This window comes from Bradyrhizobium sp. SZCCHNS30572 (genome assembly GCF_032484415.1).
GTDB lineage: Bacteria > Pseudomonadota > Alphaproteobacteria > Rhizobiales > Xanthobacteraceae > Bradyrhizobium.
In genome coordinates this window covers 456,574-513,288 of record NZ_JAUESY010000006.1, presented here as the reverse complement: position 1 = coordinate 513,288, position 56,715 = coordinate 456,574, and the positions used below count along the sequence as shown (strand labels likewise).

53 protein-coding genes (2 of these 53 cut by a window edge) are annotated in these 56,715 nt (G+C 66.3%); 21 read left to right on the top strand and 32 right to left on the bottom strand.

The genetic code is table 11. The features are described from left to right. Window positions 1–56: the 5' end (the start) of a carboxymuconolactone decarboxylase family protein gene (locus tag QX048_RS19420; protein ID WP_315827985.1), read on the bottom strand. The gene continues 349 nt to the left of window position 1, outside the view; only the first 56 of its 405 coding nucleotides appear in the window; its start codon is at window positions 54–56; its stop codon lies beyond the left edge, outside the window. Continuing rightward, window positions 1–474 carry the 5' portion of a MerR family transcriptional regulator gene (locus tag QX048_RS19415; protein ID WP_315827984.1) on the bottom strand. The gene continues 6 nt to the left of window position 1, outside the view, so only the first 474 of its 480 coding nucleotides appear in the window; the start codon lies at window positions 472–474; the stop codon falls past the left edge of the window. The genes QX048_RS19420 and QX048_RS19415 overlap by 62 nt, the downstream gene beginning before the upstream one ends. Window positions 475–558: 84 nt before the next feature. After that, a complete protein-coding gene (locus tag QX048_RS19410; RefSeq protein WP_315751291.1) occupies window positions 559–1,320 on the bottom strand; it encodes an SURF1 family protein in 762 nt (253 codons plus the stop codon). A gap of 205 nt (window positions 1,321–1,525) precedes the next feature. Beyond that, window positions 1,526–1,915 carry a DUF983 domain-containing protein gene (locus tag QX048_RS19405; RefSeq protein WP_315717920.1) on the bottom strand — a complete coding sequence of 130 codons (390 nt, stop codon included), beginning with the start codon at window positions 1,913–1,915 and terminating at the stop codon, window positions 1,526–1,528. 166 nt (window positions 1,916–2,081) lie between these two features. Next, window positions 2,082–2,939 (bottom strand): cytochrome c oxidase subunit 3, encoded by an 858-nt coding sequence (locus QX048_RS19400; RefSeq protein ID WP_315751289.1) that lies wholly within the window; start codon window positions 2,937–2,939, stop codon window positions 2,082–2,084. Window positions 2,940–3,026: 87 nt separating this feature from the next. After that, window positions 3,027–3,686: a cytochrome c oxidase assembly protein gene (locus QX048_RS19395; protein ID WP_409999276.1), complete on the bottom strand. Its 660-nt coding sequence runs from the start codon at window positions 3,684–3,686 to the stop codon at window positions 3,027–3,029. Window positions 3,687–3,693: 7 nt separating this feature from the next. Further along, window positions 3,694–3,870, bottom strand: a complete 177-nt coding sequence (locus tag QX048_RS19390) for a CoxF protein (protein WP_315717922.1) — start codon at window positions 3,868–3,870, stop codon at window positions 3,694–3,696. A gap of 20 nt (window positions 3,871–3,890) precedes the next feature. After that, entirely contained in the window at window positions 3,891–4,829 is a 939-nt protein-coding gene (locus tag QX048_RS19385) for a heme o synthase (protein WP_315751287.1), read from the bottom strand. Between the two features lie 146 nt (window positions 4,830–4,975). Further along, entirely contained in the window at window positions 4,976–6,589 is a 1,614-nt protein-coding gene (gene ctaD / locus QX048_RS19380) for a cytochrome c oxidase subunit I (RefSeq protein ID WP_315717924.1), read from the bottom strand. Between the two features lie 67 nt (window positions 6,590–6,656). Further along, the gene (gene coxB / locus QX048_RS19375; RefSeq protein ID WP_315827983.1) at window positions 6,657–7,493 is read right to left on the bottom strand and encodes a cytochrome c oxidase subunit II; all 837 of its coding nucleotides are present in this window, start codon (window positions 7,491–7,493) and stop codon (window positions 6,657–6,659) included. Between the two features lie 526 nt (window positions 7,494–8,019). On the opposite strand from coxB, the gene QX048_RS19370 reads away from it, so the two are divergent. After that, entirely contained in the window at window positions 8,020–8,601 is a 582-nt protein-coding gene (locus tag QX048_RS19370; protein ID WP_409999275.1) for an invasion associated locus B family protein, read from the top strand. 84 nt (window positions 8,602–8,685) lie between these two features. On the opposite strand, the gene QX048_RS19365 is transcribed toward QX048_RS19370, so the two are convergent. Continuing rightward, complete coding sequence (locus QX048_RS19365) at window positions 8,686–9,186, bottom strand: GNAT family N-acetyltransferase (RefSeq protein ID WP_315717960.1); 501 nt, start codon at window positions 9,184–9,186, stop codon at window positions 8,686–8,688. 84 nt (window positions 9,187–9,270) lie between these two features. Here QX048_RS19365 and tldD point away from each other — a divergent pair, with 84 nt between their 5' ends. The 4 genes from tldD to QX048_RS19345 all read left to right on the top strand — a co-directional run bounded on the left by tldD (window position 9,271) and on the right by QX048_RS19345 (window position 12,490). Further along, window positions 9,271–10,695, top strand: coding sequence for a metalloprotease TldD (gene tldD / locus QX048_RS19360; protein WP_315717927.1), 1,425 nt, complete (start codon window positions 9,271–9,273; stop codon window positions 10,693–10,695). A gap of 11 nt (window positions 10,696–10,706) precedes the next feature. Beyond that, on the top strand, window positions 10,707–11,495 hold the full coding sequence (gene lepB, locus QX048_RS19355; RefSeq protein ID WP_316204550.1) for a signal peptidase I: 789 nt from the start codon (window positions 10,707–10,709) through the stop codon (window positions 11,493–11,495). Window positions 11,496–11,505: 10 nt separating this feature from the next. Beyond that, window positions 11,506–11,844: an MmcQ/YjbR family DNA-binding protein gene (locus QX048_RS19350; protein WP_315717929.1), complete on the top strand. Its 339-nt coding sequence runs from the start codon at window positions 11,506–11,508 to the stop codon at window positions 11,842–11,844. A 76-nt stretch (window positions 11,845–11,920) separates the two neighbouring features. Then, window positions 11,921–12,490: a nucleotidyltransferase family protein gene (locus QX048_RS19345; RefSeq protein WP_315828024.1), complete on the top strand. Its 570-nt coding sequence runs from the start codon at window positions 11,921–11,923 to the stop codon at window positions 12,488–12,490. Window positions 12,491–12,759: 269 nt separating this feature from the next. Here QX048_RS19345 and QX048_RS19340 read toward each other — a convergent pair whose 3' ends face one another. From QX048_RS19340 to QX048_RS19330, 3 genes are all read right to left on the bottom strand, one after another. Then, window positions 12,760–13,410, bottom strand: a complete 651-nt coding sequence (locus QX048_RS19340; protein WP_315828023.1) for a PAN domain-containing protein — start codon at window positions 13,408–13,410, stop codon at window positions 12,760–12,762. 250 nt (window positions 13,411–13,660) lie between these two features. Further along, window positions 13,661–15,031 carry a glutamate--cysteine ligase gene (locus tag QX048_RS19335; protein ID WP_315827981.1) on the bottom strand — a complete coding sequence of 457 codons (1,371 nt, stop codon included), beginning with the start codon at window positions 15,029–15,031 and terminating at the stop codon, window positions 13,661–13,663. Window positions 15,032–15,127: 96 nt separating this feature from the next. Further along, on the bottom strand, window positions 15,128–15,616 hold the full coding sequence (locus QX048_RS19330; RefSeq protein WP_315717931.1) for a helix-turn-helix domain-containing protein: 489 nt from the start codon (window positions 15,614–15,616) through the stop codon (window positions 15,128–15,130). 146 nt (window positions 15,617–15,762) lie between these two features. Here QX048_RS19330 and gstA point away from each other — a divergent pair, with 146 nt between their 5' ends. Beyond that, complete coding sequence (gstA, locus tag QX048_RS19325) at window positions 15,763–16,377, top strand: glutathione transferase GstA (RefSeq protein WP_315717932.1); 615 nt, start codon at window positions 15,763–15,765, stop codon at window positions 16,375–16,377. 188 nt (window positions 16,378–16,565) lie between these two features. On the opposite strand, the gene QX048_RS19320 is transcribed toward gstA, so the two are convergent. The 4 genes from QX048_RS19320 to QX048_RS19305 all read right to left on the bottom strand — a co-directional run bounded on the left by QX048_RS19320 (window position 16,566) and on the right by QX048_RS19305 (window position 22,551). Continuing rightward, window positions 16,566–18,779, bottom strand: coding sequence for a 3-hydroxyacyl-CoA dehydrogenase NAD-binding domain-containing protein (locus QX048_RS19320; protein ID WP_315827980.1), 2,214 nt, complete (start codon window positions 18,777–18,779; stop codon window positions 16,566–16,568). A gap of 168 nt (window positions 18,780–18,947) precedes the next feature. Then, complete coding sequence (locus tag QX048_RS19315; RefSeq protein WP_315717934.1) at window positions 18,948–20,156, bottom strand: acetyl-CoA C-acetyltransferase; 1,209 nt, start codon at window positions 20,154–20,156, stop codon at window positions 18,948–18,950. A 76-nt stretch (window positions 20,157–20,232) separates the two neighbouring features. Then, the gene (locus tag QX048_RS19310; RefSeq protein WP_315827979.1) at window positions 20,233–22,023 is read right to left on the bottom strand and encodes an acyl-CoA dehydrogenase C-terminal domain-containing protein; all 1,791 of its coding nucleotides are present in this window, start codon (window positions 22,021–22,023) and stop codon (window positions 20,233–20,235) included. A 129-nt stretch (window positions 22,024–22,152) separates the two neighbouring features. Next, window positions 22,153–22,551, bottom strand: coding sequence for a nuclear transport factor 2 family protein (locus QX048_RS19305; protein ID WP_315717936.1), 399 nt, complete (start codon window positions 22,549–22,551; stop codon window positions 22,153–22,155). A gap of 137 nt (window positions 22,552–22,688) precedes the next feature. Here QX048_RS19305 and QX048_RS19300 point away from each other — a divergent pair, with 137 nt between their 5' ends. The 5 genes from QX048_RS19300 to QX048_RS19280 all read left to right on the top strand — a co-directional run bounded on the left by QX048_RS19300 (window position 22,689) and on the right by QX048_RS19280 (window position 29,838). Next, window positions 22,689–23,276 carry a PadR family transcriptional regulator gene (locus tag QX048_RS19300; protein WP_315717938.1) on the top strand — a complete coding sequence of 196 codons (588 nt, stop codon included), beginning with the start codon at window positions 22,689–22,691 and terminating at the stop codon, window positions 23,274–23,276. 188 nt (window positions 23,277–23,464) lie between these two features. After that, window positions 23,465–26,986 (top strand): hypothetical protein, encoded by a 3,522-nt coding sequence (locus tag QX048_RS19295; RefSeq protein ID WP_315827978.1) that lies wholly within the window; start codon window positions 23,465–23,467, stop codon window positions 26,984–26,986. Window positions 26,987–27,142: 156 nt separating this feature from the next. Then, window positions 27,143–27,976 carry a hypothetical protein gene (locus QX048_RS19290; protein ID WP_315827977.1) on the top strand — a complete coding sequence of 278 codons (834 nt, stop codon included), beginning with the start codon at window positions 27,143–27,145 and terminating at the stop codon, window positions 27,974–27,976. A 159-nt stretch (window positions 27,977–28,135) separates the two neighbouring features. Next, window positions 28,136–29,062, top strand: a complete 927-nt coding sequence (locus QX048_RS19285) for a sulfite exporter TauE/SafE family protein (RefSeq protein WP_315827976.1) — start codon at window positions 28,136–28,138, stop codon at window positions 29,060–29,062. Further along, a complete protein-coding gene (locus QX048_RS19280; protein ID WP_315717942.1) occupies window positions 29,059–29,838 on the top strand; it encodes a TIGR02186 family protein in 780 nt (259 codons plus the stop codon). The genes QX048_RS19285 and QX048_RS19280 overlap by 4 nt, the downstream gene beginning before the upstream one ends. An 11-nt stretch (window positions 29,839–29,849) precedes the next feature. On the opposite strand, the gene QX048_RS19275 is transcribed toward QX048_RS19280, so the two are convergent. Both QX048_RS19275 and QX048_RS19270 read right to left on the bottom strand, forming a co-directional pair. Then, window positions 29,850–30,629 (bottom strand): MBL fold metallo-hydrolase, encoded by a 780-nt coding sequence (locus QX048_RS19275; RefSeq protein WP_315827975.1) that lies wholly within the window; start codon window positions 30,627–30,629, stop codon window positions 29,850–29,852. Beyond that, window positions 30,626–31,546 carry a DMT family transporter gene (locus QX048_RS19270; protein WP_315827974.1) on the bottom strand — a complete coding sequence of 307 codons (921 nt, stop codon included), beginning with the start codon at window positions 31,544–31,546 and terminating at the stop codon, window positions 30,626–30,628. Before QX048_RS19270 ends, QX048_RS19275 begins: the two co-directional genes overlap by 4 nt. 97 nt (window positions 31,547–31,643) lie before the next feature. Between QX048_RS19270 and QX048_RS19265 the strand changes: the two genes are divergently transcribed. Further along, window positions 31,644–32,510, top strand: a complete 867-nt coding sequence (locus QX048_RS19265; RefSeq protein WP_315717945.1) for a LysR family transcriptional regulator — start codon at window positions 31,644–31,646, stop codon at window positions 32,508–32,510. Window positions 32,511–32,756: 246 nt separating this feature from the next. Here QX048_RS19265 and pdeM read toward each other — a convergent pair whose 3' ends face one another. The 4 genes from pdeM to QX048_RS19245 form a co-directional block, all read right to left on the bottom strand. Then, entirely contained in the window at window positions 32,757–33,410 is a 654-nt protein-coding gene (gene pdeM / locus QX048_RS19260) for a ligase-associated DNA damage response endonuclease PdeM (protein ID WP_315828022.1), read from the bottom strand. A 49-nt stretch (window positions 33,411–33,459) separates the two neighbouring features. Continuing rightward, complete coding sequence (locus QX048_RS19255) at window positions 33,460–36,165, bottom strand: ligase-associated DNA damage response DEXH box helicase (RefSeq protein ID WP_315828021.1); 2,706 nt, start codon at window positions 36,163–36,165, stop codon at window positions 33,460–33,462. Between the two features lie 292 nt (window positions 36,166–36,457). Beyond that, window positions 36,458–37,687: an ABC transporter substrate-binding protein gene (locus QX048_RS19250; protein ID WP_315717947.1), complete on the bottom strand. Its 1,230-nt coding sequence runs from the start codon at window positions 37,685–37,687 to the stop codon at window positions 36,458–36,460. Window positions 37,688–37,795: 108 nt separating this feature from the next. After that, a complete protein-coding gene (locus QX048_RS19245) occupies window positions 37,796–38,722 on the bottom strand; it encodes a class I SAM-dependent DNA methyltransferase (protein WP_315827973.1) in 927 nt (308 codons plus the stop codon). 115 nt (window positions 38,723–38,837) lie between these two features. On the opposite strand from QX048_RS19245, the gene QX048_RS19240 reads away from it, so the two are divergent. From QX048_RS19240 to QX048_RS19220, 5 genes are all read left to right on the top strand, one after another. Further along, entirely contained in the window at window positions 38,838–39,884 is a 1,047-nt protein-coding gene (locus tag QX048_RS19240; protein WP_315828020.1) for a ligase-associated DNA damage response exonuclease, read from the top strand. After that, window positions 39,881–41,755, top strand: coding sequence for an ATP-dependent DNA ligase (locus QX048_RS19235; protein WP_315827972.1), 1,875 nt, complete (start codon window positions 39,881–39,883; stop codon window positions 41,753–41,755). Before QX048_RS19240 ends, QX048_RS19235 begins: the two co-directional genes overlap by 4 nt. Before the next feature lie 121 nt (window positions 41,756–41,876). Beyond that, window positions 41,877–42,185: a DUF6460 domain-containing protein gene (locus QX048_RS19230; RefSeq protein WP_315717950.1), complete on the top strand. Its 309-nt coding sequence runs from the start codon at window positions 41,877–41,879 to the stop codon at window positions 42,183–42,185. Window positions 42,186–42,198: 13 nt separating this feature from the next. Next, entirely contained in the window at window positions 42,199–42,933 is a 735-nt protein-coding gene (locus QX048_RS19225) for an MBL fold metallo-hydrolase (RefSeq protein WP_315751264.1), read from the top strand. A gap of 107 nt (window positions 42,934–43,040) precedes the next feature. After that, window positions 43,041–44,336, top strand: coding sequence for an MATE family efflux transporter (locus tag QX048_RS19220; RefSeq protein ID WP_315828019.1), 1,296 nt, complete (start codon window positions 43,041–43,043; stop codon window positions 44,334–44,336). A 71-nt stretch (window positions 44,337–44,407) separates the two neighbouring features. On the opposite strand, the gene QX048_RS19215 is transcribed toward QX048_RS19220, so the two are convergent. Continuing rightward, the gene (locus QX048_RS19215; RefSeq protein ID WP_315717952.1) at window positions 44,408–45,502 is read right to left on the bottom strand and encodes a quinone-dependent dihydroorotate dehydrogenase; all 1,095 of its coding nucleotides are present in this window, start codon (window positions 45,500–45,502) and stop codon (window positions 44,408–44,410) included. Then, on the bottom strand, window positions 45,499–45,843 hold the full coding sequence (locus tag QX048_RS19210) for a DUF952 domain-containing protein (protein WP_315751262.1): 345 nt from the start codon (window positions 45,841–45,843) through the stop codon (window positions 45,499–45,501). The genes QX048_RS19215 and QX048_RS19210 overlap by 4 nt, the downstream gene beginning before the upstream one ends. A gap of 253 nt (window positions 45,844–46,096) precedes the next feature. On the opposite strand from QX048_RS19210, the gene QX048_RS19205 reads away from it, so the two are divergent. Beyond that, complete coding sequence (locus QX048_RS19205) at window positions 46,097–46,858, top strand: carbonic anhydrase family protein (protein ID WP_315827971.1); 762 nt, start codon at window positions 46,097–46,099, stop codon at window positions 46,856–46,858. A gap of 430 nt (window positions 46,859–47,288) precedes the next feature. After that, window positions 47,289–48,110 carry a transposase gene (locus tag QX048_RS19200; protein ID WP_315827970.1) on the top strand — a complete coding sequence of 274 codons (822 nt, stop codon included), beginning with the start codon at window positions 47,289–47,291 and terminating at the stop codon, window positions 48,108–48,110. A 54-nt stretch (window positions 48,111–48,164) separates the two neighbouring features. On the opposite strand, the gene QX048_RS19195 is transcribed toward QX048_RS19200, so the two are convergent. The 6 genes from QX048_RS19195 to QX048_RS19170 form a co-directional block, all read right to left on the bottom strand. Continuing rightward, a complete protein-coding gene (locus QX048_RS19195; protein ID WP_315827969.1) occupies window positions 48,165–49,811 on the bottom strand; it encodes a lysine--tRNA ligase in 1,647 nt (548 codons plus the stop codon). A 141-nt stretch (window positions 49,812–49,952) separates the two neighbouring features. Then, complete coding sequence (locus QX048_RS19190) at window positions 49,953–50,861, bottom strand: transporter substrate-binding domain-containing protein (RefSeq protein WP_315827968.1); 909 nt, start codon at window positions 50,859–50,861, stop codon at window positions 49,953–49,955. Between the two features lie 98 nt (window positions 50,862–50,959). Further along, the gene (locus QX048_RS19185) at window positions 50,960–51,553 is read right to left on the bottom strand and encodes an SCO family protein (RefSeq protein WP_315717162.1); all 594 of its coding nucleotides are present in this window, start codon (window positions 51,551–51,553) and stop codon (window positions 50,960–50,962) included. Window positions 51,554–51,574: 21 nt separating this feature from the next. Further along, a complete protein-coding gene (locus tag QX048_RS19180) occupies window positions 51,575–51,763 on the bottom strand; it encodes a hypothetical protein (RefSeq protein WP_315751257.1) in 189 nt (62 codons plus the stop codon). Between the two features lie 130 nt (window positions 51,764–51,893). Beyond that, entirely contained in the window at window positions 51,894–52,418 is a 525-nt protein-coding gene (locus tag QX048_RS19175) for a hypothetical protein (protein WP_315751255.1), read from the bottom strand. Between the two features lie 712 nt (window positions 52,419–53,130). After that, complete coding sequence (locus tag QX048_RS19170; RefSeq protein ID WP_315717159.1) at window positions 53,131–53,490, bottom strand: hypothetical protein; 360 nt, start codon at window positions 53,488–53,490, stop codon at window positions 53,131–53,133. A gap of 165 nt (window positions 53,491–53,655) precedes the next feature. Here QX048_RS19170 and QX048_RS19165 point away from each other — a divergent pair, with 165 nt between their 5' ends. Together QX048_RS19165 and QX048_RS19160 are read left to right on the top strand one after the other, a co-directional pair. Then, window positions 53,656–54,021, top strand: a complete 366-nt coding sequence (locus QX048_RS19165; protein WP_315717158.1) for a nuclear transport factor 2 family protein — start codon at window positions 53,656–53,658, stop codon at window positions 54,019–54,021. A gap of 209 nt (window positions 54,022–54,230) precedes the next feature. Continuing rightward, window positions 54,231–56,063 (top strand): AMP-dependent synthetase/ligase, encoded by a 1,833-nt coding sequence (locus QX048_RS19160; protein ID WP_315827967.1) that lies wholly within the window; start codon window positions 54,231–54,233, stop codon window positions 56,061–56,063. Window positions 56,064–56,715 lie beyond the last annotated feature (652 nt).

Genomic DNA, 56,715 nt, shown 5'->3' with positions numbered 1-56,715 from the left:
AGCGCGCGCCGGCCGCGCGCCAGCCGATCCTGATCGTTGTTGGCGCCGGATGGCATGCCGCCCGGCATCGGGCTCGTCGTCGTGGCCTGGTTGGGCGTGGATCGCGTCATCATCGTTCATCCTCTCGCTGCTGCCGGCATAGCCGGCGATCTTGCCGTCGAGAACGAGAAGGCAGTCCTGCAGGCTGGCGACGCGCGTCCGAACCGCGTCGCGATGCCGCTCCAGGAGCCGGCGTCGTTCCGGCTCCGTGGCAGCGCCGCCCGCACGCAGCTCGGCGTAGCGCAGCATGTCCCGGATCGGCATTCCCGTGGCCTTCATCCGGCCGAGGAATTCGATCCAGGTCAGGATCGATGCGTCGTAGTCCCGCTGGCGGGCATGATCGCGATCGGCCCTGGGCAGCAGCCCGATCCGCTCGTAGTAGCGGATCGTATGGGGCGTCAGCCCCGACTGCCTGGCCAGTTCGCCGATCTTCATGCGCCCCTATCTCCATTCACGACGCCGCGCAGGCTACGGGTTCGAGTGCGCTCTAAGTCAAGCGACGTTTCGCGGGCTACGGGCTCATCGGTTCGCTGCGCGCCGGCCCCGCGCCCACACCGCGAACGCGACGATCAACGCGGCGGCCAGAGAGAACCACGTGATCGCGTATTGCATGTGCTCGTCGCGCAGATGCGGCGACAGCGGGCCGGGCTTGGGAATGCCATTGTCGGGCACCGGCGATTCCAGATCGATGTAGAACGGCGCGACCTCGCCCCAGCCGAGCGTCTTGGCCATCGCGCGATGGTCGCGCGTGAACCACAGCCGCTTTTCGCGGCTCTCGGCCGCGGTGAGCAAACCGGCAGCCTCGGGAAAGCGCAGATAGCCGGTCAGGGTCACGGGCTCGCCGGTGACGAGCTTGGCGGTGGCGCGGTCCTGCACCGCGCGTTCCTGCATCGTGTTGGCGACGAAGCCGGCGTCGATCACGACGGTCTCGCCGGACGGCAGGCGCGCCGGCAGGAATGCCCAGGTGCCGGGGCCCGAGACGTCCTCGCGCACGGCAGAGCCGGCGCTGTAGACCATCGCATCGGGGAGCTTGGCGTAAGTGGCGGTGAAGCTGACGCGACGGAATTCGTCGTGCTCGGGCGTCAAGCTGCGCCATTCGTCTTGTGGCGGCAGCGGTGCGGGCGACGTGGCGACGCGCTCGGTCAGCGCCGCGATCAGCGCGTGCTTTTCCGCACGGCGCTGCAATTGCCAGATGCCGAGGCCTGCGAACAGCGCGACCATGACGACGGTGAAGGCGGCGAAGGCGCGGGAGGACGTTTTGCGGCTGGGCGCACTCGTCATTGCGGAGATGTCCGCGGCGAGGTGAACGCTTTGCCGGAGCGAACGGTGCGCTCCCCTCCCCCTTGCGGGGAGGGGGTGGGGGTGGGGGTGGCCCAACAAAGACTGCCGCTGGGGCTACCCCCCTCCCCGGCCCTCCCCCACAAGGGGGGAGGGAGCACACCTTCGGCGCCGCTCAGATGTGCGACTCGCACGCGCAGGCGCCAGCTCATCGCGGCGTCTTGTCCACCAGGCGGCCGGGGGCGGCCTTGTGGTGGAATTGCAGGGCGATGAGCAGCGACTTCATCGCGCGCAACGGCAGCAGCGTCGTCACCAGGATCAGCGGTCCCCAGAGCGCGGCATGGACCCAGAACGGCGGCTGATACTTCACCTCGACGATCAGCGCGGCGCCGACCACGATGGCGCCGGCGAGCATCATGATGAAGATCGCCGGACCGTCGCCGGTGTCGATGAAGGCGTAGTCGAGATCGCAGGCTTCGCAGCGCTTGCGCAGGTTGAGGAAGCCGTCGAACAGCTTGCCCTGGCCACAGCGCGGGCAGCGGCAGGCGAGCCCGCGCAGGACGGTCTGGGCCAAAGTGACGGGCGGATGGGTGGTCATGGTGTCTTGCCCCCTAGGCGGCCGCGCGACGCCTCATGGTGATACAGCCGGAGGCGACGAGAGCGGATCACATTTCGATCAACCGCCGGGCGCCGCTGCAACGAGAAAGGGCGGCCCGACGGCCGCCCCTTCTTAGCACGTTCGACGGAACCGGTGCGCGCCGGCTTCAGTGCGCGCCGTGGGCCATCGCCTCGGCGCCGTGGCCCCAGACGTAGATGCAGATGAACAGGAACAGCCAGACCACGTCGACGAAGTGCCAGTACCAGGCGGCGAACTCGAAGCCGAGATGCTGCTTGGGCGTGAAGTGGCCGGCATAGGCGCGCGCCAGGCAGACGGTCAGGAAGATCGTGCCGACCAGGACGTGGAAGCCGTGGAAGCCGGTCGCCATGAAGAAGGTCGAGCCGTAGACGTGGCCGGCGAACGAGAACGTTGCGTGGCTGTACTCATAGGCCTGCACGCAGGTGAAGGTGGCACCCAGGAGGATGGTGAGGATCAGGCCATATTTCAGGCCCTTGCGGTCGCCCTCGAGCAGCGCGTGGTGCGCCCAGGTCACCGTGGTGCCCGAGGTCAGCAGGATCAGCGTGTTGAGCAGCGGCAGGTGCCAGGGATCGAAGGTCTCGATGCCCTTGGGCGGCCAGACGCCGCCGAACAGGGCCTCGCGGGTGGCCTGCACCTCGAAGTTCGGATACAGCGCGGCATTGAAATAGGCCCAGAACCAGGCGACGAAGAACATCACCTCGGAGGCGATGAACAGGATCATGCCGTAGCGGTGATGGAGCTGCACCACGCGGGTGTGGTCGCCCTTGTATTGCGCTTCCTTGATGACGTCGCCCCACCAGCTCGCCATGGTGTAGAGCACGCCGATGGTGCCGATGCCGAACACGATCGGCGCGGCGCCGAACATCTTGTGCATCCAGCCGATCGCACCGAACGCCATGATGAAGGCCGAAACCGAGCCGACGAACGGCCAAGGGCTCGGATCGACGAGATGGTAGTCGTGATGCTTGGCGTGCGCCTCAGCCATGGCAAGTCTCTCCCCAGATCGATGCCGGTCGCGCCGGCACGGTGTCGTTCAACAGCGATGGTCCCCGAATATCGGACGTCCGCGCGGTCATAGGCTGCCCCGCGGTTTGTCCGGCTCGCCCGCCGCGACCGGCTTCGGTGCGTCGCGGACGGGATAGAAGGTGTAAGACAGCGTGATCGTCTTCAAACTGTCGTTCTCGTGATCGGCTGCTATCGCCGGATCGACGTAGAACACCACCGGCATCTCGCGGGTCTCGCCCGGCGCCATGGTCTGCTCGGTAAAGCAGAAGCAGTTGATCTTCTGGAAGTAGGCGCCCGATGTCAGCGGCGACACATTGTAGGCCGCCTGCGCCATGGTGGTGCGCGCCGACTGGTTGGTGACCGTGTAGTAGACCGTGACCACCTCGCCGATCGCGACCTCGATCTCGGTCTTCTCCGGCTCGAACTTCCAGGGCAAACCGCCGGCGACATTGGAATCGAAGCGCACGGAGATCCGGCGCGCCAGCGGCGCCGAGGATGGCGCTGATGTCGCCACCTGCGTGGTGCCGTTGAAGCCGGTGGCGCGGCAGAACCAGTTGTAGAACGGCACGGCGGCATAGGACGCGCCGACCATCAGCACCACGACGGCGCCGCAGATGCCGCCGACCAGCGCATCGCGGCTGAGGCCGCGGCGCGGCGCGGCCGGCGCGGTCGCCGGAACGATCTGGTCGGTTGTCTCCATCGCGGTCTGCTTCGTCCCGTCCTGCATCACGTCTCTACATCGGCCGATTCAGCACCGCGGGACCCTTCACCATGGTCACCGCGAAGAACAGCACCACCAGCACGCCGAGCGCGAGCGCAATCGCGATCGAGCGGCGACGGCGGCTGCGCAGCTGCGCCTCGGTGAGGACGATGCCCTCTTGCTCGTTCGGATCTGCCATCGTGGTCGCCATGTTTTCCAGTCTCGCGCCTCTTACCAGATCAGCGGCGCGATCATGCGCGCGACCGCTTCGAGTCCGAGCGTAGCGAACAGCACGAACAGATAAAGGATCGAGAAGGCGAACAGCTTGCGGTTGGCGCGTAGCGAGGCGCTGCGCTCGCGCTTGCGGAACACCTCGACCGCGAGCCACAGCATGCCCGTGCCGAGCGCCAGCGAGACGACACCGTAGACGGCATCGAAATAGCCGAGCGGCCACGGCGCGGCGGCGATCGCCACCAGGACGATGGTGTAGAGCAGGATCTGCAGCCGGGTCGCATCGGGGCCGGCGACCACCGGCAGCATCGGCACGCCGGCGCGGGCGTAATCATCGCTGCGGAACAGCGCCAGCGCCCAGAAATGCGGCGGGGTCCAGAAGAAGATGATCAGGAACAGCCAGAGCGGCTCCGGCGCGATCGAGCCGGTGGCGGACACCCAGGCGACCACCGGCGGCAAGGCGCCGGCGGCGCCGCCGATGACGATGTTCTGCGCAGTCCAGCGCTTCAGCCACAGCGTGTAGATGACGACGTAGAAGAAGATGGTGAAGGCGAGCAGCGCACCGGCGAACCAGTTGACGAGGATGCCGAGCGTTAGCACCGAGAAGAACGACAGCGTGATGCCGAAGGCGAGCGCCTCCTGGCGGGTGACGCGGCCGCGCGGAATCGGGCGGTTGGCGGTGCGCGACATCAGCGAGTCGATGTCGCCTTCCAGCGCCATATTGAGCGCGCCGGAGGCGCCGGCCCCGACCGCGATGCACAGCAGTGAGGTGATGGCGAGCACCGGGTGGAAATGGCCCGGAGCGATCAGCAGGCCGATCAGCGCCGTGAAGATCACGAGCGACATCACCCGCGGCTTCAGCAGCGCGAGATAATCGCCGACATCGGCCTCGGAAATCCGCGGGCCGACGGCAATGGCGTTCTGATCGATGACCGACACGGCGAATCCAGACTTCAATTCACAGACTTCAATTCAAAAGGTTCTGGGACAGGGAGTGCCAGAACCGCGCTTCCGGCGCGGCACCAGGCGCGCCACCGGCAGAGATCGACGCGGCGCCGGATGGCGCCGCGTCGGAGAGATCAGGTTCACTGCACCTTCGGCAGCACCTCGAACTGGTGGAACGGCGGCGGTGAGGACAGGGTCCATTCCAGCGTCGTCGCACCCGGTCCCCACGGATTGTTCGCGGCCTGCTGCTTGCGCATGAAGGCGTCGACCACCCCATAGATGAAGATCAGGACGCCGAAGGCCGAGATGTAGGAGCCGATCGACGAGACCAGGTTCCAGCCCGCATAGGCATCGGGATAGTCGATGTAGCGGCGCGGCATGCCCGACAGGCCGAGGAAGTGCTGCGGGAAGAACACCAGGTTGACGCCGACGAAGGTGACCCAGAAGTGCGCCTTCGCGATCGTCTCGTTGTACATGTAGCCGAACATCTTCGGGAACCAGTAGTACCAGCCGGCGAAGATGGCGAACACGGCGCCGAGCGACAGCACGTAGTGGAAGTGCGCGACGACGTAATAGGTGTCCTGCAGCACGCGGTCGACGCCGGCGTTCGCCAGCACGACGCCGGTGACGCCGCCGACCGTGAACAGGAAGATGAAGCCCACGGCCCACAGCATCGGCGCGCGGAACTCGATCGAGCCGCCCCACATCGTGGCGATCCAGGAGAAGATCTTCACGCCGGTCGGCACCGCGATCACCATGGTGGCGGCGACGAAATAGGCCTGCGTCGCCGAGGACATGCCGACCGTGTACATGTGGTGCGCCCACACCACGAAGCCGATGCCGCCGATCGCGACCATGGCGTAGGCCATGCCGAGATAGCCGAACACCGGCTTGCGCGAGAAGGTCGACACGATCTGGCTGATCATGCCGAAGCCGGGCAGGATCAGGATATACACTTCCGGATGGCCGAAGAACCAGAACAGGTGCTGGAACAGCACCGGGTCACCGCCGCCGGCCGGATCGAAGAAGGTGGTGCCGAAATTGCGGTCGGTCAGCATCATCGTGATGGCGCCGGCGAGCACCGGCAGCGACAGCAGCAGCAGGAACACCGTCACCAGGATCGACCACACGAACAGCGGCATCTTGTGCAGGGTCATGCCCGGCGCGCGCATGTTGAAGATGGTGGTGATGAAGTTGATCGAGCCGAGGATCGACGACGCACCGGCAAGGTGCAGCGACAGGATCGCGAAATCCACCGCCGGTCCGGGATGGCCCGAGGTCGACAGCGGCACATACATCGTCCAGCCGGCGCCGACGCCGTTGGCGCCGGGCTCGCCCTCGACGAAGGTCGAGGTCAAAAGCAGCGCGAACGAGGCGGGCAGCAGCCAGAACGAGATGTTGTTCATGCGCGGGAACGCCATGTCCGGCGCGCCGATCATCAGCGGCACCATCCAGTTGCCGAAGCCGCCGATCATCGCCGGCATGACCATGAAGAAGATCATGATCAGGCCGTGCGAGGTCACGAACACGTTGTAGGTGTGGTTCTCGTGGAACAGCTGCACACCCGGATACATCAGCTCGATGCGGATCGCGACCGACATGGCGAGGCCGATGATGCCGGCGCACACCGCGAAGATCAGATACATCGTGCCGATGTCTTTGTGGTTGGTCGAATAGATCCAGCGCCGCCATCCGGTCGGATGGTCGTGCGCGTGATCGTCATGGCCGGTCAGGGTCGTCGCGTTCGTCGCCATTGTCCAATCCTCAGTGTCCCCGTGGACCGCCAAGGCGGCCCTCAATCTCAGCGTTCATCCCGCTCGGCTACTGCGACACGCCCGCAGCCGACGCATAGGTGCTCGTGGGCGCGCTGGCGTACTTCTTCTTGGCGTCCTCGACCCAGGCGGTGAAGTCCTGGTCGCTCACGACGCGCACCGCGATCGGCATGTAGGCGTGGTCCTTGCCGCACAGCTCCGAGCACTGGCCGTAATACATGCCGACCTTGGTCGCCTTGAACCAGGTCTCGTTGAGGCGGCCGGGAATGGCGTCGATCTTGACGCCGAACGACGGGATCGCCCAGGAGTGGATCACGTCGGCGCCGGTGGTCTGGACGCGAATCACCTTGTTGACCGGCACGACCATCTCGTTGTCGACGGCGAGCAGCCGCGGCTGCTTGTCCTGCGCCAGCAGCGAGTCGAACTCGAACTTGCCGTTATCGGGATAGGCGTAGCTCCAGTACCACTGCTTGCCGGTGGCCTTGATGGTCATATCAGCCTTCGGCACATCCAGCTCGAGGAACAGCAGCCGGAACGACGGCACCGCGATCATGACCAGGATCAGCACCGGGATCAGCGTCCAAGCCACCTCGATCAGCGTGTTGTGCGTCGTCCGCGACGGCACCGGGTTGGCGCGCGCGTTGAACTTGACCACCACGGCGACCAGCAGCGCCAGCACGAACAGCGTGATGATGGTGATGATCGTCAGCAGCAGGCCGTGGAACCAGGTGATGTTCTCCATCACCGGCGTCGCAGCCTCCTGCAGCTTGACTTCCCATGGCGCCGGCTGGCCCGTTTCCGCAAACGCCGCTCCACCCGACACGAGCGTCATGCCCGTTACAGCCAACCCCAGCAAGGCGCTCAATTGGCCTCTCGACATCTTCATGCCGTCGCGCTCCCTTCAGAACTTTCCCCCTCAGCGCACCGCCCGCTTCACGCAGCGGCGCGCCGTTCGATCCGCTCTCCTGACAAATGGCCTTCGGGCGGATGCATAGAAAAGCACCTGGGCCAGTTCACTGGAATGACGAAATCTTTCTTCTCAAACCATAATTCTTGATCTATCGCAATGCAGTCTTGCGCCGGATATCGCGCGCGGCGCTGTTCGTCGCGACAAGCGTATTTTCCGGGAGATTGCCGCATGCCGTGATTTCGCGGGCAACGGGCGCTTGACAGGCGTGCGGCGCGATGTAGGCAAACGGGACACGGCCGTTTGCGAGGCTGATTCGGCGAGGCGCGGCGGCAGCTGCCCACCAGGGTGCGGCCATATTTGGTATCGTTTCGTGCCGTACGCCGGTGACGCTGTCCTCAAGACGCCATCATTGCCGTATCATGGCGTCGGACGCGCAGATCACCCACAGGAAATTGTCATGGCACCGACCCGGATCAGGGTTTCAACGGACAGGACAGCTGACATGTCGACCCCAGCTGCGAATGACTCGCGCCGTTTGTACCGATTCAGCGCGGTGCGTGCGCGACTCGCGCGTGTTGCCGCGATGACCTCCGCGGCGACCGCGGTCGCGATGATCGCTGCGACGGTGATCGGCCTGCCGCACGCCGCATTGGCGCAGGGCGCGGTGCGCTCGGTGCATGGCGACTGGCAGATCCGCTGCGACACGCCGCCCGGCGCGCAGAGCGAGCAGTGCGCGCTGATCCAGAGCGTCGTGGCCGAGGACCGTTCCAATGCCGGCCTCACCGTGATCATGCTGAAGACCGCAGACCAGAAGAGCCGGCTGATGCGCGTGGTGGCGCCGCTCGGCGTGCTGCTGCCGTCCGGCCTCGGCCTGAAGCTCGACAACCAGGACGTCGGCCGCGCCGGCTTCGTGCGTTGCCTGCCCAATGGCTGCGTCGCCGAGGTGGTGCTGGAGGACAAGCTGCTCGGCCAGCTCAAGACGGCGAAGACCGCGACCTTCATCATCTTCGAGACGCCGGAGGAAGGCATCGGCTTCCCGCTGAGCCTCAACGGCCTCGCCGAAGGCTTCGACAAGCTGCCCTGACGTCGGCCGCGATTGACAGACCCTTCGCAGCACGATGCCGTGATCGAGCCGTGAGTTCGCGCGTCTGAATGCGCGCCCGCGGCCTCAGCGCCGCCCGTCGAGCGCCAGCGCCATCACCAGCAGGGTCTTGTCGAACCCGTCATCGCCGGGCTCCCGCGGCTGCACCGCCTTGAGCAGGAATCCGGCCTTCTGGTACAGCCTGATGGCGTTGGTGTTGCTGCGGTAAACCGTGAGCTCGACACGCGAGAAGCCGGCCGCCCGCGCCGCCTCGAGCGCCGCCGCCATCAGTCGTCTGCCCAGGCCCTGGTGCCGGAACTGCGGCATTAGGCCCATGCCGAGCACCCCGATCCGGGCATCGATTGGCCCCGATTTGGGCGTCACATCGCACCAGCCGACCACCTCCCCGGCAGAGAGAGCGACGAATTGCGGATATCCCTCGTGGATGTTGTTCAGAATGAAGGCGCGCGTCGACTCCAGCGGCGGCGCCTGCACGAACGACAGATAGCGCCGTTCGCGCGCGACGTAATCGAGCGTGCGGTGGAAGCTCTCGATGTGAGCGGACGTGATGGGAACGATCTCAACCATGTCAGTTCGGTAATCATCCAGCCCCTCGCGCCCCGGCGTCAAAACAACTATCTTGGAATGAACGCTCCGACAACGGATTGACCCATGACTGCTCCCACCACTTCCCTGCTCGAACGCGCCAATCTGGACCGTGATGCGGTCCGGAGCGAGGTCGCGCGTGGCCTGGCCGGCGCCGATGACGGCGAATTGTTCTTCGAATACAGCCAGACCGAAGCGCTGACCTTCGACAATGGCCGGCTGAAGCAGGCGACCTATGACACCAGCCAGGGATTCGGCCTGCGCGCGGTGAAGGACGATGCAGTCGGCTATGCCCATTCCTCCGACGTCTCGCTGCCGGCGCTGATGCGCGCCGCCGATGCCGTCAGCGCCGTGCGCGGCGGCTATTCCGGCACGTTCGCGAGCCCGCCGCCGCACACCAACGTCCGGCTCTATGGCGACGATAATCCGCTGGACGCTCCCGGATTCGAAAGCAAGGTCAAGCTGCTCGGCGAGATCGACGCTTACTTGCGCGACAAGGATCCGCGCGTGCGCCAGGTGACCGTGAGCCTCGGCGCGACCTGGCAGGTCGTGGAGATCCTGCGGCCCGACGGCGAGAGCTATCGCGACATCCGCCCGCTGGTGCGCGTGAACGTCTCGGTGGTCGCCGGCCAGGGTGATCGCCAGGAGACCGGCAGCAAGGGTTATGGCGGCCGCGAGGCCTATGCCCGCTTCATCGAGACCAAGGCGTGGCGCGAGGCCGCCGACGGCGCACTGCGCGAGGCCCTGGTCAATCTGGAATCGGTCCCCGCTCCCGCCGGCGAGATGGACGTCGTGCTCGGCGCCGGCTGGCCCGGCGTGATGCTGCACGAGGCCGTCGGTCACGGCCTCGAGGGTGACTTCAACCGCAAGAAGACCTCGGCCTTCGCCGGGCTGATGGGCAAGCCGGTCGCCGCCAAAGGCGTCACCGTGGTCGATGACGGCACCATGGCCTCGCGCCGCGGCTCGCTATCGATCGACGACGAGGGCACGCCGACCAGCCGGACCGTGCTGATCGAGGACGGCATCCTGGTCGGCTACATGCAGGACCGCCAGAACGCGCGGCTGATGAACATGGCGCCGACCGGCAACGGCCGCCGTCAGGGTTACGCGCACGTGCCGATGCCGCGCATGACCAACACCTACATGCTGGCCGGCGAGCGCGATCCGGCCGAGATCATCGCCTCGGTCAAGAACGGCATCTATGCCGTCAATTTCGGCGGCGGCCAAGTCGACATCACCTCGGGCAAATACGTCTTCCAGTGCACCGAGGCCTACAGGATCGAGAACGGCAAGGTCGGTGCGCCGGTGAAGGGCGCGATGCTGATCGGCAACGGCCCGACGGATTTGAACCGCATCAGCATGATCGGCAACGATCTGTCGCTCGATACCGGCATCGGCACCTGCGGCAAGAACGGCCAGGGCGTGCCGGTCGGCGTCGGTCAGCCGACGCTTCGCATGGATCGCATTACGGTGGGAGGCACGGGCCGATGAGCCTTGAGAAGATGTCCACGGACAAGACCACCAAGGCGACGCGCACGGGCAGCGTCCGCAAGGAAAGCACCTGGGGCGGCCAGCTCGCGCAGCTCGTCGCGGTCGTCATGGTGGTGTTCGTCGCCAAGGGCGCCATCGCCGAGCCGTTCTACGTGCCGTCGGGCTCGATGGAGCCGACCCTGATGATCGGCGACGCCCTGCTGGCGTCGAAATTCCCCTATGGCTACGGCACCTCGTCGCTGCCGATGCAGATCACGCTGCCGGAGACGGGACGCCTGTTCGGCGAGACGCCGAAGCGCGGCGACGTCGTCGTGTTCCGCTGGCCGGGCGACAACTCGCAGGCCTGGGTCAAGCGCGTCGTCGGCCTGCCCGGCGACCGCATCCAGATGCGCCAGGGCCAGCTCTACATCAACGGCCAGGCCGCGGCGCTCAAGCCCGACGGCATCGGCGATGCCGAGGACGACACTGGCCGCAACGAGCCGGCCTATCGCTACGTCGAGACGCTGCCGAATGGCGTGTCGCACCTGATCTTCAAGATGCGCGACAACGGCCGGCTCGACAACACGCCGGAGGTGACGGTGCCGCCCGGCAAGCTGTTCGTGCTCGGCGATAACAGAGACAACTCCGCCGACAGCCGCGTGGCCTTGCGCGACGGCGGCGTCGGCCTGCTGCCGATCGACAACCTCGTCGGCCGCGCCGATGCCGTGGTCGGCTCCTGGGACCTCGGCTTCAAGAACCAGCCGGTTTGGGCCTGGCTGTCCGGCTTCCGGCTCGATCGCTTCTTCACCGCGGTGCGCTGAGCGAACGCCGATGACCTTCGACGATGTCAGGGCGCTTGCGCTGGCATGGCCGGAAGTCGAGGCCGGCACGTCCTATGGGACACCCGCGCTGAAGGTGCGCAAGAAGATGCTGGCGCGCCTGAAGGAGGACGGGGACAGTCTCGTCCTTCCGGGCGTGCCGCCGGACGAACGCGCGATGCTGGTGGAAAGCCGGCCGAAGCTGTTCTACGTCACCGATCACTACCGCGACTATCCGATCGTGCTGCTGCGCCTGTCGAAGGCGAGGCGCGCCGACGCAGAGCCGCTGTTGCGCCGGCAGTGGCGGGCATTGGCCTCGAAGAAGGCGCTCGCCGTGTTCGATCGCAGCTGAAACGGGCTGCACGCCGTCCTCCATCTCGTGTATTGAACGTGTCGACGGCACCCATGTTCTGATGCCTTCGACCATCATGACCAAGGACGATTTCATCGCAGCCGCGCTGCGCAACCCCGTCAACACCGCGATCATGCACGTGCTGCGTGAAACGGCCGTGCCCGATGCCTGGGTCGTCGCCGGCTGCCTGACTCAGAGCGTCTGGAACTTGCGGACCGGCCGTCCGGTCGATCACGGCATCAACGACTACGACATCTTCTATTTCGATCCGGATACGTCGTGGGATGCTGAGGACGCCGTCATCCGGCGCATCGCATCCTACCTCCATGACATCGAAGCCAAGGTGGAGGTGCGCAACCAGGCCCGCGTCCATCTCTGGTATCCGACCAAGCACGGCCGGCCCTACCCTGCCGTGACACGCTCCACCGACGGCATCGATCGCTTCCTCACCGTGAACACGCAGGTCGGCCTTCGCCCGACTGTTGCCGGCTACGAGCTCTATGCCCCCAAGGGCCTCGACGACATCGCGCAGATGATCGTGCGTCCGAACTATACGGCCAATTTCTCGGTGACGAACTACGCGGCCAAGGCGACGCGCTGGAAGACGCTGTGGCCGGAGATCACAGTGATAGCCGCAGCGGATTGAGCGCGACCAGACAGGATCGGGAGCCCCCTCTCTCATCCGTCATTCCGGGGCGCGCGCAGCGCGAGCCCGGAATCCATAACCACCATCGTGATTATGGATTCCGGGCCCGTGCCGCTGCGCGTCACGTCCCGGAATGACGACTGAGTTTGGCGCGCTACCGGTGCACGATGCTTCTTCGACATCGCATCTTCAGTTGGCATCATTGCGAGAGCTCGCAATAACGGTGGCTCTGACGATCGACAAGAAGGAGCGAGACTCATCGCCCCGCGCTATCGCACGACGCCCGACGTAAAGCCCGCCCGCCGGCGCGGCGGCTTGATTTCCTTCTTCAGAAAGCAATGCGCTTCCTTGCCGGCGTAGCCGGGCCGCGCAAAGGTCCAGGCGCGGCATTTGTTGTCGCCGGTGCAGGCGGCCTTGCAGATGTCCTCGGCGTCGGCGGCCTTCTCTTCCTTCTTGTCCGCGGCCTTGTCGCTGCCCTTGTCAGCGGCCTTCTCGGCCTTCTCGCCGCCCTTCAGATCGGTGGTCTTGATGTCGAAGCTGCGGTAGTCGCCGCCGGGACGGTCGATCGACGTCTCGACCGCATCATTGCGGATCTCGACGACGCCCGCGCCGCGCACGCCGGAAACGCAGCAATTGTCCGGCACGCGCGCCGGCACGCTGTTCTTCAGCCAGCACACCGCGCCCGCTTCCATCACGGTCGGATAGTTGAAGCTCCAGGCGCGGCAGCGCCGGTCGTGCTCGCACAACAGCGCGCAATCGGCCGGGTCGCCGGAGGCGATCGGCGCGCTCATGTAGTCGCCGCCGGGACGATCGGAATAGGTCTGGGCTGAAGCCGGCGTCAGGCACGCAGCCGCGAACAGGCACGCCAGTACCCTCAGCCATGCCCCGATGAAGCGCCCCACGCGCCGCCGCTGAACCATCCGACCCATTGTTAATGTTCGAGTTTTCTTACGAGTTTTTAGGCAGTCATTTGATCGCCACGAACCTGTATGGCGGATGAACGGCCCGGACCGGTGGGAGCTGCGGAAGGCAAAGCAGCGGCGCCCGGGCGCTGAATCGAACCTGGGACACAAATCGCAACAAAAAACAGCGGACCCGTGCCGCCAACCGCCTCAACGCGGAACAGGCGACGCAGCGAACCTGCGACGGCTGCAGGCTCGGCCGTTCCGATCAGAACGCATATTCGTCGTAGGCCGGCTCGACCGAGCCGCCCCACGGGCCGTCGAACTTCTCCAGCATCTCCTCGGCCGGCGAGCGGCCGCAATCGATGATCTGATCGAGCGGCTCGAGAAAGCGGCTCTCGTCGCGGCCGAGATGGTCGATGCGACTGCGCCGGCGCAGGCCGAGATGCGCCAGGGTCAGGCATTCCTTGGCGATCTCGAACACGTAGCGGTTGCGAACACGCGCCTTGAAGCCGAGGCGCGGCACGTCGTCGCGCAGGTTCTGGCGCTCGAACGCGGTCCAGGTCTTGACCAGGTCCCAGGCCGCGTCGAGGCTGACGTCGTCGTAGAGCAGGCCGACCCAGAACGCCGGCAGCGCCGGCAGCCGGCCCCATGGCACACCGTCGGCACCGCGCATTTCCAGGTAGCGCTTCAGGCGCACCTCCGGGAAGATCGTCGAGAGGTGATTGGCCCAGTCCGACAGCGTCGGACGCTCGCCCGGCATCGCCGGGTTCTTGCCTGCGAAGAAGTCGCGGAACGAGGTGCCGGAGACGTCGATATAGGTCTCCTCGCGTTTCACGAAATACATGGGAACATCGAGCGCGTAGTCCACCCAGCGCTCGAAACCCATGCCATCCTCGAACGCCCACGGGATCATGCCCGAGCGCTGATTGTCCGTGTCGCGCCAGATCTCGGAGCGGAACGACAGGAAGCCGTTCGGCTTGCCTTCGGTGAACGGCGAATTGGCGAACAGTGCGGTCGCGATCGGCTGCAGCGCCACCGAGACCCTGAGCTTCTTGACCATGTCGGCTTCGGAAGAGAAGTCGAGATTGGTCTGCACGGTGCAGGTCCGGTACATCATGTCGAGGCCGTAGCGGCCGACCTTCGGCATGTAGCTGGTCATGATCTTGTAGCGGCCCTTGGGCATCACGGGAATTTCGGCGCGCGACCAGGACGGCGTCATGCCCAGGCCGAGAAAGCCGATGCCGAGCGGAGTCGCGATCTCGCGGACCTGCGCCAGATGCGCCATCAGTTCCGCATGCGTCTGGTGCACGGTCTCGACCGGCGCGCCGGACAGCTCGAACTGGCCGCCCGGCTCCAGCGAGATGGCGCCGCCGCCGGTCACGTCATAGAGCCCAATGATGTTGCCGCGCTCCATGATCGGCTCCCAGCCGAGCAGAAGCTTCATGCCTTCGAGCAGCGCGCCGATGCCGCGCGCGCCCTCGTAGGGCACGGGGCGATGACCGTCGAGCGTGAACGGCGTCTTCTCGTGCTCGGTCCCGATGCGGAAGGCGGACGGCGGCTTCACGCCGGCCGCGAGCCACGCCACCAGTTCGTCGCGCGACTGCAGCGGGGTCATATCGATCTGGTCACGCGCCATGGGAGTCTCGGTTCAGAAGCGCTTCGAGGGTCGCGCGTGGTGACAGGAAGGGCCGCGGACCCCAGGGGGCCGCGGATGTGAATGGGAACGGATGCTTCATCGGGTCGCCGCGCCCTCTCCGGCCGCCAACGGAGCGGCCTGACCACAGGAGCAGCCAAGGCGATCCAGCAGCATGCAAAGCTTGGCAGCGTCGGTATCCGACAACTTGGAGCCGACATGCTTCTCGATCGCGGCGGAATAGGCCGACCACATCCGCTTCTGCAGTTCGCGTCCGGCCTCGGTGATCTCGACGAACTGGCCGCGCTTGTCCATCTTGCATTCGCGCCGGACGACCAGACCTTCGTCGACCAGCCGGTCGATCAGCCGGGAGGTGGAATATTGCGGGATCAGCATCTGCCGCTCCAGCTCGACCGGGCGCAGCTCGCCCGCGGGCGCCCGGGACAGCTCCAGCAGCGCATCATACCAGGCGAGCGGCGGAAAACCGGCCTTCTTCAGCTCCTGCTCGACGCAGTCCAGCACCCGGCTCTGGACCCGCATCAGGCGGATCCAGGCGGCGGTCGCCTCGGTCGATGGTTTGCGTTTCATGGGCCGGCTCGTATCCTCGGATGCACAGTCTAGCGCATTCGATGCAGCTGCATCAATCTTGACTATTCCATGCATCTGCATGTAAGGGCGGGTGCGACCGCTCGATAGGTTCCAAGGACAAAACGGTCTCACGGAGGGAATACAAGATGAAGCTTTATTATTCACCCGGCGCCTGCTCGCTCTCGCCCCATATCGCCCTGCTCGAAGCCGGCCTGCCCTACGACCTGGTCAAGGTCGATCTGCGCGCCAAGACCCTGGAAAATGGTGACGATTACCTGAAGATCAATCCGAAGGGCCAGGTGCCGGCGCTGGGGTTGCCGAGCGGGGAGATCGTGACCGAAGGCCCGGTGATCGTCCAGATGATCGCCGACCAGGCGGCGACCAAGAACCTCGCCCCGGCGCGCGACAGCGGCGAGCGCTACAAGCTGCTGGAGTGGCTGAACTTCATCACCTCCGAGCTGCACAAGAATTTCGGCCCGATGTTCTCACCGGTGCTCGCCGACGACGCCAAGGCGTTCTTCAAGGACCGCGTGATGGGCAAGTTCAAATACATCGACAGCCAGCTCGCCGGCCGCGACTACCTGATGGGCCAGCAATTCACGGTGGCCGACGGCTATTTGTTCACCATCCTGACCTGGGCGGACCGGATGAAGTTCGACCTGTCGGCGATGCCGAATCTCGTGGCCTACAAGAACCGCGTCGCCGCACGGCCGAAGGTGCAGGAGGCGCTGACCAAGGAAGGGCTGATGAAGGCGGGGTGAGCGAGATCTTGAAAGAACTCGCTGTTGCTTCTCGGGCAGTGTGTTCTCTCCCCCCTTGTGGGGGAGAGATAGAGAGGGGGGTAGCCACAAGCGCTGGTGCCTGTGGCTACCCCCCTCCCTAACCCTCCCCCACAAGGGGGGAGGGAATGGACAGCAAGCGCGGCTCGCTTCCGCCTAGCATTCCGGTCTCAAGCCGCCGCCTTCTTCGGCGGGAAGCGGCCGTAGAAGGTTTCGCCCTTGGCGGCCATCTCCTCCAAGAGCTTCGGCGGGGCGAAGCGCGAGCCGTACTTCGCCGTGAGCTTGTGGCACAGCTCGACGAACTTCTTCGTCCCCATGAAGTCGATGTAGGACAGCGTGCCGCCGGTGAACGGCGCGAAGCCGAACCCTAAGATCGAGCCGACATCGGCCTCGCGCACGTCGGTGATGACGTGGTCCTCGACGGTGCGCGCGGCTTCCACCGCCTGCACCACCAGGAAGCGCTGCTTCAGCTCCTCGACATCGAGCGTGTCGGGATCGAGATGCTTCGGCTGCAACGACGGCAGATCCGGCCACAGGCTCTTCTGGCCCTTGCCCTTCTCGGGATAGTCGTAGAAGCCCTTGGCGTTCTTGCGGCCGAAGCGGCCCTGCTTCTCGACCAGCTCGACCATCAGCTTCTTGTGGTCCTGGTTGATCGCGTTGGGGCCGAGATCATGCTCGGTCGCCTTCATGATCTTGAGGCCGAGATCGAGCGCGACTTCGTCCGACAGCGACAGCGGGCCGACCGGCATGCCGGCCATCTTGGCGGCGTTCTCGATCATCGCCGGCGGCACGCCTTCGAGGAACATCTCGTTGCCTTCCGCGATGTAGCGCATCACGCAGCGATTGGCGAAGAAGCCGCGGGAGTCGTTGACCACGATCGGCGTCTTGCCGATGGCGCGGACGTAGTCGAGCGCGGTCGCCAGCGCGACGTCGCCGGTGTTCTTGCCCATGATGATCTCGACCAGCATCATCTTCTCGACCGGCGAGAAGAAGTGGATGCCGATGAAGCGGCCCTGGTCCTTGAACTCTTCGGCCAGCGAGGTGATCGGCAGGGTCGAAGTGTTCGACGCGAAGATCGCGCCGTCCTTCAGATAGGCCTGCGCCTTGGCGTAGGTCTCGGCCTTGACCTTGCGGTCCTCGAACACGGCCTCGATGACGAGATCGCATTCCTTCAGCGCCGCGTAGTCCGCGGTCGCAGTGATGCGGCCCATGATCGCCTCGGCCTCGCCCGGCTTGGCGCGGCCCTTCTTGACCAGGCCGTCGATCACGCTCTGCGCATGCGCCTTGCCCTTGTCGGCGCTCTCCTGGTCGCGGTCGATCAGCACGACCTCGAGGCCGCCGCGGGCCGAGACGTAGCCGACGCTGGCGCCCATGAAGCCGGCGCCGATCACGGCGATCTTCTTGATCTTGGTCGCCGGCACGTCCGCCGGGCGGCGCGCACCCTTGTTGAGCTCCTGCATCGACAGGAACAGGCTGCGGATCATCGCCGCCGCTTCCTTCGAGCGCAGGATCTTGGTGAAGTAGCGCGACTCGACGCGCAGCGCGGCGTCGATCGGCAGCTGCAAGCCTTCATAGACGCAGCTCATGATGGCGCGCGCGGCCGGATAGTTGTCGTAGGTCTCGCGGCGATAGATGGCGTTGCCCGCCGGGAACATCATCATGCCGTTCTTGGAGAACACCGGGCCGCCGGGCAGCTTGAAGCCCTTTTCATCCCACGGCTGAACCGCTTTGCCGCCGCCCTTGATCCAGTCCTTGGCGGCCTTGATGAGATCCGCCGCCGGCACGATGGCATCGACCAGCTTGAGCGCCTTGGCCTTGTCGAGCGTGAGCGCCTCGCCCTTCAACAGCAGGTTCATCGCGTCCTGCGGCTGCACGATGCGCGGCACGCGCTGCGTGCCGCCGGCGCCGGGAAACAGGCCGACCTTGATCTCGGGCAGGCCAAGCCGGGTCTTCGGGTTCTCGGCCGCGACGCGGTAGTGGCACGACAGCGTGATCTCGAAGCCGCCGCCGAGCGCCAGACCGTTGATCGCGGCGACCCACGGCTTGCCGGACGTCTCCATCGACCGATTGATCTGCGAAAAGCGCCGGCTGGTGTCGAACAGCATCTGGTTGGCGGCTTCCTCGCCCTTGCTGTTCAGCACATCGGCATAAAGGCGGTTCATGCCCTCGAGCATCGACAGATCGGCGCCGGCGCAGAACGCCTCCTTGGCCGAGGTGATGACGACGCCCTTGATGGCGGCGTCCGCAGTGGTCTCCTTGACGAGGGCCTCGAGCTCGTTGGTCGAGGTCTCGTCGAGCACGTTCATCGAACGGCCCGGAATGTCCCAGGTGATCAGCGCAATGCCGTCGGCATCGGTTTCGAGCTTGAAGTTCTTGTAGGCCATGTGGTGCTCCCAGATTTGGCAGGGGCGCGTCTGTGCTGCGTCAGCCCCGATGTTTCGTCTCCCCTCCCCCTTGCGGGGAGGGGTCGGGGGTGGGGGTCCTCACGGGCAGTGGAGCGCGTGGCGCCCCCCTCCCCGACCCTCCCCCGCAAGGGGGGAGGGAGCGCACCGTCACACCCGCTCGATGATGGTCGCGGTGCCCATGCCGCCGCCGATGCACAGCGTCACCAGCGCGGTCGCCTTGCCGGTGCGCTCGAGCTCGTCGAGCACGGTGCCGAGGATCATCGCGCCGGTGGCGCCGAGCGGATGGCCGAGCGCGATCGCGCCGCCATTGACGTTGATCTTGTCCTTGTCGATCTCGAACGCCTGCATGTAGCGCAGCACGACCGAGGCGAACGCCTCGTTGAGCTCGAACAGATCGATGTCGGATTTCTTCATGCCCGAGCGCTCGAACAGCTTCTCGGTAACGTCGACCGGGCCCGTCAGCATCATCGCGGGCTCCGAGCCGATATTGGCGAAGGCGCGGATTTTCGCGCGCGGCTTCATGCCGTACTTCGCGCCTGCCTCCTTGCTGCCGAGCAGAACCGCACCGGCGCCGTCGACGATGCCCGAGGAGTTGCCGGCGTGGTGCACGTAATTGACGCGCTCGATCTCCGGATGCGACTGGATCGCCACCGCGTCGAAGCCGCCCATCTGCGCCATCTGCACGAACGACGGCTGCAACTGCGCCAGCGACTGCATCGTCGTCGAGGGACGCATGTGCTCGTCCTTGGCGAGGATGGTCAGGCCGTTGATGTCCTTGACCGGCACGACCGACTTGTCGAAGCGGCCTTCCTCCCAGGACTTCGCCGCGCGCTGCTGGCTCTGCACCGCATAGGCGTCGACGTCGTCGCGCGAGAAGCCGTATTTGGTCGCGATCAGGTCCGCCGAGACGCCCTGCGGCATGAAGTAGGACGGCACCGCCATCGACGGATCCATCGGCCAAGCGCCACCGGACGCACCGATGCCGACGCGGCTCATGGATTCCGCACCACCACCGATGACCAGCTCATGCTGGCCGCTCATGATCTGCGCCGCGGCGAAGTTCACGGCGTCGAGGCCGGAGGCGCAGAAGCGGCTGATCTGAATGCCCGGAACGGCATCGCCGAGACCCGCATTCAGCGCGGCGAAGCGCGCGATGTCGGAGCCGGCCTCGCCGACCGGATCGACCACGCCGAGCACGACGTCGTCGACCGCGTCCTCGGGGATGTTGTTGCGGTCCTTCAGCGCCTTCAAAGGCACGGTGGCGAGCGCGAGCGCGGTCACCTCATGCAGGCTGCCGTCGGCCTTGCCGCGGCCGCGGGGAGTCCGTACGTGGTCGTAGATAAAGGCCTCAGGCATCACGCCCTCCTCATCTGGTCAGATTTGTTGTTCGCATTGACGACGGAGCCGGCGCGCACCGGCTCTCGTCTGATCCTCAGAAGGCTTCCGCCGGCAGTTCCATCACGGTCGCACAACCGGCCTGGAGGCGGGCAAGATGCGCCGCCGTTTCGGGCAGCACGCGCTCCATGAAGAAGCGACCCGTCACCAGCTTGGTGGTGAGATAGGTCGAGCCGTCGCCGGCCGCAATCTTGTCCTGCGCCACCTTCGCCATCTTCGCCCACATGTAGCCGAAGGTGACCAGCGCAAAGAGATGCATGTAGTCGGTCGCGGCGGCGCCGGCATTGTCCGGCTTGGTCATCGCGTTCTGCATCAGCCACGTGGTGGCCTGCTGCAGATGGCCGAGCGCGGTCGACAACGGGGCTACGAACGGCTTCATCGCATCGTTGCCGCCCTGCTCCTTGGCGAACGAGCCGACCTCGTTGAAGAAGGCCATCACGGCGCGGCCGCCGTCGCGCGGCAGCTTGCGGCCGACGAGATCCAGCGCCTGGATGCCGTTGGCGCCTTCGTAGATCATGGCGATGCGCGCATCGCGCACGAACTGCTCCATGCCCCACTCGGCGATATAGCCGTGGCCGCCATACATCTGCTGCGCCTGGACCGCGTTGGCGAAGCCCATGTCGGTCATGTAGCCCTTCATGACCGGGGTCATCAGGCCCATGTGGTCGTCGGCGGCCTGGCGGTCCTTCGGGTCCTGCGAGCGGTGCGCGACGTCGCTCTTCAGCGAGGTCCACACCACCATGGCGCGCGCAGCCTCGTTGAAGGCGCGGATCGACAGCAGGGTCCGGCGCACGTCGGGATGCACGATGATCGGATCGGCGGCCTTGTCGGGCGCCTTGGGCCCAGTCAGCGAGCGGCCCTGGATGCGCTCGCGCGCATAGGCGACCGCGTTCTGATAGGCCACCTCGGACTGCGCGAGACCCTGCACGGCGACGCCGAGCCGGGCCTCGTTCATCATCACGAACATGCCCTGCATGCCCTTGTTCTCTTCGCCGATCAGCCAGCCGGTGGCGTTGTCGTAGTTCATCACACAGGTCGAATTGCCGTGGATGCCCATCTTGTGCTCGATCGAGCCACAGGTGACGCCGTTGCGCGCACCCACCGTGCCGTCGGGATTGACCATGAACTTGGGCACCACGAACAGCGACACGCCCTTGATGCCGGCCGGCGCGCCCTCGATGCGGGCGAGCACGAGATGGATGATGTTGGAGGCCAAGTCGTGCTCACCGGCGGAGATGAAGATCTTGGTGCCGGAGATTTTGAAGCTGCCGTCGGCCTGGCGCACCGCCTTGGTGCGGAGCAGGCCGAGGTCGGTGCCGCAATGCGGCTCGGTGAGGTTCATGGTGCCGGTCCACTCGCCGGCGACCATCTTCGGCACGTAGGTCTTCTTCTGCTCCTCATTGCCATGCACGATCAGCGCGGCGGTGGCGCCCATGGTGAGGCCGCCATACATCGAGAACGCCATGTTGGCGGAGCACTGGAATTCGTTGACGGTCTGGCTGAGCGTCACCGGCAGGCCCTGCCCGCCATATTCGGTTGGCGCCGACAGGCCGAGCCAGCCGCCCTCGACGATCTGCTTGTAGGCGTCCTTGAAGCCTTTCGGCGTGGTCACGCTGCCGTCGTCATGGCGCTTGCAGCCTTCGAGATCACCCACGCGATTCAGCGGATGCAGCACCTCCTCGGCGAGCTTGGCGGCTTCGCCGAGGATCGCCTCGCGGACATCCGCCGAGGCATCGGAGAATCCCGGCAGATTGTCGTAGCGGTCGATCTGGAACACGTCGTTGAGCAGGAAGGTGACATCTTCCACGGGGGCTTTGTAGATCGGCATTGGCGTCTCCGGCAGGAAGGCTGAAGTTTCAGACGGGGAATTCCACGGACGCGGCAGGCAATGCAGGCCGCGGACTGTAGCGATTTCTCAAGGCTTGCGGCAGCCGTTAGTTTGCGACTGTCGGTCGCGTCACGACGGCTTGCTCATGGCGGCGAGCTGTTCGCCCATCAGGCGGTGCAGCAGATTGATCGCCTTGAGCGGGCGCACCATGACCTTGAAATGTGTGATCAGACCGGCGTCGTCAAAGCTGATGATATCGACGCCGTTGAGCTTGATCCCTTCGATTTCGTTCTCGAATTCGAGCACGGCGCCCGTGGCGTTACGCCACTCCCCGACATACTTGAATCCGGGACCGCCTAAGACTTTCTCAGCACTCGCGAGATATTTGAAGGTAATGTCGCGGCCGCGTTGCGGCGTGTGCACGACGGGACTTTCGAACACGGCGTCGGGATGCAGCAGCTCCCGCAAAGCGCCGAGATCGTGAGACCTCATGTAGCCGTACCATCCATCGAGGCCGGTCATTGTCATTGGGCGTCTCCTCGGGGCGGAACAGGCCAGCACCACAACCACCCCATATGCACATTGACGCATATGCGCTAGTGTGCATAATGTCAAGCGTGGAGCGGGGCAGAACACGATCAGAAAAACGGGAGCAGTTTCCGGCCATGGCCCTCGGCGACGCCATCCTCGCCTGCCTCACCGAACATCCGATGACGGGCTACGAGCTCGCCAAGACGTTCGACTCCTCGATCGGCTTCTTCTGGAAGACGGACCACCAGCAGATCTACCGCGAGCTGTCGCGGCTGCGCGACCGCGGCTACATCCAGGGTCGCGAGGTGGTGCAGACCGGCAAGCCCAACAAGCTGGTGTACACATTGACCGCGGAGGGCCGCGCGGCGTTTCGCAGCTGGGCGGCGCGGCCGAGCACGCCGGCCTCGACAAAGGACGATCTTCTCGTCCGGCTCTATGCACTCGGCGCCGCCGACATCGGGCCGATCCGGGCCGACCTGATGGCGCGGCTCGAGCATCATCGCGACCGCGCAGAGCGTTACGATCGCATCCTCAAGAAGCATTATGCGGACGGCAACGTGGCCCCGGCCGATATGGGCAAGCTCCTCAACCTGCGTCTCGGCCTGCGCCACGAACGCATGGTGGCGGAATGGTGCGAGGAAGCGATCACCGCGCTGTCGACGATATCCGGCGCGAGCAGCGTGCGGCCGCTCGACCCATCATCACGTGAAAATGCCGGCTGATACCCGCCGTTTGATAGGGCAAAACTTCTGGCCGCGCCGGCGGTAAACTTAACGCGTTATTTACCGTAAAAGTCAAAAGTCGGGACCTGGAGCAGACGATCTGCGCGGACCCGTTCATGTTCATGTCCGGGACGCGTGGGGAGGCTGGAGGCGCTTGGTGGAGCGCTGGAAGCGGAACCGGACGAGACATGAATTCGCGCGTACCGTGGAGTAATGAAGGCATCGACCCGTCCGTCCGTGAAAGGGCCGAGGCCGCGGCGCAACGCGCCGGCATGACGCTGAACGACTGGATCAACTCCACGCTCGGCGCATCGGCCCCGCCCGATTTCCGCGGCAGCCCCGCGCCACGCAGCACACCGACCGTCAGCCGCGATGCCCGCGAGGTGACCGACATCCATCAGCGGCTCGACTCCATCGCACGGCAGATCGAGCAAATGTCGCGGCCCGTCACGCGCAAGGATGGGCCACGCGACGAGCAGGGCGTCGCGCGTCAGCTGAACGACGCGATCTCGCGGCTCGACGCCCGCCTGTCACAGATCTCGACGCCGCTGCGCAAGCCGGACACCGAGGACCGCTATCGTGGTCCGGACGGCGTCGAGCGCGCCGCTGCGCAGCTCTACCGGCCCGCCCAGCCGCTCAGCGCGGGTTCGTTCGACGTGGCCGTCGCTGAAATCAGCGCCCGCCAGAGCGAGCTCGACAATGCGCGCCCGCTGCCGCCGCACCAGGCGCCGCCGACCGCGCCTGCCATGGCATCCGCAGCAGCGCCGCTGATGACCCCGATCAGCGCGCCGCTGACGCCGCCGCAACCGGCAGCCCCCACTCCCGATTTCACGCTGCTCGAACGCCATCTGCTGAAGATCACGAGCCAGATCGAGGCGCTGCATCGCCCCGACGACGGCATCGAGCAGTCGATCGCCGGCTTCCGCAACGAGCTCTCCGAGATTCGTCACGCCATCACCGAGGCGATGCCGCGGCGGGCGATCGAATCGATCGAGAACGAAATTCGCTCGCTGTCGCGCCGTATCGACGAGAACCGCAACACCGGCGTCGACGGCCACGCACTGGCCGGGATCGAGCGCGCGCTGACCGACATCCGCGAGGTCGTCGGCTCGCTGAAGCCTGCCGAGCAACTCGCCGTCTATGACGAGGCGATCCGCAATCTCGGCGCCAAGCTCGACCTGATCCTGCGCGCCAATGACGACCCCGGCACCGTGCAGCAGCTCGAAAGCGCCATCGCGGCGCTGCGTGCGATCGTCGCCAATGTCGCCTCCAACGACGCGCTGGAACGGCTGTCGGACGATCTCCGCCAACTGTCGTCGAAGGTCGACCAGGTCACGCAGGCGCGCGACAATCACGACTCGTTCCACGAGTCGTTCGCGGCGCTCGAACAGCGCATTGCCGCGCTGACCTCGACCCTGGAAAGCCGCGAGCCGCCGGCGGCCGCGCCCGACCACACTGCCCAGATCGAGGACGCGCTGCGCGGCCTGTCCGACCGCATCGACCGCCTGCAGGTCGGCAACGACGGCTCATCGGCGATCACCCATCTCGAACAGCGGATCAGCTATCTGCTGGAGCGGCTCGAGGCCGCCAACGACCCGCGCGGCGGCAACATGACCCGCGTCGAGGACGGCCTGCAGGACATCCTGCGCTATCTCGAACGGCAGCAGGCGACCTTCGCAGCGCTGGCGGAGAGCCGGTCGCAGCGCGAAACGTCGCAGGACGGCGGCCTGATCGACATGGTCAAGCGCGAGCTGTCCGACATCCGCTTCAGCCAGACCGAGACCGACCGCAACACCCAGGACTCGCTCGAGGCCGTCCACAACACGCTGGGGCACGTCGTCGACCGCCTCGCCATGATCGAAGGCGACCTGCGCAATGTGCGCGCCACCGCGAGCCCGCCGGCCGCGCTGCCGCCGCTGGCACCGCCAATCGAGGCGCCGATGCCGGCCGCACGCGCGCCGGCGCCCCAGGCCTATGCCGAGCCGGCCAGGCCAGAGCCTGCCTACCGGCCGGAGCTGCCCAATCCGGCGGCCGAGCAGCCAGCAGGACAGATTGTCGCTCCGGCCACGGGTCAACAGGCGTTCGCGGCCGCCTCGCGCGACTTTCACGCCGCGCAGGCGCCGGCGGCCGCCATGCCGCCGCCGATTCCGCCGAAGGCGATCGCCGACATCCTCGAGCCGCACACAGCACAGGCGCCCCGCCCGACCGTCATCGTCCCCGAGCTGCCGCCGGATCATCCGCTCGAACCCGGCACCCGTCCGCCTGGCCGGACCGCATCGCCCGCCGAGCGGATCGCCGCGTCCGAGGATGCGCTGAGCGAGCTTCCCGCCGGCAAGCGGGAGCCGGTGTCGACGTCGAGCTTCATCGCGGCTGCGCGCCGCGCGGCGCAGGCCGCGGCGGCTGCACAGCCCGTGGACGCCAAGAAGGCGAAGAAGGACAAGCCGAAGGAGAAGGCCAAGGAACCGCCGAAAGACCTCCCCAAGGACGTCGCCAGCGACGCTGTCAAGCCCAAGGCCAAACCCAAGGACAAGCCGACGTTCGCTCTCACCGCCGAGGGTGACGAGGAAGTCTCGACCATTGGGTCGAAGATCCGCTCGCTCCTGGTCGGGGCCAGCGTCGTCGTGATCGTGCTCGGCACTTTCAAATTCGCGATGTCGCTGCTCGACAGCGGCAGCACGCCGCCACCGATCTCGCCGATGGAAACCCAGGGCGAGGCGCCGCGCGCGCAGATGCCGTCGGCCTCGCCGAGCCTGTCGCCGCGGCCGACGACGCCCGACCAGAGCGTGCCGTCGTTGACGTCGCCGACGCCGATCGACCGTCAGTCCTACAATCGGGCCATGCCGAGCGAAGCGGAGACGATCGCAATGCTCGCGATCCCGCAGGACGTCGAAAAGCCAGCCACATTACCTGCTGCCGTCCCCACTGATATCACCGGCACGATCCCAACCGCTGCCAACGGCCAGAAGCTCGGCTTGGTGCAGGTGCCCGCCTCCGAGAAGCTGCCCGATGCCATCGGCGGACTGGCGCTGCGCAATGCCGCCCTGAAGGGTGATCCGACCGCCGCCTACGAAGTCGGCGTGCGCTTTGCCGAGGGCAAGGGCGTCGCGGCGAACTATGAGGAAGCCGTGAAGTGGTATGACCGCGCCGCGCAGGCGGGGCTGATCCCGGCGGTCTTCCGTCTCGGCACCTTCTACGAGAAGGGTCTCGGCGTGAAGAAGGACGCCGACACCGCCCGCCGCTACTACGTGGTCGCCGCAGAGCGCGGCAACGCCAAGGCGATGCACAATCTCGCCGTGCTGGACGCCGACGGCGGCGGCAAGGGCGCGAACTACAAGAGCGCCTCGCAATGGTTCCGCAAGGCCGCCGAGCGCGGCGTCGCCGATAGCCAGTTCAACCTCGGCATCCTCTATGCCCGTGGCATCGGCGTCGAACAGAACCTCGCCGAATCCTACAAATGGTTCACCCTGGCCGCAGCGCAGGGTGACGTCGACGCAGGGCGCAAGCGCGACGATGTCGCCAAGCGGCTCGATGTCCAGTCGCTCGCCGCGGCCAAGCTCGCGATCCAGACCTTCACGGTCGAACCGCAGCCCGACGACGCCGTGAACGTGCCGGCGCCCGTCGGCGGCTGGGATGGCACGCAGGCGATCGCCAAGGCAGCCGCGGCCAAGGCGGCGCTGGCGAAGCGCGCGGCTGCGACGGCGCCGCGCTGACACGGGCATAGCGCCCCTCTTTCGACATGGACGAGCGTCCGCGCACAGCCTGAAAAATCCTCCCGGCTTGCGATCGCGCCGCCATAGTGTCGCGCGGTCGATCGATATAGGTTGTCGCGGCGGATCATCACGAGCGCCGCGAGGGAGCATCGACGGGTGTCAGCGGGGAACGACCAACAGGACGGCGCGCGCTTCCTGCAGTCGCCGACGGGCCCCCGCGTGCCGCCGCGGACCACGGCGAACGTCGCCGCTGCTCCGCCTCCTCGCCAACGAATGCAGCAAGTGACCGACGGCTATCCTGCGGCGTTCCGATGGCGCCGGCTGGCTTCCGTCATCTTCTTCGTTGCAATCGTGCTCGGCGGAGGCATTCGCGCCTACCGCGACCTGTCGCGACCCGACGCCTGGGCGTTCTGGAAGGATCAGTACATCTCGCCGAGTCTGTCGGCGGCGTTGGTCGCCGACCCCGCGCTTGCCGGGCTGGGCGACAGGCGCACCGTGCTCGCCGTCAGCGGCCCCATCGGACCAGCGGCGGCCGGCTGGCTGCGCGAGCGGATCAGCGAGGCCCGTCTCAAGCCCGGCGACGTGATCCTGCTGTCCTCGCCCGGCGGCAACCTCGACCAGGGGGTGCTGATGGGCGAGATCATCCGCGCCCACGGACTCGCTACCGCCGTCGGCGTGGCCGACAATGCCGGCCGCATCCGTCCGGGCTTCTGCGCCAGCGCCTGCGTGTTCGCCTTTGCCGGCGGGCACACCCGCTACGGCCTCGATGGTTCGGCGCTCGGCGTGCACCGCTTCACGTCGGAGGCCCGTGGCGCCGACGCGGTCGCCGACACCCAGCGCGTCACCGGCGCCATCCTCGGCTACATGACGCGCATGGGCGTATCGTCGCAGGTCATCGAGGCGATGTCGCAGACCCGCGACATCCGCTGGCTCGATCCGGGCGATGCCGAGGCCATGAGGCTGGTGACCGCGCCGCTCAAGGCCCTTTGACGGAGCGCCCAGACCCCCACGTTCGGCGTCGGTGGATGTGACGTCGACTTCGGGCGGGAATGACTGATCCCTTCGCTGCCATTTTCGGTTATGCAGGAGCTTGGCATCCTGCGTCGCATGCGCGGGATGCTCGCTCGAAGGATCGCAGAGGCCGCGCGGATGCAGATTTATCTTCCGATCGCCGACATCCCGGTCAACATCTTCCTGTTGCTGGCGATGGGCGCGGCCGTCGGCTTCGTCTCCGGCATGTTCGGCATCGGCGGCGGGTTCCTGATGACGCCGCTCCTGATCTTCGTCGGCATCACCCCCGCGGTCGCGGTCGCCTCGGTCTCCAGCCACATCGCCGCCTCCTCGTTCTCCGGGGCGCTGTCCTATTGGCGACGGCGCGCCATCGATCCCTCGCTGGCCGCGGTGTTGATGATCGGCGGCTCGCTCGGCACCGGACTCGGCGTCGCCACCTTCACCCTGTTGCGGTCGCTCGGCCAGCTCGATCTGATGATCGCGTTGTCCTATGTCGTCCTGCTGACGAGCGTCGGCGGCACGATGTTCTGGGAGGGTCTGCGGGCGATGATGCGCGCGCGCCAGGGCGCGGTCGCGACCGTGCGGCGTCCGGGCAGCCATGTCTGGATCCATGGCCTGCCGCTGAAGATGCGCTTCAAGCGCTCGAAGATCTATGTCTCCGTCATTCCGGTGATCGCCATCGGCCTCATCATCGGCTTCCTCGGCGCCGTGATGGGCATCGGCGGCGGCTTCATTCTGGTGCCCCTGCTGATCTACCTGCTGCGCGTGCCGACCTCGACCGTCATCGGCACCTCGATGGTCCTGACGCTCGCGACCATGATGATCGCGACCATGCTGCACGCGATGAGCAATCATCTGGTCGACGCCGTGCTGGCGCTGATCCTGATGGTCGGCGGCGTCACCGGCGCGCAGTTCGGGGCCCGCGCCGGCCAGATGATCCGCGGCGAGCAGCTGCGGCTGCTGCTCGGCCTGCTGATCCTCGCCGTCGGCATCCGGTTCGCGATCGAGCTCGTGATCAAGCCCGACGACCTGTTCACGATCCGCGAGACCGAGATCAGCAGATGACGCCGCTCCGCCTCGCCAGCCTCACCTTCATGCTGCTGCTTGCCGGCGCCGCATCGGCGCGCGCCGAGCGGCTGATCGTCTCGGTCTCCAACCATCGCGTGACGGTGACGCCGAACTATTCCGGGGAGGAGCTGGTGCTGTTCGGCTCGGTCGAGAAGGACACCCAGACCCCGCCGGGTCGCACCGCCTATGACCTCGTCGTCACCGTCCGGGGCCCGCGGGCCGACATGGTGACGCGGCGCAAGGAGCGCAAGTTCGGCATCTGGATCAACACCGACTCGCGCCAGTTCCTCAAGGTGCCCGGCTATCTGGCGCTGTTCGCCAACCGCCAGTTCGATGCGATGGCCGCGCCCGAGGTGCTGCGCCGGCAGCAGCTCGGACTCAACAACGTGCTGCTGACCCAGCGCGTCGGTCCCGACTATGCCGACGTGGTCCCGAACGACGCGTTCCGCAGCGCCTTCGTGCGGCTGCAATCGCAGCACGGTCTGTACCGCGAGGATACGTCCGCGGTGACCTTCCTCACGCCGACGCTGTTCCGCACCGGCATTCCGCTCCCCGCTGCGGTGCCGATCGGCACCTACGAGGTCGAGATCAAGCTGCTCGCCGACGGCGCGCTGGTCACCAAGACGGAGACCGCGTTCGAGATCGTCAAGGTTGGCTTCGAGCAGTTCGTCGCGAACTCGGCCCGGCAGAGCGGCTTCGTCTACGGCCTCGTCACCGCCGCGATGGCGCTGATGACGGGATGGATGGCGTCGATCGTGTTCCGTCGGGATTGATCTTTTTCGCGTCAGTGGGAGGAGCCGGGTGGCGAGGCGATCACCGTCCGCACACCGGGCTCCAGAAGCTTCAGCCGCGCACCGAACCCGAGCGCATCGAAGGTCTTGCGCAGGTCCTGCGCGCTCTGGCGGAAATGCGCCCAGCCATCCGTGTGGACCGGAACGATGGCGGCCTCGGCAAACACGCGCGCGGTCTCGATCGTGTCGTTGGTGTCCATGGTGAGGTGGAACGGCCCGCGTGTCTGCGCCGCTCCGGCAAAAGGCATCACGACGCCAGGCTTGAAACGCCGCGCCACCTCCGCCACGCCGTCATAGAACACCGTGTCGCCACTGACATAGACGGGCGCGCCGTGCTGCGGGATCAGGACGAAGCCGATCACATCGCCCGCGAGCGGCTCGATGCCGGCGGGACCATGGCGCGCCGGCGTCGCCGCGACCGTCAATGTCCTGCCGCCTTTGCTGAGCTGCGTCGTCTGCCACGGCGCCAATCCTTCCGCCAGCGCACCGAGCCTGCTTGCGCCGACTTCCGTCGTGAGCACGCGCGGTGCGCGCCTCAGGAAGGCGCGGCCGCCATGGTCGAGATTGTCGGAGTGCTGATCATGGCTCAGCAGCACCGCATCGACCTCCCCGATCGCCTCAGCGGTCATCGCTGGTCCAGTGAGCTTCTCCAGTACGACATGCGGCAATTCATAGCGGCCGGGAGCATCGAATGTGGGATCGGTCAGCAGGCGGAAGCCATCGATTTCGATAAGGGCGGTCGGGCCGCCGATCAGGGTGATCGCAACACTCATGACGATGCTCCAATGGTACGGGCCGGCGCCCGCGTGACCAGATAGATCCCGAGCGCGACGGGAACGACGCCGAGCAGGTCCTGCAGCGCCACGTGCTCGCCGAGCACCAGGAAGGCGAAGATCATCGCGAGCGGCGGCATCACGAAATGATAGGCGCTGGCCGCGGTCGCGCCGCATACTTTCAAGAGATGGAACCAGAGCACATAGGCCAGGATCGAGCCGCCGAGCACGAGGAAGGCGAACGCGCCGATCAGTTGCGCATTCGGCACGATCTCGCCCACGTGCGACACGCCGAGCGCGACCGGCCATAACACCAGCCCGGCTGAGAGGTTCTGGATGCCGTTGCCGACCCACAGGCTGCCCTGCGGGGCGAGCTGCTTGAACAGAATGGTGCCGGTCACGATCGAGGCCAGCGCCGCCAGCGTATAGAGAATGCCTTCGAGCTGGTCGGTGCCGACGGACATACGGTGCCAGACGATCATGGCGACGCCGATGGTGCCGAGCGCGAGGCCTGAGATTTTGCGCAGGGTCAGCGGCTCGCCGAGCAGCAGCGCCGCGAACATCGCGGTGAACACCGGATTGGCCGAGACGATCAGGCCGCCGAGCCCCGCCGACACGGTCTGCAGCCCGGTGTAGCCGAGACCGAGATACAGCGCGTTGTTGGCGATGCCGATGATCGCGAACACGGCCGCATCGCGCCAGCTCATGCGCAGCTCGCCCCGGACCGCCGGCACCACAAGAATGAGGACACCGGCGAGCGAGAACCGCGCCGCGAGCAGCAGCAGCGGCGGACAATAGGTCACCCCGATCTTGCCGGCAACGAAGGCAAAGCTCCACAACAGGCAGAACAGGCCGATTTCGAGCGGCAGCAGGTTGGACTTCACGGGGCTCACGGCAACGGAGGATACGGACGACATCGGAGGTCTCCTTCGCCGCCGATGTAGGGCTGTTCTTTCCCATTTGGAAATTAAATGATAGACTGACACTCAGTGGTTTTCCGAATGGAGGTCCCGCGTGCTCGATCTGGACCTGTTGCGCAGCTTCGTCTCGGTGGTCGAGGCGGGCGGCTTCACCCGCGCGGGCGAGCGCGTTCACCGCACGCAGTCGACGATCAGCCAGCAGATTCGCCGGCTGGAGGACGACCTCGGCCAGACGCTGCTCAACCGCGACGGCCGCGAGGTCACGCCGACCGAGGCCGGCGAACGGCTGTTGTCCTATGCCCGCCGCCTGCTCGCGCTCGCCGAGGAGGCCCGCGACGTCGTGGCGCGGCCCGGACCCGACGGCGCGGTGAAGCTCGGCATCCCCGAGGATTTCGCGGCCTACCGGCTCGCCAAGCTGCTCGCCGCGTTCTCGCGCGCCCACCCCGATCTGCGGCTCGACGTGCGCGCCGACCAGAGCCTCAACCTCAAGCGCGACATCGAGCGCGGCGATCTCGATCTGGCGCTGCTCAAGCGCGGTGCCGACGACGCACACGCAGCGATCGCGGCATGGCCGGAGCAGGTCTATTGGGTGACCAGCAAGAGCCATCCGGTCAACCTCGAGGCCCGCTCGCTGCCGCTGATCGGCTTCCCGCTCGGCTGCATCTATCGCACCCGCGCGATCCATGCGCTGGAGAGCGAGGGACGCGCCTGGCACATGGCCTACACCTCGTCGAGCCTCGCCGGCATCCAGGCCGCGGTCGCCGCCGGCATGGGGCTGAGCATTCTGTCCGAGATGTCGGTGCAGTCGGAGCACCGCGTGCTGACCGCCCGCGAGGGCTTTGCGCCGATCGAGCGCACCGAGGTCGCGCTGGTCGCCTCGCCCGACGCCAGCCCGGCGACGCTGCGCCTGGCCGACCGGCTGGCCGAGTTCTGCGAGAAGGTGCAGGCGAAGGCGGCCTGACGGGCATTCGTCCGCGGCTCCGGCGACCATGACGCCACGAGGACGCTGCGTTCCCTCTCCCGCTTGCGGGGGAGGGCTAGGGAGGGGCCGTTCCGACGGCGCTGCGCTTGGCGCCCCCTCTCCAACTCTCCCCCGCAAGCGAGGGAGAGAGCACAGCGATGCGCGCGGCGGGCATGATCAGTCCAACTTCGAATGATCCGTTCGACCTCTGATCACTCATCCAACTAATGAATTTCCATCATCCAACTAATAGCACCGCGCCGCGGCGATGCTGTGCAGGCGCCCATCTCCCAGCACATGCGCGATGAAGGCGCGCTTCGGAAACAGCTTGGCGAAGGCCGCGTCGCGCACGCTCAGGCCCCCGGCATAGGCGCCGAACGCCGGCATCACGGCGCGCTCGCCATCGCAGACGAAGCAGCGCCGCTCCAGCGTGCGCGCTCGTGTCGCGACGCGCGCCTTCGGATGCAGATGGCCGGCGATCTCGCCGCGCGCGCCGGAGGGCTCGTGACGGAACGTCACCGCGCCGAGCGTGACCGCGTCAGCCAGCTCGCCGCCGATGCCGCGCGGGGCCGGATCGTGGTTGCCCGTGATCCAGACCCAGTCGCGGCCGACCTGCAGGTTGGCGATGCAGGCGCGGTCGTCGCCGGTGAGACGCGTATGCGCATCGCGATCGTGAAAGCTGTCGCCAAGCGCGATCACGATGCGCGGATTGTAGTGGGCGATCACGGCTGTGAGGCGATTGAGAGTCGCCACGGTATCGAACGGCGGCAGCAGGGTGCCGCGCGACGCGTAGCTCGAGCCCTTTTCCAGATGCAGATCGGAGACGACGAGCAGGCGCTGCTCGTCCCACACCAGCGCGCCGGAGAGATCGACGCGCAGCGCGGTGCCGGCGACGTCCATCATGCCCGATGCGCAGAAAGTCCCCCGCAAGTCCGCCTCGCTTCTCGATCTACCCCATCGCTTCCTTCACGAGTTCCTCGGCAGCCTCGGCCAGGAGCTCGTCGGCGGCCTCGCCATAGACGGATTCGCGGCCGATTTCCAGCATCACCGGCACCGCCAGCGGCGAGACGCGATCGAGTTCCCGATGGGTGATTCGTCCCTCGATGCGCTGGAGCATATCACCGAGCCGCTTCAGATCGAGCAGGCCGGTGGCGGCATCGGCGCGCGCCGCGCGCAACAGCATGTGATCGGGCTGATGCCGGCGCAGGACGTCATAGACCAGATCGGTCGAGAACAGCACCTGGCGGCGCGTCTTCTCCTCGGTCGTCGACCGCCGCGCGATCAGGCCGGAGATGATGGCGCACGAGCGGAACGTGCGCTTCATCAGCGCGGATTCGGCGAGCCACGCCTCGAGATCGTCGCCAAGCATATCCGGGTCGAACAACGCGGCGAGATCGAGCCGCCCCTGTTTGACCATCAGCGACATGTCGCCGAGCCCCCACACCGCAAGCGCATATTCGTTGGCGACGAAGCCGAGCGGCCGGGCGCGCGCCCGCTCGAGCCGGCGCGTCAGCAGCATGCCGAGCGTCTGATGCGCGAGGCGGCCCTCGAACGGATAGCAGACGATGTAGTGCTTGTTGGAGCGCGGGAAAGTCTCAACCAAAAGCTCGCGCCGGGCCGGGATGCGCGACACGTCCTTCTGCAAGGACAGCCAGTCGCGCACCTGCTCCGGCAACGCGCTCCAGGCGGTGCGGTCGTCGAGCAGGCCGCGCACGCGCTCGGCGAGATAGGTCGAGAGCGGAAACTTGCCGCCCATGTAGGACGGCACCTTCGGATCGGAATCATTGGCGCGCGACACATAGACCTGGTCCTCGGCCAGCGCCTCGTAGCGCACGATCTCGCCGCTGAACACGAACGTATCGCCGAGGGTGAGGCCTTCGATGAACGCCTCCTCGATCTCGCCGAGCAGCCGTCCGCCGCGCGCGATCGCGCCGGTCGTGCCCTTGGCCCCGCCGCGCGAGCGCACCAGCCGCACCTTCAGCATCGCCTCCTCGACAATGGTGCCGACGTTCAGGCGATAGCTCTGCCGCACCTTGGGATTGGCGACGCGCCAGCGTCCCCTCGCATCCTGCTTGATGCGGGCGAACCGCTCATAAGTCTTCAGCGCATAGCCGCCGGTGGCGACGAAGTCGACGACATCGTCGAAATCAGCGCGCGACAGCGACGCATAGGGGGCCGCTGTGATGACCTCCACATAGAGCTCGTCGCTGAGAAACGGCTCGGCGCAGGCGCAGCCGAGCACGTGCTGCGCCAGCACGTCGAGCGCGCCGGTACGCAAAGGCGGCGTGTCCTGCGCATTGTCGGCGATGGCATCGATCGCGACCGAGCATTCCAGCACCTCGAAGCGGTTGGCCGGCACCAGCACCGCCCGCGAAGCCTCGTCGAGCCGGTGATTGGCACGGCCGATGCGCTGCATCAGCCGCGAGCAGCCCTTGGGCGCGCCGACATTGATCACGAGATCGACGTCGCCCCAATCGACGCCGAGATCGAGCGAGGAGGTGCAGACGACGCCGCGCAGCCTGCCGGCCGACATCGCATCCTCGACCTTGCGGCGCTGCGCGACGTCGAGCGAGCCGTGATGCAGGGCGATGGCGAGATTGTCGTCGTTGATGCGCCAGAACTCCTGGAACAGCATCTCGGCCTGGCTGCGGGTGTTGACGAACACGAGCGTGGTCTTGTTTCGCTTGATCAGCTCGTACATCTCGGCCAGCGCATGGCGCGCGCTGTGGCCGGCCCACGGCAGCCGCTCCTGCGTATCGAGCATCTCGACCACCGGCGGCGCGGCGCCGCCGGCGACCACGACGTCGGCCGCGGATATGCCGCCGCACGGCTGCGGCACCAGGAAGCGCGCGAGCTGCTCCGGCTCGGCGACGGTCGCCGACAGGCCGATCATGCGCATGTCCGGCGCAAGCCGCCACAGCCGCGCCAGCGCGAGCGACAAGAGATCGCCGCGCTTGGAGGTGACCAGCGCATGCAGCTCGTCGAGCACGACGCGCTTCAGCGAGGAAAACAGGAACGGCGCATCGTCGGACGACAGCAGCAGCGCCATCTGCTCCGGCGTGGTCAGCAGGATGTCCGGCGGATAGCGGCGCTGCCGCTGCCGGCGGGACACCGGCGTGTCGCCGGTGCGGGTCTCGACCTTGATCGGCAGGCCCATCTCGGAGATCGGCGCCTCGAGATTGCGCGCGATGTCGACCGCGAGCGCCTTGAGCGGGGAGATGTAGAGCGTGTGCAGGCCGGCGGGTCGCGGGATGCGGTTCGCCGTCTGCTTGCTCTTTTCCGTGTTCGCGAGCTCGGCCAGTGCATTCGGCTCGGTGCCGGGTGCCACCATCGACACCGCCGCCGGAGGCCCCCCTCCCCGCCGCTCCCCCACAAGGGGAGCGGGAGTGGAGAGAGCGGATGTCTTGGCAAGAACAGAACGATGCTTCGGCGCGACGGCGGAGCCGAGCTCCACCAAGGTCGGCAGGAACCCGGCGAGCGTCTTGCCGGCGCCGGTCGGGGCGATCAGCAGCGCCGAGCGTTGCGCGCGAGCCTTCTCCAGCAGCGCCAGCTGATGTGCGCGCGGCGCCCAGCCGCGCGCCGCGAACCATTCGGTGAAATGGTCGGGCAGCGCGGCGCTGTCGTCGGGTGGGACTGGTGAGACGCGGGGCGGCACCGGGGGAAGGTAGGCAGTCACGCGCGGTTCGTCGAGGGTCGGGCGATAACACTCGACTGCCTCGACCACCTCCGCCGTCGGCCCAGCCCATGTTGGAGCGCACCGGCGCCTCAGCAAACTCCGTTGTCGTCCCTGCGAACGCAGGGACCCATAGCCACCGGCTTTTGTGGGACGATGACTTGCAGTGACGCCTCACCGATAGATTCCGCGGTATGGTTCCCTGCGTTCGCAGGGACGACACCGGAGAGTGCGGCCACAGCTCCGGTGTCATCATCCGATGGAGGGAAAATCCCTACTCCGTCATCGGCTTCTCGGAGATGCTCCAGTCCTTGCCGTCGAAGATCGAGATGTAGAGCGTCTTCATCGGCGTATAGTCGTCCGGCGTGTAGGCGTAATTGACGCCATCGAGGAAGAAGGGCGAGTGGAAGCCGGCGAGTGTCGTGGCGTGCTTGAGCACGTTCTCGCGGGTCAGCGTGTCGCCGCAGCGGCGCAGGATCTCACCCATCGACACCGCCTGGCCGTAGCCGGCATAGGCGATGGTGTTGTCGGGATCGATGTTGGGCAGGTACTTGGCGCGCAGCGCCTCGAAGCCCTTGACGTCGGGATCGTCCTTCCATTGCGGCACGCCGGCGTCCTTGGAATAGCGGATCGCGACGATGTCCTTGGCATTCTCGAGGCCGGCGGCAGACAGGATCGAACGGCCGGTCGAGCCCGCCGACAGCAGCTGCAGCGGCTTCCAGCCGAGCTCGGCCACCTTGCGGATCGACTGCGACGAGGCCTTGCCCGTGCTGATGTTGTAGAACACGTCGGCGCCCGACTTCGACAGGTTGATCAGCTGCGAGTCCACCGTCGGCTCGGTGAGATCGTAGGTCTGCTCCATGATCACCTGCGCCTTGCCGCCGGCGTCGGCCAGCACCTTCTTGAACGGCCCCAGGAAGTCACGGCCGAAATCGTCGTTCTGATAGAGGATGCCGATCTTGGCTTCCGGCTTCACGCTCAGCACATGCTTGGCGAGAATGCGCGCCTCCGTCGGATACAGCGGCAGGCCGGCCATGGTCCATTTGTAGTTCTTGGGGTCGTTCCACTTCGAGGCGCCGGTGTTGAGCAGGAGCTGCGGCACGCCCTTGGAGTTGAGGTATTTGTGCACGGCGGTCTGTGGCGCGGTGCCGAGCGAGCCGTACAGCGCCAGCACCTCGTCCTGCTCGACCAGCCGCCGCGTCGCCTCGACGCATTTCGGCGCGCTATAGGCATCGTCCATCGTCAGGAACTTGACCTTGCGCCCGTTGATGCCGCCCTGCTCGTTGAGCATCTGGAAATAGGCCTCGCCGACACGGCCGAGCACGCCATACAGCGAACCGGGGCCGGAATGCGGAATGGTCTGGCCGATCTTGATCTCGGTATCGCTGGCGCCGGCATCATATTTCTTCTCGGCGGCCCAGACATAGGGCGAAGCGATCGTCGAGGCGCCGATGGTCGCAAGCGCGGTGGCGCAGAAATCGCGCCGCGTCAGATGTTTTTTCATTTTTGTCTCTCCCTAGACTGCCGACATTTTTTGGCATCGGGAGAGCTGCGGCAAGAGCGAAGTTGCCGCATTGGACGCCGCGTGCAGCGCATTCAATAGCGTCTAGACTCAAGTCCTGGCCGCGACCACGGCCAGCCCGCGCACCGGCAACTGCTCCTCGGTCCGCGGCGACGCCGGCGCGAGATGGGCCAGCTTCAATCCCGCGGCTGCGATCACGCCACGGACATATTCCGCGCCATGGGCATAGCGCAGCCCCTTGCCCATAATGACACCGTCGCCGTCATGGGTCTCGACGGTCAAGGCCAGCAGTCCGCCCGGACTGAGCACACGTTGCGCCTCGCGCAACACCGGGCCGAGGTCGCCGACATAGACCATCGCATCGGCAGCAAGAATGAGATCCGCAGACGCATCGTCCTGGCGCTGCAGCCCTGCGGTCATGTCGTCGACCTCTAGCCCGGCATAGAGCCCGGTGGCGCGCGCCTCCGCGATCATGCCGGCCGACAGGTCGATGCCGATGATGCTGTCGACGTTCTTGGCGAACGCCGCCGCGCCCAGCCCGGTGCCGCAGCCGAGATCGATCGCGCGCTTGAAGTAGGCCGGCTTGCGCTCGGCCGCGCGCACCGCGAGCACCGCCTTGAACAGGATCGCCGGCGCGCGGTAGTTGAGCCGCTCGGTCAGCTCGGCCTCGAAGCGCGGCGCATACTGATCGAACAGCGACTGCACATAGGCCTTGGGCATGTCCGACAGCGGCGCGGCGCCGAGCTGCATCAGATGCACGGCGGCGCCGTGACGATCATCCGGATCGGCGGCACAGGCGTTCTGGAAGGCCGAGATCGCCTTGTCGGTTTCGCCCAGACCGAGACGGATCTTGCCGAGCTCGAACCAGGCCGAGGCGAAGTTGGGGGCGACCTCGATGGCCTGCTCCATCACCTCTGCGGCCGCGACCAGGTCGCCCTTCAATTGCAGGTCGCGGGCGAACTCGTAGCGGCGGTCGGCGATCAGATCGCCGGAGGACAGGAACAGGCGGTGGGGCATGGGAACCATCGTCGTCAATGCGAACTTCTCATCGAGGAGATGGATGCGCGGGTCAAGCCCGCGCATGACGAGATGGAAACTGGCACGGCCTGAAAACGCGTCTTGCATGACCTATATGACCCACATGCGTCCGCAAGACATTCTGCTGCCCGTTCCGTCCGGCCTCTGCTGCAAGGCCGGCGGCTTTCACATCGATCCCGTGCGCCCGGTCGAGCGGGCGCTGATCACCCATGGCCATTCCGACCACGCCCGCGCCGGCCACGGCGCGGTGCTGGCGACCCAGGAAACGCTCGACATCATGCGGCTGCGCTATGGCGACAACCTTGCAGGCTCCACGCAGGCGATCGGCTATGGCGAGCGGATCAGGCTGGGTGACGTCACCGTCAGTTTCCACCCTGCGGGCCATGTGCTGGGCTCGGCGCAGATCAAGGTGTCCTGCGGCGGCACCTGCATCGTCGCCTCCGGCGACTACAAGGATGCGCGCGATCCGACCTGCGCACCGTTCGAGCTGGTGCAATGCGACGTCTTCATCACCGAGGCGACGTTCGGCCTGCCCGTGTTCCGTCACGGCGCCGCGGCGCTGGAGGTGAACAAGCTGCTGGCCTCGGTGGTGCTGTTTCCCGAGCGCGCGCACCTGGTCGGCGCGTACTCCCTCGGCAAGGCGCAGCGTGTCATCGCGCTGATCCGCGAGGCCGGCTATGATCGGCCGATCTACCTGCACGGCGCGATGGACAAGATCACGCGCTACTATCAAGACAAGGGAATCGCGCTCGGCGAGCTCCGGCCCGTGAAGGGCGTCAAGAAGGCCGAGCTTGCCGGCACCATCACCCTGGCGCCGCCGAGTGCAACCTCCGACCTGTGGACCCGCCGCTTTCCCGATCCCGTCACCGCCTTCGCCTCGGGCTGGATGCGGGTGCGCGCCCGGGCCCGGCAGCGCGGCATCGAGCTGCCGCTGGTGATCTCGGATCATGCCGACTGGGACGGGCTCACCACCACCATCGCCGCGACCGGCGCAGGCGAGGTGTGGGTCACCCATGGGCAGGAGGACGCGCTGGTGCATTGGTGCCAAGCCAAGGGGCTCGCGGCCCGGCCGCTCGATCTGGTCGGCTACGGCGACGAGGAGGAAAGCGAGGTGGTAGCCACGGAGGACGCCGAGGCATGAACCGCTTCGCCGAGTTGCTCGACCGCCTCGCCTATGAGCCCGGCCGCAACAACAAGCTGCGGCTGCTGACGTCGTACTTCCGCGAGGTCGAGGATCCCGATCGCGGCTACGCACTGGGCGCGCTCACCGGCGCGCTGTCGTTCAAGCACGCCAAGCCGGCGCTGATCCGCGACCTGATCGCCGCGCGCACCGATCCGGTGCTGTTCGCGCTGTCGTATGATTATGTGGGGGATCTCTCGGAGACCGTCGCGCTGATGTGGCCGAAGGACAGGGCGCATCATCAGCAGCTCGTTCCTGGGTACCCCCCTCCCCACCCCTCCCCCACAAGGGGGGAGGGAGCGCTGACGCGTTCGGAGTTGCTGTCTCGGTCTGCATCGAGCATCGCTCCCCCTTCACGTCTCTCGTTCCCCACAGCCGCTCTCTCCGGTCCCTCCCCCCTTGTGGGGGAGGAGCAGGGAGGGGGGTACCCCACGGGCGGTCTCACGAGGGACCCCACACCCGGCCACAACGACCCGCCACCGCCGACGCTGACCGAGGTTGTCACCACCTTGCGCACCCTCGGCAAGACCGAGATGCCGCGGCAACTCGCGCAATGGCTGGATGAGCTCGACGAGACCGGGCGCTGGGCACTGCTGAAGCTGGTCACCGGCGCTTTGCGCATCGGCATCTCCGCGCGCCTGGCCAAGACCGCAGCGGCCGCGCTCGGCGACAAGGACCCGCACGAGGTCGAGCTGATCTGGCCGGGGCTGTCGCCGCCCTATCTCGACCTGTTCGCCTGGCTGGAAGGCCGCGGCGACAAGCCGGTCAATCGCGATCCCGCGCCGTTCCGGCCGGTGATGCTGGCGCATGCCGTCGAGGACGACGACTTCGCCGGCATGAACGCGGCCGACTACATCGCGGAATGGAAATGGGACGGCATCCGCGTGCAGGCGGTGAGCGGCCGCGAGGCCGACGGCCGCGTCGTCACACGGCTGTATTCGCGCAGCGGCGAGGACATCACGGCGAGTTTCCCGGACCTGCTGCCGTCGCTGCATCTGCCCGGCGCGCTCGACGGCGAGCTGCTGGTGGTGCGCGATCACCGCGTGCAGAGCTTCAACGTGCTGCAGCAGCGGCTGAACCGCAAGACGGTGTCGCCGAAGCTGATGAAGGAGTACCCGATCCACCTGCGCGCCTACGACCTGCTCGGCGACGAGGAGAACGATCTGCGTGAGCTGCCGTTCGCCGAGCGGCGTGAACGGCTCGAGGCTTTCATCAAGCGACTCGACGAACCGCGTGTCGACTTGTCGCCGACCATCGCGTTTTCCACCTGGGACGAGCTGAAGGCCGCGCGCGCCGATCCCGCATCTGCCGGCGCAGGAGACGATGCCGAAGCGGTGGAAGGCGTGATGCTGAAGCGGCGCGACGCGCTGTATCTGCCCGGCCGGCCCAAGGGACAATGGTGGAAGTGGAAGCACGATCCGCACATCATCGATGCCGTGCTGATGTATGCTCAGCGCGGCCACGGCAAGCGTTCCTCCTATTACTCCGACTACACGTTCGGTGTCTGGACGGCGGGAGACGGCGGAGATCAGCTCGTGCCCGTCGGCAAGGCCTATTTCGGCTTCACCGACGAGGAGCTCTTGCAGATCGACCGCTTCGTCCGCCGCAACACCACCGAGAAGTTCGGTCCCGTGCGGCATGTCGTGCACGAGCCCGAGCAGGGCCTTGTGCTCGAAGTGGCGTTCGAGGGCCTGCAGCGCTCGCCGCGGCACAAATCCGGCATCGCGATGCGCTTTCCGCGCATCAGCCGGCTGCGCTGGGACAAGCCGCCGCGCGAGGCCGACCGGCTGGAGACCCTGGAGCGGATGTTGAAGAGCGAGGCGCCGGCGTGACAGCGCCGGGAACATTAATTGCCGGTAACCGGCTTGCGGCGCTGAGCCGGGTTCCCCACCTGCCCTGCCGTGCCTTATAATCGGGATCGCGAATCCGACGAACCCGCCTGGAGACGATGCCATGTCGAACGACGTCAGGGACTATCCGGCCCGCGCCCGCAGCTCGGATGGCCTGTACCGTTTTCTCGGCGGCTCGCCGCTGTCGGTGGCGTTCCGGCTGGTGCTGCTGTCGATCCTGGTCGGCGTCGTGCTGTCGGCGATCGGCTTCGATCCGCTGAACATCCTGCACAGCATCCGGCTGCTGTTCATCCGGCTCTACGAGCTCGGCTTCGACGCCTTCAACTGGCTGTGGCGCTACTTCCTGCTCGGCGCGGTGATCGTGATCCCGGTCTGGCTCCTGTCGCGGCTGTTCGCCCCGCGCGGCCGATAGAGAGCCACAGCCGATGCAGCTCCGCTTCGTCGGCTGCGGTGACGCGTTCGGCTCGGGCGGCAACTCCAACACCTGCTTCCATCTGACCGGCGCGCAGACGAACCTTCTGATCGACTGCGGCGCCTCGTCGCTGCCGGCGCTGAAGCGGCTCGGCATCGCCAGCAACGCCATCGAACTGATCCTGATCACGCATTTCCATGGCGATCATTTCGCCGGGCTTCCCTTCCTGCTGCTCGATGCGCAGTTTTCGAAGCGGACGCTGCCGCTGGTGATCGCCGGCCCCGCCGGCATCACGGCGCGGCTGACGCAGGTGATGGAAGCGCTGTTCGAGCATTCGTCGCGCACGCCGCGGAAATTCGAGCTGTCCGTGATCGAGCTTGAACCGGAGCAGACGACGCGCTTCGGCGAGGTCTGCGTGACGCCGTTTCCAGTCGTCCACGGCAGTTCGGGCGGGCCGTTTCTCGGCTACCGGATCGAGGCGGAGGGCAAGGTCGTCGCCTACACCGCGGACACCGAATGGACGGAGAGCCTGATCCCGCTCGGCCGCAACGCCGACCTGTTGATCGCCGAGGCCTACACCTACGACAAGGCGGTGAAGAACCACCTCAGCCTCGCGGTGCTGGAGGCGCATCTCGACGCGATCCGGCCGAAGCGGCTGGTGCTCACCCATATGAGCGACGACATGCTGGGCCGGCTGGACCGCATCGGCCATGTGGCCGCGCATGACGGCATGAGCATCGACCTCTAGCCGGGAGGCGCGAAAGGCCGCTAAGAACGGCAGGAACGCGCGTGCCGCGCGCTCTGCCAATCAACGGGCCATTCTTGACCGCTTCAGCCAAAGTCACGACCGCGCAGGTGTTCGACATCGCGGGTCCCGCGATGATCGCCAACCTGACGACGCCGCTGATCGGCATCGTCTCGACCACGGCGATCGGCCGGCTCGGCGAAGCCGCCATGCTCGGCGGCGTCGCCATGGCCTCGGTGATCTTCGACTGCCTGTTCTGGCTGTTCGCGTTCCTGCGCGCCAGCACGCTCGCCTTCACCGCGCAATCGCTCGGCGCCGGCGAGACCGACGAGATCCTGATGGTCCTGATCCGCGGCCTGGCGCTGGCCGCGCTGATCGGCGTCAGCCTGATCGCGCTGCAACTGCCGCTGGGGGCAATCATCTTCGACCTCATGGGCGGCAGCGACGCCGTGCTCGGCGCGGCCCGCACCTACTTCATGGTCCGGATCTGGTCGGCGCCGCTGGCGCTTGCCAACTACGTGCTGCTCGGCTGGCTCGTCGGATTGGCGCGCGCACGGCTGGCGCTGGCCATTCAGGTCGCGATCAACCTGATCAACATGGCCGCGACCATCCTGTTCGTCCAGGTGCTGCAGGCCGGCATCGCCGGCGCGGCGATTGCCGCCGTCATCGCGGAGACGGTCGGTGTCGCGATCGGCCTCGTGCTGGCGCGCCGATTGGTCAAGGCCGACGCCCGGATGTCGCGCGCGGCGCTGCTCGACCGCGCCAAGCTGATGCACATGATGGCCGTCAACCGCGACATCATGATCCGCACCGCGGCGATGATCATCGCCTTCCTGTTCTTCACCTCACAGGGCGCGCGCGCCGGCGACACGACGCTGGCCGCCAACGCGGTGCTGAACAATTTCCTGCTGGTGGCCGCGTTCTTCCTCGACGGCCTCGCCAACGCCGCCGAGCAGCTCTGCGGCTATGCGTTCGGCGCGCGCAACCGCGGCGCCTTTTCCGGCGCCACAAGGCTGGTGCTCGCCTGGGGCTTCGGCTTCGCGCTCGCGGTGGCCGCGATCTTCGCGCTGTTCGGGCCGGTGCTGATCGACGTGATGACGGCAAGCGATGCGGTGCGCCGCGCGGCGCGCGACTATCTGCCGTTCGTGGTGGCGTCGCCGCTGCTGTCGGTATTCGCCTTCGCATTCGACGGCGTCTATATCGGCGCCACCTGGGCGCGCGACATGCGCAACCTCATGGTCGCGGCGCTGGTCGTCTTCCTCGGCACCTGGCTGGCGCTGCGCGGCTTCGGCAATACGGGCCTGTGGATCGCGATGCTCAGCTTCTACGCGGCGCGCGGCGGCTTCCAGGCCGCACGCTATCCGGCGCTGCTGCGGGCGTCGTTCGGCAACAAAGAGAGTTTGTAGGGGGCGCTGTATCGCGCAGCGCGCTTTGCGACCCCGCTCGCCCTACACTCTTCGCCGAAGATCAAGCGCATCTAAACCGGCCAGTCCTCGGCGGTGATCGTCGCGGCGTCCGCACCAACGATCTCCGACAGCGAATCGCGTCCCGTGCGCAGCAGGGTCGAGGTCAGGTCGGCCTTGATGCTCTCGACCAGGCCGAGGCCCTTGTAGACCAGCGAGGAATACAGCTGGATCAGGCTGGCGCCGGCGCGGATCTTGGTGAGCGCGGCGCCGCCGGTGTCGATGCCGCCGACGCCGATCAGCGGGAACGCACCTTCGACGCGCACGAAGGTCTCGGCCACCATGCGGGTCGATAGCCGGAACAGCGGCCGCCCGGACAGGCCGCCCTGCTCCTTGGCGCGCAACTGCTCGCGCAGCGAGCTGGGCCGGGCGAGTGTCGTGTTCGACACGATCATGCCGTCGACTCCGCGCGAGCGGGCGACATGGACGACGTCGTCGAGCTCGGCGAGGCTGAGATCGGGTGCGATCTTGAGCAGGACCGGCGTATCGCCGGCTTTCCGCCGCACGCGGTCGCGCGCCTCGAGCACCTTGGACAGCAGCTCGTCGAGCTGAGACGCCTGCTGCAGGTTGCGCAGGCCCGGCGTGTTGGGCGAGGAGATGTTGACGGTGAAATAGCTCGCCACCGGCGCGAAGGTCTCGATCAGCCGGACGTAGTCGGCGACACGGTCGACCGAATCCTTGTTGGCCCCGACATTGACGCCGACGATGCCGCCCTGGTGGGCGCGCCCGGCCAGGCGCCGCAGCACGATCTCGGCGCCGTCATTGTTGAAACCCATGCGGTTGATGACCGCCTCGTCGCGCTCCAGCCGGAACAGCCGCGGGCGCGGATTGCCGCTCTGCGGCCGCGGGGTCACCGAACCGATCTCGACGAAGCCAAAGCCGAGCCGCAGCAGCGCGTCCGGCACCTCGGCGTTCTTGTCGAAGCCGGCGGCCATGCCGACCGGATTCGGGAAGTTCAGGCCGAAGGCGCGCACCGCGAGCTTGGCATCATCCGGTCGCGGCTTGATCGCCGGCAGCAGCTTCAGGCCCTGGATGGCGAGCCGGTGCGCATCCTCAGCGTCGAGCCAGCGGAGCAGCGGCAGCGAAAGCTGGTCGAAGGCGCGAATCACGGCTTCAGGTCCGGAATGTCGTGGCCGCCATCGGCACGGCTGTGCATCTGGTGAACGCCGGTCACGGCACCGAGATCGAGCTCGCCATACAGATGCGGGAACAGCTCGTCATTGCGCGAACGCTCCCAACGCAGCGCATCGCCGAGCGCGTCCGCCTCGACCTCGACCAGGAACAGCGCGCTCTGTCCCGAAAAGTGCTTCCGCGCCGTCTCCGGCACCTGGGAGGCGGTCGAAAAATGGATGAACCCGTCGCGCAGATCGTCCGCGCTGCCACGGTAGACGCCCAGCCGCTCCGCCTCGCGCCAGGCCGAAGCTGAGCAGATTTTGTAGATTTTGGGCACCTTTGCGCGGTCCTGGCTTGAGCTTGAGTTTGCTGATGTTTTCGGGAGCGGCCGACCGTATCGGCAGGGGGCAGCGAACTCAAGCATCGTTTGCCCAGGACAGTCCGGCGGCCGACCCGCTCAGGTTGTATCCGAGTGATGCGAGCTCGCGGGGATGCAACCGGTTCCTCAGCAAGAGTTAACCCGATTCGGCTTTCCTGTTGCGCGCGATTCGCAACCGATCATGCCCACGCTTGAACCTTTGGAGATTGTCATGGACCGCCGCCACGTCTTGAAGGCCCTTGCGGGGCTCGCCCTCTGCCCCGTCTGCGCTACCCCGGGCTTTGCCGCCGAAGGCGCCCCGCATTGGAGCTATGAGGGCGCGACCGGGCCGGCTAAATGGGGCGATCTCGACGCGGCCAACAAGGTCTGCGGCGTCGGCACCCAGCAATCGCCGATCGACATCGAGCACTCGACCCGGGCCCAGCTTCCCGATTTCCGACTGAGCTGGGCCAGGACCGCCGACACCATCGTCAACAACGGCCACACCATCCAGCTCAACTTCGCCGATGGCAGCAGCACCATGAAGCTCGAGGGCACCACCTACAAGCTGCTGCAGGTGCATTTTCATCGTCCGAGCGAGCACCAGATCGGCGGCAAGAACTATCCGATGGAGGCGCATTTCGTGCACCGCGCCGCCTCCGGCGGCCTCGCCGTCGTCGGCGTTCTCATGACCACCGGGCGTCCCAACCCCGCCTTCGCGCAGATCGTCGCGACGATGCCGGATAAGGAGGGTCCCGCGGTCAAGGCCGATCCGCGCATCAACCCCAACATGATGCTGCCGGCACGCCGCTCCTATTATCGCTATGCCGGCTCGCTGACGACGCCGCCCTGCTCGGAGGTGGTCGAATGGCTGCTGCTGAGCGAGCCGGTGTCGGTCGCGGAAGCGGACGTGGAGAAATTCGCAAAACTGTATCCGATGAACGCCCGCCCGGTGCAGAAGCTCGACCGCCGCTTCGTGCTGCAAGGGGTGTAGTTCATTCGGCTCCGGTGGCTTCGAGCTGAAGCGGCCGCCACAAACTCCGCTGTCGTCCCCGCGAAGGCGGGGACCCATACCGCGGAAGCTGGATTGTTTTGGAAGGTGGCGGAGACCCTCCGCCAAATTGTGTCCGGTGGCTATGGGTCCCTGTGTCTGGAAAGTCTGCCATGATGATGGTGGGCGGGAAGCCGTTGGGTCCTTGGCGCTAGACGCCGTGAGCCGGCTCGGTCTCCCGCCCGCTCCATTTATCAACCTGAACAGTTGCACGAGGCTGCGCCAACAGACCTCGCATCACAGGGACAGGCACCGTGATCGTACCTTTTCGTTGCGTCGGAATCGACGTTTGCAAACCCTATCTCGATATTTTTGATGAAGCCGTGGGGCGCCGGAGCGCATCGCCAACGGGCCACAGGCCATCACACAGCTGGTGGCGCGTTGGCGATGCGATGTTCTGGTGGTCTTTGAGGCCACGGGTGTCTACGACCTCGAACTGCGCGAGGCCCTGCGTCGGGCGGGCATCCGCTTTGCGCGGATCAACCCGGCTCGAGCTCGCGATTTCGCCCGCGCCAGCGGCCAACTCGCCAAGACCGATCCGATCGACGCGCGAACGCTGGCAGCCTTTGGGCGCGCCATGCAGCCAGTCACCGAGCAGGCCATGACGCCTGCCCAAAGCGCCCTCGCCAAGCTTGCAAAACGGCGGGATCAACTGGTTGCCATGCGCGCCCAGGAAAAGAACCGCCGCAGCGAGGCCGAGGACCGCGCCATGGCCGAACGCATCAGCCGCCTGATCGAGGTCCTCAATGACGAGATCGTCGAGATCGAGGCCGAGATCAACGCGCTCATCAAAGCCGAGCCGGTGCTTGCGGAGCAGGCACAGCTGATGCGCTCCGTGCCCGGTGTGGGACCCGTCGCCTGCATGCAACTCATCACCCAGATGCCGGAACTCGGCCATCTCGGGCCAAAGGAGGTAGCCGCTCTTGCGGGCCTGGCTCCCTTCAATCGCGATAGCGGGGCGTATCGTGGCAAGCGCAAGATCGGCGGCGGCCGGAAGCGTGTCCGCGACGCCCTCTACATGGCCGCCCTCAACGCCGTCCGCCGCGCCGATCGCTTCAAGATCTTTTACAACCGTCTGCGCCAAGCCGGTAAACCCGCCAAGCTCGCCCTCATCGCCGTCGCCAGGAAGCTTCTAACCATCCTGAATGCCATGATGCGCGACCGAAAACCTTATGCGATCACTCCATCAACATAACAGTTGCCGGCGTTCGCCGGGACGACACCTTTGGTGGCGCGATGAGCTTGGCAATCACGCGCTGCGTGCCAATGCCCCGTCGATCATCGCCACCGCATTGTTGACGCCGTAGACCGCGACGAAGGACCCAAAGCGCGGGCCCTTCTCCTGGCCGAGCAGCACCTGGTAGAGCATGTTGAACCAGTCGAGCGAGACACCGGGGCGGCCGTCCTTGCCCTTCTTGGCGTGGTCGAGGAACGGCTCGCGGCGGCCGATCTCGTAGACCACGTTCTGAATGTCCTCGGCCGTCGCGTCAGCCGGCAGGTTCGACAGCGCATCGCGCAGGTCCTGCAGCGCCACGCGCTCACCCTCGGTCGGCTCGCGGAAGGTCTTGGTCGGCGCCACGAAGTCGCGATAGTAGTTGATGGCGTAGCCGACCATCGCGTCGAGCTTGGGATGGGTCTGCGGCGTCACGCCGGGCCGGTAGCGGCCGATGAACCCCCACAGCGTCTCGGCATTCTCCGCGTTCGACGACGACACCAGGGTCAGCAGCAGCTGGAAGGTGACGGGCATGTCGGCCTTCGGCGGCTTGCCGGAATGGATGTGCCAGACCGGATTGCCGAGCTGCTGCTTGGCGTCCTGCTTGGGAAAACCTTCGAGGAACTGCTGGTAGTCGTCGACCATCCGCGGGATGACGTCGAAATACAGCCGCTTCGCCGCCTTGGGCTCGCGATACATGAACAGCGACAGCGATTCCGGCGAGGCGTAGTGCAGCCATTCGTCGATGGTCAGGCCGTTGCCCTTCGACTTCGAGATCTTCTGGCCCTTCTCATCGAGGAACAGCTCATAGTTGAAGCCCTCCGGCGGCGTGCCGCCGAGCGCCGCGCAGATCTTGCCCGACAGCTTCACCGAGTCGATCAGGTCCTTGCCGGCCATTTCATAGTCGACGCCCAGCGCATGCCAGCGCATCGCCCAGTCCGGCTTCCATTGCAGCTTGCAATGGCCGCCGGTGACCGGAACGGTCATGCGCTCCCTGGTTTCGGGATCGTCATAGGAGATGGTGCCGGCCTTGGCGTCGTGCTCGACGATCGGCACGTACAGCACGAGGCCGGTGCGCGGGCAGATCGGCAGGAACGGCGAGTAGCTCGCCGCGCGCTCCTCGCGCAAGGACGGCAGCATGATCGCCATCACCTTCTCGAGCCGCTCCAGCATCCGCAGCAGCGCCGCGTCGAACTTGCCGGAGGTGTAGTACTCGGTCGACGAGGCAAACTCGTAGTCGAAGCCGAACCGGTCGAGGAAGGCGCGCAGCCGCGCATTGTTGTGCGCGGCGAACGAGGGATATTCGTTGGAGAACGGGTCGGGGATTCGCGACAGCGGCTTGCCGAGGTGGGTGGCCAGCATCTCCTTGTTCGGCACGTTGTCCGGCACCTTGCGCAGGCCGTCCATGTCGTCGGAGAAGGCGATCAGGCGGGTCTTGATCTTGTCCTCGGTCAGCACGCGGAAGGCGTGGCGCACCATGGTGGTGCGCGCGACCTCGCCGAAGGTGCCGATATGCGGCAGGCCGGACGGACCGTAGCCGGTCTCGAACAGCACCTCGTCCTTCGGATTCTTCTTCAGCCGGTTGACGATCGCCTTCGCCTGCTCGAACGGCCAGGCGTTGGAGTTTTCGGCAAGCGCGCGCAGGTCGCTCGGGCTGGTTGGGACGAGATCGATCGTGGACATCGTGAAAAAGACTTCTCCGAAGACGTCAGTGCAAAACAGAGGTCATGATACCCGTCATTCCGGGGCGATGCGAAGCATCGAACCTGGAATCTCGAGGTTCCGGGTTCGCGTCTTCGACGCGCCCCGGAACGACGGCAAGCGCTAGAACGGGCTGATCGAGAAGTAGCGCAGCCACAGGTCGGTGTAGCGGCCTTTTTCCCAGACCCGGAACAGCGCCCAGTTCAGCGCCTGGCGCAAGAGGTCGTTGCCCTTGCGCACGGCGATGCCGACGCCCTCGCCGAAATAGCGGCTTTCGACGAAAGGTCCACCGGAAAAGGCGCAGCAATCGCCGGAATCGGTGCCATTGACCCAGAACGCCAGCGAAATGCCGTCGCCGAAGATCAGGTCGACCTCGGCCCGGCGCAGCGCCTGCCGCAGCGCCTCGTCGTTCGGATAGGTCTTGATCTCGGCGTCGGTGAACATCGCCTTGAGGTAAGCCTCGTGCGCGGTGCCGGCGACGGCGCCGATCTTCTTGCCCTCGAGAAATTCGGGGCGGATCTCGGTCATGACGGCGTCGCGGCGGGACACGAAGCGGGCGGGCGCCCGGTAATACGGATCGGAGAAATCGGCCCGCGCCCGCATCTGCGGCGTCACCGCGATCGAGGCGATGATCGCATCGCCCCGGTTCGAGGACAGCGCGTCGAGCAGGGTTTCGAACCGGCGCATCTGGACGGTGCAGGTCACCTTGATCTCGTCGCAGATCGCCCTGGCAAGATCGACGTTGAAGCCGGCCGGATTGCCGTCCGGGCCGGTGAAGTTGAACGGAGGATAGTCGGTCTCGGTCAGGAACCGAATCACCGTGAGGCGCGACAGATCGGGCCGCTCCGGCCGGCGTCGCGGGTCCCAGAACCCAGGGACGGCCTGCGGCGCCGCCTCGACGGCGGGCCTCACCGGCGCCTGGGCGCGCGCCTCCGAGCCGGCGGCGGCCAGGCCGAAGCACAGCAGCGCGCCGGCAATGGCGGCGCGGGCCGCAGGCGCGGATTTCACGGGCTTTGACAAGACGGTCGGCATCAGCGGTCCCGATGGTCAGCGCCTTATAGACCATCCATGCGCAAATTCGAGGCTGGATTCGGCCCGGAGGCGGCCGCCCGGCTGGAGCGTTAACGCGCTCAGAGGTATTTCTTGAGATCCGCCGCGGCTTCCTCGGGCGTCCGCTTCAGGTTGAACGGTGCGACGAACCGGCCGTTGCGGTCCATCAGATACACCAAAGCGGTGTGGTCCATGGTGTAATCGCCGTCCTTCAGCGGGACCTTCTTGGCATAGACCCGGTACTCGGTGAGAACCTTCGCCAGCACCTCGGGATCGCCGGTTAGGCCCTTGAGATGCGGGTCGAAGCTGGAGAGGTAGTCCTTCATCGCGGCCGGATTGTCGCGCTCGGGGTCGACCGAGACGAAATAGGCGTTGACGCTGTCGGCGTCCTTGCCCATCGCGCGCAGCACCTCGGAGATCTCGAACAGCGAGGTCGGACAGACGTCCGGGCAATGGGTAAAGCCGAAGAAGATCAGCGTCGGCCGCCCTTCCAGGCTCTTCTCGGTGACGACGGCACCGCTCTGGTCGGTCAACTGAAACGGGCCGCCGATCGCGGCCGGCGCCGCGATGTTGCGGCCGCCGCCCATGACAAGGAACATCAGCGACAACCCGACCACCAGGCTGGCGGCGAAGGCTCCGACGATCACCAGCGGACGGGTGACATTGGACGGCATTGCGCGCTCCTTCACTGTCTCTCAGAAGCAGGCCTGCCAGCCGGCCGCGATGGTCTCGAAGAACACCGCGGTCCCGTACTGCACCCACATCGTCACGGCGCCGACGACGAGCCCGATCGCCGCGATCCCCGCCGCGAGGGCCGGAGCAGAGGCCGGACGCCGGGCTCGCGATGCGGACGGTATCTCTTGGGGCGCTGAAAGAGGCTGCATGATGGCGTACTCATCGGCCGGAGCCGGCCAAGCGGCCCACCCCTCTCGCTCCAGATAAGCCCCGCAGCCGGTCCAGGCAAGCGCCGCAGTCGGGCCGCGATCACCCGAAGCGACTAGTGCCTCAGTGTGATCAATGGGAGGCAGAGGCCTTGGCGGCAGCCGGCGAGATGGTCGGTGCATTGGGCACGACGTGCGAGGAGGCCGGAGAGGACGCCTGGGCATCCATATAGCAGGGCTTGTACATTGCCTGCAGCTCCCTGCCCTTCAGGAAGATCATCCGGGGCGTCAGGCCGCCGCGCTGGGTGATCCAGCGGCGGATCGGCGAAGGGTACATCGAGTACAGCATCTGGGTCGCCTCGGGATTGGTGACGGCGCGGCCGTTGGCGCCGAAATCCCAGGCGGCGTGGAAGCCGAGATTGGCATGCGAGGTGACACAGATCTTCTCGTGCGGGATCGCCCCAAGCACGATGGTGCAGGCCGATGCGCAGAGCCCGTCGATGATCACATACTCACCGGAGGATCGCAGGCCCTGGTACTTGTCGACATAGGTTCCGATCCGGCCACCGCGGTCATCGGCGATCCGGACCACGGCCTGGCTGGCGCCGACCCCCGACAGCAACAGAACGACCGCAAGCAATCCCGTCCAGAATTTCATGTCGAGCCCCAGTGCAACCCGGCGAAAACCGATCTGACCGACTTTGGCACGCTTCGTGTGATGCGCTTCTTGTGATGCTTGGACTGCGGTGGACCTTGCAATCACGACCCCATCCGCAGAACCGGAACGCGAAAGCCAAATCCAAATCGCAAATGCAGCGTGTTTCGAGATCGTGTTTTTGTCCAGGAGAGCGCAGCTGCGAAAGCCAAATTCACCGCGAGTGTTGCAAGCCCGCTGCACCAATGAGTCGCTACCACCGAAAATGGACCAACGCTGGTTCCGGACATGGCGGTGGCGCCACGAGCAAGGCAGAGGCCCGGCATGATTCGCCCATCGGCGCGGCAGCGGCGTCACGGCGGCACAAACGACACTCCGGAGAAACCCGGGGCCGAGCTTCCGCGCGACACGCGCCCCGCTGCCCAGTGACGGCGGGACGCTCGCCCGCTCATCGCCGGCCCAGGGGTGCTCGTGCGATCACGATCGCGGGTGCGGGCTTCCGCCAGCCCCGACGGCATGGCCGAAATCCGGAGATGCGACGAATGCAATCACAAGGTTGGACCGTTCGGCCGAGCCCCGCGCCGCAAGCGGGCGCGGCAGGGTCTCTCCTCGCACCGCGCCGTCTGGATCGGGAGATGGAGCGAGGTCGGGCCGATATCGCGCTGGCAGCCGGGGAGACGATCTGCCTCCCGATGCTTTCGCCGTCTGGACCGAACTAATTATCGGGCAGCCGAATCCGTGCACCAAAGGTGACGAGCGGCGCATCGGCGGCGCCGAGCTGGATCTGTCGCTCCGGCACCTCCTGATAGCTGCCGTCTTCAATCTTTCTTAATTCATATTGCCAGACAGTTAACGTCTCGCCGCGCGCGAGCGCATCGCGGATGCGGCTGGCGCCGCGTCCCGGCAGCTTGACGAGATCGTCGCGCATCATGCCGATCATTGTCGGGCTCTCGCCGCGATGCAGCTCGAAGAACACCATGCGATTGGGCTTGTCCTGCGGCTTGAGCACGGTATCCGCCGTGAACAGCACAAGACAAATTGCGACGGCAATCCACTTCCAAGTGTCGGACATCATGAGACGCATTCCCCGCACCGCCTCTGCGCGTGGCGTAGCCCTCGCGCAAACGGGCGGCAACTTACAGTTCTGTCATTCCGGATGAGATGACGTTCGACGTAATCGATTCGCTGCGCGCCGGGCGCGATGATGGGCTCCTCATCGTTCACAACATGGAGAGCACCGATGACCAACCCGACCGAGATCGCCGAGAGCTACATCGCGCTGTGGAACGAACGCGATGCCGCGCAGCGCGGCGCATTGCTCGCACGTCACTGGACCGCGGATGCGCTCTATGTCGACCCGCTGATGCGCGGCGAAGGACGCGATGCCGTGGACGGCCTGGTCGCGGGCGTGCAGCAGCGCTTTCCCGACTTCCGCTTTCGCCTGATCGGCTCCGCGGACGGCCACGGTCATCATCTCCGCTTTTCCTGGGAGCTCGGCCCCGAGAATGCGGAAGCCCCGATCCTGGGCACGGATTTCGTCGAGCTGGCCGACGGCCGCATCCGGCGCGTCACCGGGTTTCTCGACAAGGTCCCGCAGGGCGCCTGACGGACGCCCCGATCCGCCCGACCTCCCACAGCGGGGTCGGCCTGCCGCGATTGCCGGGCTCCCATGCGCAGACGCACGATCTGTCTCGTGGTGATTGCGCTACGTCAACGTCGGACCCGGTCCGCCGCTGCAGAGCTTCTGCTTCGCGACGGAGTTCAGGATCGCCGGAGACGGGCGTGCAGCACTCAAATCCCATCGATGATCACGCCATGGCAGCCGACACGCTGGCCGGTATCACCACCTTGCCCGAACTCTGGCGCTGGCGCGTCGAACGGAGCCCGGACAAGCAGGCCTACCGACATTTCGACGCAGGAAGCGGCCGATGGGTGAGCTTCTGCTGGCGCGAGATCGATCTCGTCGTCGAGCGATGGCGGCGAGCGCTCGCGGCCGAGGGCTTCGCCCAGGGGGAGCGTGTCGCCATCCTGATGCCGAACGGGATCGCGCATCTCGCCATTGACCAGGCCGCGCTCTCGCTCGGCCTGGTGCCGGTGCCGATGCATGCCGTCGATAATGCCGACAGCATCGCCTACATCCTCGCCGATTCCGGTGCCCGGCTGCTGCTGGTCGATTCGGACACACGCTGGGATGAGATCGCAGCGGTCGGCGAGGCCCTGCCCGACCTGGGGCGGATCGTCTGCGCCGACCGGCAAACGACCCCGCCGACCGGCGATCCGCGCCTCGTCGATCTGGAGGCGTGGTTGAAGGCGGCCGGCGATGCCACGCCTCCCGGCACCCGGATCGCCATCGCGCCGCACGACCTCGCCGCCATCGTCTACACCTCGGGCACGACGGGCCGGCCCAAGGGTGTGATGCTGTCGCACGACAACGTCGTTTCCAACCTCAAGGCCATTCATCAGCGGCTGGCGGCCGATACCGACGACGTATTCCTGTCGTTCCTGCCGCTGTCACACACGTTCGAGCGCACCGCGGGCTACTACTACCCGATCGCCATCGGCGCCTGCGTCGCCTATGCGCGCTCGGTGAAGCAGCTGTCCGAAGATCTGGTGGAGGTCCGTCCGACCATCCTGATCTCCGTGCCGCGCATCTATGAGCGCATCTATTCGGTCATCATGCATCACCGCGCGATCGCAAACCCGCTGGAACGGGTGCTGCTCGACCTGACCATCGCGATCGGCGGCCGTCGCTTCGATGCGCAGCATGGGCGCGGGACGAGACTCTCGGCATTCGACCGTATCGCGTGGCCGCTGCTGCAACGCTTGGTCGCCGCCAAGGTACTGGCTCGATTCGGCGGACGGCTGCACGTCGCCGTCAGCGGCGGCGCCCCGATCGCCGAGCCGGTGGTGCGGCTGTTCCTGGCGCTCGGGCTCGAGGTGCTGCAGGGCTATGGCATGACCGAGACATCGCCCGTCGTCAGCGTCAACACGCCTGACGACAACGACCCGCGCACCGTCGGCCGCGCTCTGCCGGGCATCGAGGTGCGCATCGGCGACAATGACGAGTTGATGGTGCGCGGCCCGAACGTGATGCTCGGCTATTGGCACCGGCCGGAGGAGACCGCGCGCACCAGGGAAGCCGACGGCTGGCTGCACACCGGCGACCAGGCCCGCATCGACAGCGGACGCATCACCATCACCGGTCGGATCAAGGACATCCTCGTCACCTCGACCGGCGAGAAGATTGCGCCCGCCGATCTGGAAACCGCGATCCTGACCGATCCGCTGTTCGAGCAGGCCATCGTGATCGGCGAGAACCGGCCGTTCCTGACCGCGATCGTCGTGCTCAACGCCAACGGCTGGGCTGAGCAGCAGGCGAGGCTCGCGGCGCACGGCCAGCGCGGCACCGAGGCCGAAGCGGCCTCTCTGCTGCGCCACATTGCGCGAGCCGTGAAGGCCTATCCGTCCTACGCGACGCCGAAGGCGGTGCATTGGACCTTGGAGCCGTGGACCGTGCAGGAAGGCCTGATCACGCCGACGTTGAAGAACAAGCGTCCAGCGATCGAGCGGAGCTTCGCGAAGGAAATCGAGGCGATCTATGCAAAACGCCCGTCAGCTTCGCGGCCGTCGGCTATCGTACGAAGCTGATCTTGCAGGGCACCGCAGCAGGGGCGCTTTGTTGGACGGATTGTTGGCCACTCAGCGCTGGCCTCGCGCTGTCCGCGCCGAAACGATATCCGGCGGCGGTTCTGCTCCATCATCACCTCGCCCATGCCGGAACCACCAATCCAGTAGCCGAAATCCACGGTACTTGCCTTCCGGCCGCGGTGGCTTGGTTGATACAGATCAATATGCGCGCTAGTTGTTTTGATATTACAATCCCACGTTGATTGCCGGAGCACTGGTCAATGCGAGCGATAATCATAGCACTGAGCGCGATCCTATTGCTTGCAACGGCAGGAAATGCGCAGAAGATATCCCTAACGAAAAAACAATGGATGCACTACCAGCAAGCTACCTCAAAACTAAACAAGAACTGCCATTTGGAATATCTAAACTGCTGGACAGTGCATACCTGGGAGTGCCTTCCCTCGGGTGAAGCAGGCGGGGGGTTACATTGCGAACCGGCTGAACATCAGCAGTGTGGTAAGCCCACACTTGTCTGCAATAAGTCGGTTGACTGCGATTGGTGCTTTTGCCCTCCAAATACGTCGGTCGGTGGTGCATGTGCAGATTGCTGCAGAAAGAAATGACCTAGAACCGATCATTTTCCGAGGGCCAACTGCCTATTGCCACCGCT

Coding starts and splice junctions, on each gene's coding strand:
- coxB (WP_315827983.1), bottom strand. CDS start 7,493: ATGAAGATGTCGAGAGGCCAATTGAGCGCCTTGCTGGGGTTGGCTGTA.
- QX048_RS19405 (WP_315717920.1), bottom strand. CDS start 1,915: ATGACCACCCATCCGCCCGTCACTTTGGCCCAGACCGTCCTGCGCGGG.
- QX048_RS19410 (WP_315751291.1), bottom strand. CDS start 1,320: ATGACGAGTGCGCCCAGCCGCAAAACGTCCTCCCGCGCCTTCGCCGCC.
- lepB (WP_316204550.1), top strand. CDS start 10,707: ATGTCCACGGACAAGACCACCAAGGCGACGCGCACGGGCAGCGTCCGC.
- QX048_RS19370 (WP_409999275.1), top strand. CDS start 8,020: ATGTCGACCCCAGCTGCGAATGACTCGCGCCGTTTGTACCGATTCAGC.
- QX048_RS19175 (WP_315751255.1), bottom strand. CDS start 52,418: ATGAAATTCTGGACGGGATTGCTTGCGGTCGTTCTGTTGCTGTCGGGG.
- QX048_RS19280 (WP_315717942.1), top strand. CDS start 29,059: ATGACGCCGCTCCGCCTCGCCAGCCTCACCTTCATGCTGCTGCTTGCC.
- QX048_RS19335 (WP_315827981.1), bottom strand. CDS start 15,031: ATGGCGCGTGACCAGATCGATATGACCCCGCTGCAGTCGCGCGACGAA.
- QX048_RS19345 (WP_315828024.1), top strand. CDS start 11,921: ATGACCAAGGACGATTTCATCGCAGCCGCGCTGCGCAACCCCGTCAAC.
- QX048_RS19395 (WP_409999276.1), bottom strand. CDS start 3,686: ATGCAGGACGGGACGAAGCAGACCGCGATGGAGACAACCGACCAGATC.
- QX048_RS19400 (WP_315751289.1), bottom strand. CDS start 2,939: ATGGCTGAGGCGCACGCCAAGCATCACGACTACCATCTCGTCGATCCG.
- QX048_RS19225 (WP_315751264.1), top strand. CDS start 42,199: ATGCAGCTCCGCTTCGTCGGCTGCGGTGACGCGTTCGGCTCGGGCGGC.
- QX048_RS19185 (WP_315717162.1), bottom strand. CDS start 51,553: ATGCCGTCCAATGTCACCCGTCCGCTGGTGATCGTCGGAGCCTTCGCC.
- QX048_RS19180 (WP_315751257.1), bottom strand. CDS start 51,763: ATGCAGCCTCTTTCAGCGCCCCAAGAGATACCGTCCGCATCGCGAGCC.
- QX048_RS19205 (WP_315827971.1), top strand. CDS start 46,097: ATGGACCGCCGCCACGTCTTGAAGGCCCTTGCGGGGCTCGCCCTCTGC.
- QX048_RS19270 (WP_315827974.1), bottom strand. CDS start 31,546: ATGTCGTCCGTATCCTCCGTTGCCGTGAGCCCCGTGAAGTCCAACCTG.
- QX048_RS19235 (WP_315827972.1), top strand. CDS start 39,881: ATGAACCGCTTCGCCGAGTTGCTCGACCGCCTCGCCTATGAGCCCGGC.
- QX048_RS19390 (WP_315717922.1), bottom strand. CDS start 3,870: ATGGCGACCACGATGGCAGATCCGAACGAGCAAGAGGGCATCGTCCTC.
- QX048_RS19330 (WP_315717931.1), bottom strand. CDS start 15,616: ATGAAACGCAAACCATCGACCGAGGCGACCGCCGCCTGGATCCGCCTG.
- gstA (WP_315717932.1), top strand. CDS start 15,763: ATGAAGCTTTATTATTCACCCGGCGCCTGCTCGCTCTCGCCCCATATC.
- QX048_RS19350 (WP_315717929.1), top strand. CDS start 11,506: ATGACCTTCGACGATGTCAGGGCGCTTGCGCTGGCATGGCCGGAAGTC.
- QX048_RS19245 (WP_315827973.1), bottom strand. CDS start 38,722: ATGCCCCACCGCCTGTTCCTGTCCTCCGGCGATCTGATCGCCGACCGC.
- QX048_RS19340 (WP_315828023.1), bottom strand. CDS start 13,410: ATGGTTCAGCGGCGGCGCGTGGGGCGCTTCATCGGGGCATGGCTGAGG.
- QX048_RS19285 (WP_315827976.1), top strand. CDS start 28,136: ATGCAGATTTATCTTCCGATCGCCGACATCCCGGTCAACATCTTCCTG.
- QX048_RS19315 (WP_315717934.1), bottom strand. CDS start 20,156: ATGCCTGAGGCCTTTATCTACGACCACGTACGGACTCCCCGCGGCCGC.
- QX048_RS19230 (WP_315717950.1), top strand. CDS start 41,877: ATGTCGAACGACGTCAGGGACTATCCGGCCCGCGCCCGCAGCTCGGAT.
- QX048_RS19365 (WP_315717960.1), bottom strand. CDS start 9,186: ATGGTTGAGATCGTTCCCATCACGTCCGCTCACATCGAGAGCTTCCAC.
- QX048_RS19195 (WP_315827969.1), bottom strand. CDS start 49,811: ATGTCCACGATCGATCTCGTCCCAACCAGCCCGAGCGACCTGCGCGCG.
- QX048_RS19310 (WP_315827979.1), bottom strand. CDS start 22,023: ATGCCGATCTACAAAGCCCCCGTGGAAGATGTCACCTTCCTGCTCAAC.
- QX048_RS19275 (WP_315827975.1), bottom strand. CDS start 30,629: ATGAGTGTTGCGATCACCCTGATCGGCGGCCCGACCGCCCTTATCGAA.
- tldD (WP_315717927.1), top strand. CDS start 9,271: ATGACTGCTCCCACCACTTCCCTGCTCGAACGCGCCAATCTGGACCGT.
- QX048_RS19320 (WP_315827980.1), bottom strand. CDS start 18,779: ATGGCCTACAAGAACTTCAAGCTCGAAACCGATGCCGACGGCATTGCG.
- pdeM (WP_315828022.1), bottom strand. CDS start 33,410: ATGGACGTCGCCGGCACCGCGCTGCGCGTCGATCTCTCCGGCGCGCTG.
- QX048_RS19190 (WP_315827968.1), bottom strand. CDS start 50,861: ATGCCGACCGTCTTGTCAAAGCCCGTGAAATCCGCGCCTGCGGCCCGC.
- QX048_RS19170 (WP_315717159.1), bottom strand. CDS start 53,490: ATGATGTCCGACACTTGGAAGTGGATTGCCGTCGCAATTTGTCTTGTG.
- QX048_RS19160 (WP_315827967.1), top strand. CDS start 54,231: ATGGCAGCCGACACGCTGGCCGGTATCACCACCTTGCCCGAACTCTGG.
- QX048_RS19165 (WP_315717158.1), top strand. CDS start 53,656: ATGACCAACCCGACCGAGATCGCCGAGAGCTACATCGCGCTGTGGAAC.
- ctaD (WP_315717924.1), bottom strand. CDS start 6,589: ATGGCGACGAACGCGACGACCCTGACCGGCCATGACGATCACGCGCAC.
- QX048_RS19240 (WP_315828020.1), top strand. CDS start 38,838: ATGACCCACATGCGTCCGCAAGACATTCTGCTGCCCGTTCCGTCCGGC.
- QX048_RS19305 (WP_315717936.1), bottom strand. CDS start 22,551: ATGACAATGACCGGCCTCGATGGATGGTACGGCTACATGAGGTCTCAC.
- QX048_RS19300 (WP_315717938.1), top strand. CDS start 22,689: ATGGCCCTCGGCGACGCCATCCTCGCCTGCCTCACCGAACATCCGATG.
- QX048_RS19250 (WP_315717947.1), bottom strand. CDS start 37,687: ATGAAAAAACATCTGACGCGGCGCGATTTCTGCGCCACCGCGCTTGCG.
- QX048_RS19295 (WP_315827978.1), top strand. CDS start 23,465: ATGAATTCGCGCGTACCGTGGAGTAATGAAGGCATCGACCCGTCCGTC.